The organism is Arthrobacter sp. Y3224055, assembly GCF_059090825.1.
Genome location: NZ_JBNHGB010000008.1, coordinates 55,728 through 113,398 on the forward strand (window position 1 = coordinate 55,728; position 57,671 = coordinate 113,398).

General features: G+C 68.1%; 46 protein-coding genes, 1 tRNA gene and 2 riboswitches (1 of these 49 only partly in view). Of the genes, 33 read left to right on the plus strand and 14 right to left on the minus strand.

From position 1 onward, the window contains the following. Nucleotides 1-21 precede the first annotated feature (21 nt). The 11 genes from AC5RTY_RS16525 to AC5RTY_RS16575 all read left to right on the plus strand — a co-directional run bounded on the left by AC5RTY_RS16525 (nucleotide 22) and on the right by AC5RTY_RS16575 (nucleotide 12,946). Nucleotides 22-618: a M23 family metallopeptidase gene (locus AC5RTY_RS16525; RefSeq protein WP_494001766.1), complete on the plus strand. Its 597-nt coding sequence runs from the start codon at nucleotides 22-24 to the stop codon at nucleotides 616-618. 117 nt (nucleotides 619-735) lie between these two features. After that, a riboswitch (cyclic di-AMP (ydaO/yuaA leader) is annotated at nucleotides 736-908 on the plus strand. A 103-nt stretch (nucleotides 909-1,011) separates the two neighbouring features. Next, nucleotides 1,012-1,635 carry an NlpC/P60 family protein gene (locus AC5RTY_RS16530; RefSeq protein WP_494026290.1) on the plus strand — a complete coding sequence of 208 codons (624 nt, stop codon included), beginning with the start codon at nucleotides 1,012-1,014 and terminating at the stop codon, nucleotides 1,633-1,635. Between the two features lie 519 nt (nucleotides 1,636-2,154). Next, nucleotides 2,155-2,323, plus strand: a riboswitch (cyclic di-AMP (ydaO/yuaA leader). A 4-nt stretch (nucleotides 2,324-2,327) separates the two neighbouring features. Then, on the plus strand, nucleotides 2,328-3,122 hold the full coding sequence (locus tag AC5RTY_RS16535; protein ID WP_494014677.1) for an NlpC/P60 family protein: 795 nt from the start codon (nucleotides 2,328-2,330) through the stop codon (nucleotides 3,120-3,122). A gap of 373 nt (nucleotides 3,123-3,495) precedes the next feature. Then, nucleotides 3,496-3,996, plus strand: a complete 501-nt coding sequence (locus AC5RTY_RS16540; protein WP_493979388.1) for an HNH endonuclease — start codon at nucleotides 3,496-3,498, stop codon at nucleotides 3,994-3,996. Beyond that, nucleotides 3,993-4,694 (plus strand): molybdenum cofactor guanylyltransferase, encoded by a 702-nt coding sequence (gene mobA, locus AC5RTY_RS16545; protein ID WP_494139959.1) that lies wholly within the window; start codon nucleotides 3,993-3,995, stop codon nucleotides 4,692-4,694. Before AC5RTY_RS16540 ends, mobA begins: the two co-directional genes overlap by 4 nt. A 49-nt stretch (nucleotides 4,695-4,743) precedes the next feature. Beyond that, nucleotides 4,744-5,022, plus strand: coding sequence for a DUF6457 domain-containing protein (locus AC5RTY_RS16550; protein ID WP_494014674.1), 279 nt, complete (start codon nucleotides 4,744-4,746; stop codon nucleotides 5,020-5,022). Then, nucleotides 5,019-6,188: a molybdopterin molybdotransferase MoeA gene (locus tag AC5RTY_RS16555; RefSeq protein ID WP_494139960.1), complete on the plus strand. Its 1,170-nt coding sequence runs from the start codon at nucleotides 5,019-5,021 to the stop codon at nucleotides 6,186-6,188. The genes AC5RTY_RS16550 and AC5RTY_RS16555 overlap by 4 nt, the downstream gene beginning before the upstream one ends. Nucleotides 6,189-6,286: 98 nt before the next feature. Next, complete coding sequence (gene fdhD, locus AC5RTY_RS16560; RefSeq protein WP_494139961.1) at nucleotides 6,287-7,171, plus strand: formate dehydrogenase accessory sulfurtransferase FdhD; 885 nt, start codon at nucleotides 6,287-6,289, stop codon at nucleotides 7,169-7,171. A gap of 51 nt (nucleotides 7,172-7,222) precedes the next feature. Beyond that, nucleotides 7,223-9,532 carry an FdhF/YdeP family oxidoreductase gene (locus AC5RTY_RS16565; RefSeq protein ID WP_494139962.1) on the plus strand — a complete coding sequence of 770 codons (2,310 nt, stop codon included), beginning with the start codon at nucleotides 7,223-7,225 and terminating at the stop codon, nucleotides 9,530-9,532. Between the two features lie 189 nt (nucleotides 9,533-9,721). Then, on the plus strand, nucleotides 9,722-11,602 hold the full coding sequence (locus AC5RTY_RS16570) for an ABC transporter ATP-binding protein (RefSeq protein ID WP_494100873.1): 1,881 nt from the start codon (nucleotides 9,722-9,724) through the stop codon (nucleotides 11,600-11,602). Nucleotides 11,603-11,716: 114 nt separating this feature from the next. Next, the gene (locus AC5RTY_RS16575) at nucleotides 11,717-12,946 is read left to right on the plus strand and encodes an ROK family transcriptional regulator (protein WP_494139963.1); all 1,230 of its coding nucleotides are present in this window, start codon (nucleotides 11,717-11,719) and stop codon (nucleotides 12,944-12,946) included. A gap of 421 nt (nucleotides 12,947-13,367) precedes the next feature. Here the strand turns inward: AC5RTY_RS16575 and AC5RTY_RS16580 are convergent. Next, nucleotides 13,368-13,440 (minus strand) — tRNA-Arg (locus AC5RTY_RS16580). 17 nt (nucleotides 13,441-13,457) lie between these two features. After that, nucleotides 13,458-14,114 (minus strand): hypothetical protein, encoded by a 657-nt coding sequence (locus AC5RTY_RS16585; RefSeq protein ID WP_494001756.1) that lies wholly within the window; start codon nucleotides 14,112-14,114, stop codon nucleotides 13,458-13,460. Between the two features lie 96 nt (nucleotides 14,115-14,210). On the opposite strand from AC5RTY_RS16585, the gene pcrA reads away from it, so the two are divergent. From pcrA to AC5RTY_RS16610, 5 genes are all read left to right on the plus strand, one after another. Beyond that, nucleotides 14,211-16,607, plus strand: a complete 2,397-nt coding sequence (gene pcrA / locus AC5RTY_RS16590; protein WP_494023414.1) for a DNA helicase PcrA — start codon at nucleotides 14,211-14,213, stop codon at nucleotides 16,605-16,607. Nucleotides 16,608-16,682: 75 nt separating this feature from the next. Beyond that, nucleotides 16,683-17,771: a mechanosensitive ion channel family protein gene (locus AC5RTY_RS16595; protein WP_494139964.1), complete on the plus strand. Its 1,089-nt coding sequence runs from the start codon at nucleotides 16,683-16,685 to the stop codon at nucleotides 17,769-17,771. A 219-nt stretch (nucleotides 17,772-17,990) separates the two neighbouring features. Further along, nucleotides 17,991-19,154, plus strand: a complete 1,164-nt coding sequence (gene sucC / locus AC5RTY_RS16600; RefSeq protein WP_494073387.1) for an ADP-forming succinate--CoA ligase subunit beta — start codon at nucleotides 17,991-17,993, stop codon at nucleotides 19,152-19,154. An 18-nt stretch (nucleotides 19,155-19,172) separates the two neighbouring features. Next, entirely contained in the window at nucleotides 19,173-20,093 is a 921-nt protein-coding gene (gene sucD, locus AC5RTY_RS16605; RefSeq protein ID WP_494001752.1) for a succinate--CoA ligase subunit alpha, read from the plus strand. Nucleotides 20,094-20,211: 118 nt separating this feature from the next. Further along, nucleotides 20,212-21,267, plus strand: a complete 1,056-nt coding sequence (locus AC5RTY_RS16610; RefSeq protein ID WP_494050299.1) for a zinc-dependent alcohol dehydrogenase family protein — start codon at nucleotides 20,212-20,214, stop codon at nucleotides 21,265-21,267. Between the two features lie 29 nt (nucleotides 21,268-21,296). On the opposite strand, the gene AC5RTY_RS16615 is transcribed toward AC5RTY_RS16610, so the two are convergent. From AC5RTY_RS16615 to AC5RTY_RS16625, 3 genes are all read right to left on the minus strand, one after another. Continuing rightward, entirely contained in the window at nucleotides 21,297-23,780 is a 2,484-nt protein-coding gene (locus tag AC5RTY_RS16615; protein ID WP_494139965.1) for a GcvT family protein, read from the minus strand. Nucleotides 23,781-23,921: 141 nt separating this feature from the next. Further along, nucleotides 23,922-25,832 (minus strand): BCCT family transporter, encoded by a 1,911-nt coding sequence (locus AC5RTY_RS16620; RefSeq protein WP_494014662.1) that lies wholly within the window; start codon nucleotides 25,830-25,832, stop codon nucleotides 23,922-23,924. 31 nt (nucleotides 25,833-25,863) lie between these two features. After that, the gene (locus AC5RTY_RS16625; protein WP_494001748.1) at nucleotides 25,864-26,214 is read right to left on the minus strand and encodes a bifunctional 3-phenylpropionate/cinnamic acid dioxygenase ferredoxin subunit; all 351 of its coding nucleotides are present in this window, start codon (nucleotides 26,212-26,214) and stop codon (nucleotides 25,864-25,866) included. Nucleotides 26,215-26,460: 246 nt separating this feature from the next. On the opposite strand from AC5RTY_RS16625, the gene AC5RTY_RS16630 reads away from it, so the two are divergent. Both AC5RTY_RS16630 and AC5RTY_RS16635 read left to right on the plus strand, forming a co-directional pair. Then, on the plus strand, nucleotides 26,461-27,666 hold the full coding sequence (locus tag AC5RTY_RS16630) for an NAD(P)/FAD-dependent oxidoreductase (protein WP_494076779.1): 1,206 nt from the start codon (nucleotides 26,461-26,463) through the stop codon (nucleotides 27,664-27,666). Nucleotides 27,667-27,713: 47 nt separating this feature from the next. Beyond that, a complete protein-coding gene (locus AC5RTY_RS16635; RefSeq protein ID WP_494014660.1) occupies nucleotides 27,714-28,859 on the plus strand; it encodes an aromatic ring-hydroxylating oxygenase subunit alpha in 1,146 nt (381 codons plus the stop codon). A 40-nt stretch (nucleotides 28,860-28,899) separates the two neighbouring features. On the opposite strand, the gene AC5RTY_RS16640 is transcribed toward AC5RTY_RS16635, so the two are convergent. The 4 genes from AC5RTY_RS16640 to AC5RTY_RS16655 all read right to left on the minus strand — a co-directional run bounded on the left by AC5RTY_RS16640 (nucleotide 28,900) and on the right by AC5RTY_RS16655 (nucleotide 33,642). After that, nucleotides 28,900-29,709: an IclR family transcriptional regulator gene (locus tag AC5RTY_RS16640; protein ID WP_494014659.1), complete on the minus strand. Its 810-nt coding sequence runs from the start codon at nucleotides 29,707-29,709 to the stop codon at nucleotides 28,900-28,902. Between the two features lie 55 nt (nucleotides 29,710-29,764). Beyond that, a complete protein-coding gene (locus tag AC5RTY_RS16645; protein ID WP_494014658.1) occupies nucleotides 29,765-30,589 on the minus strand; it encodes a creatininase in 825 nt (274 codons plus the stop codon). Between the two features lie 102 nt (nucleotides 30,590-30,691). Further along, on the minus strand, nucleotides 30,692-31,951 hold the full coding sequence (locus tag AC5RTY_RS16650; protein ID WP_494001743.1) for a M24 family metallopeptidase: 1,260 nt from the start codon (nucleotides 31,949-31,951) through the stop codon (nucleotides 30,692-30,694). Nucleotides 31,952-32,037: 86 nt separating this feature from the next. Beyond that, nucleotides 32,038-33,642, minus strand: coding sequence for a purine-cytosine permease family protein (locus tag AC5RTY_RS16655; protein WP_494139966.1), 1,605 nt, complete (start codon nucleotides 33,640-33,642; stop codon nucleotides 32,038-32,040). Between the two features lie 165 nt (nucleotides 33,643-33,807). Here AC5RTY_RS16655 and AC5RTY_RS16660 point away from each other — a divergent pair, with 165 nt between their 5' ends. Then, entirely contained in the window at nucleotides 33,808-35,316 is a 1,509-nt protein-coding gene (locus tag AC5RTY_RS16660; protein WP_494139967.1) for a PucR family transcriptional regulator, read from the plus strand. A gap of 28 nt (nucleotides 35,317-35,344) precedes the next feature. Here the strand turns inward: AC5RTY_RS16660 and AC5RTY_RS16665 are convergent, their stop codons facing one another. Next, on the minus strand, nucleotides 35,345-36,013 hold the full coding sequence (locus AC5RTY_RS16665) for a GntR family transcriptional regulator (protein ID WP_494001740.1): 669 nt from the start codon (nucleotides 36,011-36,013) through the stop codon (nucleotides 35,345-35,347). A 171-nt stretch (nucleotides 36,014-36,184) separates the two neighbouring features. Here AC5RTY_RS16665 and glyA point away from each other — a divergent pair, with 171 nt between their 5' ends. The 10 genes from glyA (at nucleotide 36,185) to AC5RTY_RS16715 (ending at nucleotide 48,856) form a co-directional block, all read left to right on the plus strand. Next, on the plus strand, nucleotides 36,185-37,477 hold the full coding sequence (glyA, locus tag AC5RTY_RS16670; RefSeq protein WP_494139968.1) for a serine hydroxymethyltransferase: 1,293 nt from the start codon (nucleotides 36,185-36,187) through the stop codon (nucleotides 37,475-37,477). Further along, nucleotides 37,477-38,694 carry a sarcosine oxidase subunit beta family protein gene (locus AC5RTY_RS16675; protein WP_493987654.1) on the plus strand — a complete coding sequence of 406 codons (1,218 nt, stop codon included), beginning with the start codon at nucleotides 37,477-37,479 and terminating at the stop codon, nucleotides 38,692-38,694. The genes glyA and AC5RTY_RS16675 overlap by 1 nt, the downstream gene beginning before the upstream one ends. 14 nt (nucleotides 38,695-38,708) lie before the next feature. Further along, nucleotides 38,709-39,035, plus strand: coding sequence for a sarcosine oxidase subunit delta (locus AC5RTY_RS16680; protein WP_494001737.1), 327 nt, complete (start codon nucleotides 38,709-38,711; stop codon nucleotides 39,033-39,035). A 14-nt stretch (nucleotides 39,036-39,049) separates the two neighbouring features. Then, a complete protein-coding gene (locus AC5RTY_RS16685) occupies nucleotides 39,050-41,959 on the plus strand; it encodes a sarcosine oxidase subunit alpha family protein (protein ID WP_494139980.1) in 2,910 nt (969 codons plus the stop codon). Next, a complete protein-coding gene (locus AC5RTY_RS16690; protein WP_494109720.1) occupies nucleotides 41,952-42,581 on the plus strand; it encodes a sarcosine oxidase subunit gamma in 630 nt (209 codons plus the stop codon). The genes AC5RTY_RS16685 and AC5RTY_RS16690 overlap by 8 nt, the downstream gene beginning before the upstream one ends. Before the next feature lies 1 nt (nucleotide 42,582). Then, a complete protein-coding gene (locus AC5RTY_RS16695; protein WP_494139969.1) occupies nucleotides 42,583-44,058 on the plus strand; it encodes an L-serine ammonia-lyase in 1,476 nt (491 codons plus the stop codon). A gap of 97 nt (nucleotides 44,059-44,155) precedes the next feature. Beyond that, complete coding sequence (gene purU / locus AC5RTY_RS16700) at nucleotides 44,156-45,019, plus strand: formyltetrahydrofolate deformylase (protein ID WP_494001734.1); 864 nt, start codon at nucleotides 44,156-44,158, stop codon at nucleotides 45,017-45,019. Between the two features lie 149 nt (nucleotides 45,020-45,168). Next, on the plus strand, nucleotides 45,169-45,813 hold the full coding sequence (locus AC5RTY_RS16705; RefSeq protein ID WP_494139970.1) for a TetR/AcrR family transcriptional regulator: 645 nt from the start codon (nucleotides 45,169-45,171) through the stop codon (nucleotides 45,811-45,813). Next, nucleotides 45,810-47,477 (plus strand): MDR family MFS transporter, encoded by a 1,668-nt coding sequence (locus AC5RTY_RS16710; protein WP_494139971.1) that lies wholly within the window; start codon nucleotides 45,810-45,812, stop codon nucleotides 47,475-47,477. The genes AC5RTY_RS16705 and AC5RTY_RS16710 overlap by 4 nt, the downstream gene beginning before the upstream one ends. Before the next feature lie 107 nt (nucleotides 47,478-47,584). Next, a complete protein-coding gene (locus AC5RTY_RS16715) occupies nucleotides 47,585-48,856 on the plus strand; it encodes an LOG family protein (protein WP_494139972.1) in 1,272 nt (423 codons plus the stop codon). Here the strand turns inward: AC5RTY_RS16715 and AC5RTY_RS16720 are convergent. The 3 genes from AC5RTY_RS16720 to AC5RTY_RS16730 form a co-directional block, all read right to left on the minus strand. Further along, complete coding sequence (locus tag AC5RTY_RS16720) at nucleotides 48,851-49,936, minus strand: matrixin family metalloprotease (RefSeq protein WP_494139973.1); 1,086 nt, start codon at nucleotides 49,934-49,936, stop codon at nucleotides 48,851-48,853. The two genes, AC5RTY_RS16715 and AC5RTY_RS16720, sit on opposite strands and share 6 nt — an antisense overlap. Nucleotides 49,937-50,064: 128 nt before the next feature. Next, nucleotides 50,065-51,168, minus strand: coding sequence for a VIT1/CCC1 transporter family protein (locus tag AC5RTY_RS16725; RefSeq protein ID WP_494139981.1), 1,104 nt, complete (start codon nucleotides 51,166-51,168; stop codon nucleotides 50,065-50,067). A gap of 416 nt (nucleotides 51,169-51,584) precedes the next feature. Next, nucleotides 51,585-53,105, minus strand: a complete 1,521-nt coding sequence (locus AC5RTY_RS16730) for a sodium:solute symporter family protein (RefSeq protein ID WP_494109723.1) — start codon at nucleotides 53,103-53,105, stop codon at nucleotides 51,585-51,587. 208 nt (nucleotides 53,106-53,313) lie between these two features. Between AC5RTY_RS16730 and AC5RTY_RS16735 the strand changes: the two genes are divergently transcribed. The 3 genes from AC5RTY_RS16735 to AC5RTY_RS16745 all read left to right on the plus strand — a co-directional run bounded on the left by AC5RTY_RS16735 (nucleotide 53,314) and on the right by AC5RTY_RS16745 (nucleotide 56,842). After that, on the plus strand, nucleotides 53,314-53,889 hold the full coding sequence (locus AC5RTY_RS16735) for a helix-turn-helix domain-containing protein (RefSeq protein WP_494109724.1): 576 nt from the start codon (nucleotides 53,314-53,316) through the stop codon (nucleotides 53,887-53,889). Between the two features lie 209 nt (nucleotides 53,890-54,098). Continuing rightward, nucleotides 54,099-55,160, plus strand: coding sequence for an agmatinase (gene speB, locus AC5RTY_RS16740; protein WP_494139974.1), 1,062 nt, complete (start codon nucleotides 54,099-54,101; stop codon nucleotides 55,158-55,160). Continuing rightward, nucleotides 55,157-56,842, plus strand: a complete 1,686-nt coding sequence (locus AC5RTY_RS16745; protein WP_494139975.1) for a thiamine pyrophosphate-binding protein — start codon at nucleotides 55,157-55,159, stop codon at nucleotides 56,840-56,842. Before speB ends, AC5RTY_RS16745 begins: the two co-directional genes overlap by 4 nt. Nucleotides 56,843-56,948: 106 nt before the next feature. On the opposite strand, the gene AC5RTY_RS16750 is transcribed toward AC5RTY_RS16745, so the two are convergent. Next, a complete protein-coding gene (locus AC5RTY_RS16750; RefSeq protein ID WP_494001726.1) occupies nucleotides 56,949-57,377 on the minus strand; it encodes a very short patch repair endonuclease in 429 nt (142 codons plus the stop codon). Between the two features lie 148 nt (nucleotides 57,378-57,525). Between AC5RTY_RS16750 and AC5RTY_RS16755 the strand changes: the two genes are divergently transcribed. Then, nucleotides 57,526-57,671, plus strand: the 5' end (the start) of a protein-coding gene (locus AC5RTY_RS16755) for an aldo/keto reductase (protein ID WP_494139976.1). Its footprint extends 799 nt past the window's final position; the window shows 146 of its 945 coding nt (coding positions 1-146); it begins with the start codon at nucleotides 57,526-57,528; the stop codon falls past the right edge of the window.

A 57,671-nucleotide genomic window follows, 5' to 3' on the forward strand; every position in this document is an offset into this window, starting at 1 on the left:
ATCGTTGCAGCCGCCTCCGGGATGGCCCTGACCGTGATGCTGCCGACGACGGCCGGCGCCACCGCCGACGCCCCGCAGGATGCCCCGGCCGCCAGCAGCATCTCCGCCGCCACCGAAGCCCGGCTGACGTTCGAGCGTGCCGGCCTGACCAGCAAATTCGACCCGGACACGAAGCTGAAGCAGGTCATGGTCGCCTCGGGCAGCAATGCCAAGGTCGTCAGCAGCGAAGGCTCCCTCTCGCAGCCGATGGACGAGCTGACCATGACGTCGCCGTTCGGCTACCGCGTCAGCCCCATCACCGGCTACGCCGGGGAGCTGCACACCGGCCAGGACTACGGAGCAGCCTGCGGCACCCCCGTCCACGCAGCGGCCGGCGGAACCGTCGTCGAGGCGGGCTTCCAAGTCGGCGGCGGAGGTAACCGGATCGTGGTGGACCACGGCAACGGCCTGAAGACCACCTACAACCACCTGAGCACCATTGACACGTCCGTCGGTGCCACCGTGCAACGCGGGGAGATGGTGGGCCAAAGCGGCACCACCGGCGCCTCAACTGGCTGCCACCTCCACTTCGAAGTAATGGTCAACGACAAGCTGGTGGACCCCACCGGCTGGCTGTGATGAACACGCCGTAATCGGAACGTGACACATCCCGCAAATTGTTATAAGGTTTCACCCGTGCCCGTCGTCAACAGGCTGGCACCTTCGGGCGGAATGCCGAACTCTGCCGTCGCCCGAAGTTCGTTCGCACCGAATCGCATGGCAGAGGCGGGGGAACCACTTCCCGGACATCGCACGGTGTCCTTGGGGTAAAGCCGACCAGGCCCGGGCCACCAGCCCGCAGCCTGCCGGCCGGATGAACTCCCATCCGAACCCGACAGCTCACTTCGCAGGCATTTGGGAGAGGTACAGACCGTGTCCAAGAGCATTACTGCGGGCCGCCATCGTGCGACCCCCGTCCGCACGAGCCCGCTTGAGACGATTTCCAAGGCTGTGTCCGCGAATGCGGGAACCATGGGACGTCAGGGTGCCGTGATCGCCGCCGCTACCGGCTTGGTTCTGACCGGTACCATCCCGGCCCAGGCTGTCAGCGCTGACCGAGGGGTCGAGGCCCCGGCCCGCGTGCAGGTGGAAGCCGTGCAGGCCTCCGCAGCCGTGAAGCTGACCTTCGAACGCGCGGGGATCACCTCCACCCCCGCGCCGGAGCCGGTTGTCCAGGCCGTCTCCAACGAAATCAACCCCACGACCGGCAACGACGCCGGGTCGAACGAAACCAAGACTGTCAAGAAGGCCGGCGAGGCTGCCGCCAGCGGAGCCGCCGGCGCCATCGTCGCGGCCGCCTACGGACAGATCGGCGTCGCCCAGGACTGCACGGCCCTGGTCGAGAACGCCCTGCGCGCGGCAGGCTTCGCGGTGGGCGACCTCGCCCCGGCGCAGTTCTTTGCCTACGGCACACAGGTGGCCACCCCGCAGCCCGGCGACATCATCTACTACGCCAACGGCGGTGCCGGCGTGGCCCACGTGGCCATCTACGTCGGCAACGGCCAGGCGGTCCACGGCGGATGGGCGGGCTACAGCACTGTTCTGGGCAGCGCCTACATCGGCTCCGGCCCGGTCTTCATCCGTCCGGCAGGCTAGCGCTTCCTGTCACGGCCTTCTCGCGGCGCGTCCTTCGGGGCGCGCTGCGGGCGTTAAAAACGGCGCGCGGAGGACCTGGGTGGAATCGGTGCGCGGGTGCGGCGCGCGGAGGACCTGGGCGGAATCGGCGCGCGGACACAGCGCGCGGCAGACCTGCCCAGGAGTGGCGCGAAGAAGGGGTCCGGTCGGCGCGCGGAAGACCCGTGCGCGAAGTCGGGTCCGGAGCCGCGCGGAACCTCTGCTCGGAAACGGGCGCGGATGACCCGTTCGGAAGACCCGCGCGACAACGGCGCTTGGAACGTGCGCGCAGCCCCGAAACGCACGGTGCACCCTTCGTACCAGCCCCGTCCCGGAACCGTCTGGCAGCAGGGCTCCGACGGCTGTCGTAATCAAAACATCACCACGCCGTGATCAGAATGTGACAATGCGTGATTGATCGTATACGCTCTAACGCGTGCCAGTTGCCAAACGGCTGGGACCTCCGGGTGGATTGCCGAGCTCTGCCACCGTCCGGAGTCCGTTCGCAAAAAACTTCGCGGGCAGAGGCGGGGGAACCAATTTCGGGTTCCGTACAGGAACCCTTGGGGTTAAGTCGCCAGCACTCTCAGGCAATGCCGGGGAGGGCTGCGGCCGGATGCACTCCCATCCGAATCCGACAGCTCACCTCGCAGGCATTGGGAGAGGCCTTTAACGTGTTCAATGACACCGCTACGGGGCGCCACCGCGCCGTTTCCGTCCGCACCAACCCGCTGGAGACGATTTCCAAAGCCGTCTCGTCCAATGCCGGATCCATGGGTCGCTCGGCAGCCGTGATCGCTGCCGCGTCCGGACTGGCCCTGACCGCCGCGGTTCCCGCGCAGTCAACCTCCATCGAACGCACCGCATCCACGGTGTCCGTACCCAGCCGCGTGCAGGTGGACACCGTCCAGGCTTCGAGTGCCGTCGAGCTGACCTTCTCGCGTCCCGCCATCAAGTCCACTCCGGCCCCGGAGCCCGAGCCTGTCGTCGAAGCCGTGGCCGAGGAAGTGGCCCCGGTCGTCGAGGAGGCCGCAGACACCGCCCAGGGTGCCGTCCAGGCCGCCGCTCCCGCGGTCGAGGTCAAGGCAGCCGCCGCGGCTCCCGCAGCCAAGGCAGCGCCGGCGAAGGCCGAAGCTTCCGCCAGCGGCGTGGCCTCCACGCTGGTGTCCTCCGCATACGGCCAGATCGGCATCTCGCAGGACTGCACCGCCATGGTGGAGAAGGCGCTGCGCGCCGCCGGTTTCTCGGTGGGCGACCTCGCACCCGCACAGTTCTTCAGCTACGGCACCCAGGTTTCCACCCCGCAGCCGGGCGATCTGCTCTACTACTCCGACGGCGGAGCAGGTGTTGCGCACATCGCCATCTACGTGGGCAACGGCCAGGCCATCCACGGCGGCTGGACCGGTTACACCACGGCACTGGCCAGCGCGGACGTCGGATCCGGCTACGTAGCCATCCGCGTCAACTAGGCACAAGCCTTCCCGGTCCGCAGCGACCGTCCCGCCGGCCCCGGTGCACGCCCAGCGCGCGCACCGGGGCCGGCGGCGTTGTCGGGAGGCCAGACGCCTGCGCGGACTGTCTCGTCACGGCCCAAGGTGAACCCCGCGGGTGCCCGCCGCCGCGCCGCCGGACCGCCCGCCGGACCGCCCGCCGGCGCGCCGCCGGACCGCCCGCCCCGCGCCGCCGGACCGCCCGCGGCGTCATTCCGACGGCCCGCGGGCAGCGAAAAAGTTAGCGCGGAACGCACTCGCCGTCATACTCTTTGACTGTCAGTGCAGAAAATCCAGTCCCGGACCGGGATCTGAAGCACCGGTCGGGTTGGCCAGACCTAGAGGAATGTGCATGCGCACACTCGTTCTGAATGCTGGTTATGAACCCCTGGCGGTTGTCACCTTCCGCCGGGCGCTGCTTCTTGTGCTCACCGGCAAAGCCAGCGTAATCGCCGAAGACGGGGACCCCGTCGTCGGCCCCAACGACATACTGGGCCGCCCCTCGGTCATCCTGCTCAACCGCTACATTAAGATGCCGTACAACAAGGACACCGCGGTGACCCGCCGCGGCGTCCTGCGCCGCGACAACCACCTCTGCGCCTACTGCGGGAAGACAGCCACCACGGTGGACCACGTCAAGCCCCGGTCCCGCGGGGGAGAAGACAGTTGGGAGAACCTGGTGGCCTGCTGCCTGCGCTGCAACAACGCCAAGGGCGACCGCACGCTGGCCCAAATGGGCTGGAGCCTGCGCTTCACGCCCCGGCCGCCCAGCGGCGCCCGCTGGCGGATCCGCGACCTGGACCGTCCCGCCCCGGCCTGGAGCCAGTTCCTCGACACCCATACCGCCGCGTGACCGCTCCGCTTTTCGACGCCGTCGTGCTGGCCGGCGGCCGGTCCTCGCGTCTGGGCGGCAGCCCCAAGGCACTGTTGCGGCTCGAGGGATCCACCCTGTTGCGCCGCACGCTGGAGGCCGTCCGCGGGGCCCGGCGGATCTCCGTCGTCGGCCCCGACGACCTGTCCGAGGAAGTGGAAGCTTTCCGCCGCGCACTGGTCCCGCAGCCGCTGCGGCTGACGCTCACCCGGGAGGACCCGCCGTTCTCCGGCCCGGCAGCGGGCATCGCGGCGGGGATCCAGGCGCTGTTGCGGGACGACGACGGCGGGGGCTCCGCGCGGGCGCGGGACGACGACGGCGGTGCCTCCGTGCGGGCGCCGTTCACGCTGCTCTTCGCCTGCGACATGCCGATGCTGTCCGGGCTGCCGGAATTGCTGCTGCGCCACGCCGTCAGCCGGCCGGAGGCCAGGCTCTGGATCCCGGTGGACGCCGACGGCAAACAGCAGCCGCTGGCTTGCTGCGCGGACAGCACGGCGCTGGAGGCCGCGGTGCGGAACGCCGGGGGAGCAGCCGGGTTGGCCGGCCAGCCGGTCAGGCGGCTGCTCGGCGGCCTGCCCGCCGCGGAAGTCACGCTCGAGGGCCCGTCAGGGGGCCACACCTCCGATGTCGACACGTGGCAGGACGCGGGCCGCTTTGGCATTGTTCGGCCTGCGCCGTAGCCTGAAACAAACGTTGTACTTGCCCGCACCGGGCGGATCGGAGGCCATTGTGTCCGGAGCGGCCGAAAAGCTCTCCCCCTTCGTCAGCGAACTGCTCCAGGCGCTGGAAATCGAAGACACGCCCGTTGACATCGACGCCGTGCTGGGGCTCGCCGGCGTCGCGGCGCACAGCGTGATCCGCCCGGCGGCGCCCCTGACCACCTTCGTGGTGGGCTACGCGGCCGGCCTGGCGGCCGCCACCGGACAGGCAACACCTGAGGTGGCCATGCGCGCCGCCTCCCGCGTGGCCGACGAAGTGGCGCGCCGGCACGGCGCAGTGCAGGAGTGAGTGGCTCCGGACTGCGCTGGGACGACGCCCGCAGAGCCGCCTATGCCGCGGGCCGGGACGCGGGGCGGCCCGATCTCTCGAAGGTGGAGTTGGCCGCCTGTGCCGGCCGCACGCTGGCCCGCGACCTGCCGGCGCTGGTGCCGGTCCCGCACTACGCTTCCTCCGCCATGGACGGCTGGGCCATTGCCGGCACGGGGCCGTGGCAGTTGGTGCCGGCCGGCAGCGCCCTGCGGCCGGGGCTGGCCGCCCCGGTAGTCACCGGCGGCCTGATCCCCGACGGCACGGACAGCGTGCTGCGCAGCGAATGCGGCACCGCGGCGACTGGCCGGCTGCAGCTGTGCGCGGGGACCGACGCGCGGGAACTGGCCCCCGGGCGGCACATCCGCCCGGCCGGCGAGGAGACCGCCGCCGGCGCCGTCGTGGTCTCCGCCGGCACCGTGCTGACCCCGGCGCATCTGGCCGTCGCGGCGGTGTGCGGCCACGACGCGCTCCCCGTTGCCCCCGTGCCGCAGGTGGCCCTGCTGCTCACCGGCGACGAGGTCGTCACCTCGGGCATTCCCGCACCGGGCCGGGTCCGGGACACGTTCGGGCCCACGCTGCCGGCCATCATCGCCCGGCTCGGCGGCCAGGTGGTGGACAGCCGGCGGCTGCCCGACGACTTCGCGGCCACCGCGGAAGCCATCGCCGGCTGCGGCGGCGACGTCGTGGTCACCACCGGCGGAACGGGCCACTCGTCGGCCGATCATCTGCGCCGGGTGCTGGATGCGGACGCGGCCACGATCCTGGTTCCGTCCGTCCGGATGCGTCCGGGGCATCCGGCGCTGCTGGCCCGGCTGGCCGACGGGCGGCTGCTGGTGGGCCTGCCGGGCAATCCGCTGGCCGCCATGATGGCGCTGCTGACCCTGGCGGCTCCGCTGCTGGCCGGGATGACCGGCCGGCCGCTGGCCCCGCTGCGCACCGTGCCCGCCGGAACAGCCATGCCACCGCTGCACGACCAGGACCGGCTGGTGCCCTACGGCCGGTCGCCGGATGGCGGTGCCGTCCCCGCGGACCGCATCGGTTCGGCGATGATGCGGGGACTGGCGGCCGCTGACGGCGTGATGGTGGTGCCGGCCGCCGGCGCAGAACCCGGCGAGCAGTTGCCGGCCCTCGAGCTGCCCTGGTAAACGGCGCTCCCAGCGCGCAGCCGGCCCCGCCCGCCGCGCCCGCCGCGCGCAGCCGCGTGGCTGCCTTACCCTTGTTACAGGCAGTAGAGGAGAACTTCATGGGCCGCTTGACGCAGCGCCGCAAGGTGCTCAAACTCAGTCTCGATGCGCCGCCGCGCCGCCGCGAGGACGTGATGGCGGTGGAAGAGCCGCTGGAGATCCGGCTGGCCGGCCGCGCCTTCTCCATCACCATGCGCACCCCGGGCGACGACTTCGACCTGGTGGCCGGCTTCCTGGTCTCCGAGGGCGTCATCTGGTCGCCCGAACATCTCGTCTCGATGCGCTTCTGTGCCGGCGAGGACGAGGACGGGCGGCAGACCTTCAACGTGGTGGAGGCCCAGTTGGCGCCGGGGGTGGCGCTGCCGGATCCGCGGCTTGACCGGCAGGTGGTCACCAGCAGCGCGTGCGGCATCTGCGGCACCGCCTCGATCGACGCCGTGACGAAGCGCTCGCGCTTCCCGCTGCACCATGACGACGGCGGAGCCTCCCCGGGCGCGGACGGCACCGGTGCCGGCGGCGAAGTGCCGCTGGAGATTCTGCTGCAGTTGCCGGACCGGCTGCGCGAACGGCAGCAGGTGTTCGAGCGCACCGGCGGCGTCCACGCCGCTGGGCTGTTCAGCGTCGCGGGCGAACTGCTCTGCCTGCGCGAAGACGTGGGCCGGCACAACGCGGTGGACAAGGTGGTGGGTTGGGCGCTGCGCGAGGGGCGGCTGCCGCTGCGCAACACGGTGCTGCAGGTCTCCGGGCGCGCCTCGTTCGAATTGGTCCAGAAGGCCTATCTCGCGGGGATCCCCGTCCTGTCGGCCGTGAGCGCGCCGTCCTCGCTCGCCGTCGAGCTGGCGGAAAAGGTGGGACTGACGCTGGCCGGCTTCAGCCGCGGCCGCAGCATTAACGTGTACGCCCACCCGGGGCGGGTGGGCGCCGCCGTCGGGAATTTCGTGTGAGACGCGCCGGGTGAGTCGGGGAACCGGTGTGAGCCGGGATACATTAGGGGCATGACTCGTCCGGCACCCGTGAATGACATTGATGAAAGCACCCTGAAGGTCAAGGAACCGAAGAAGGTCGCCGCCGGTATTCCGGCGGTGAAGGTTGCGTTGGAGCGCGGCATCGAACAGGCCGGCGTCTCCCGCACCGCCCGGTCGCTGCTGCGGATCAACCAGCGCGGCGGCTTCGACTGCCCGGGGTGCGCCTGGCCCGAATCCATCACCGGTCCGCGCAAGCCGGCCGAGTTCTGCGAAAACGGCGCCAAGGCGGTGGCGGAGGAGAACACGAAGCGCACCGTCACGCCCGAGTTCTGGGCGCGCCACTCCATCGAAGAGCTCTCCACGAAGACCGAGTACTGGCTGGGCCAGCAGGGCCGGATCACCGAGCCGGTCATCATCCGTGAGGGGGAGACGCACTATTCGCCGATCTCGTGGGCGGACGCGTTCAGCCTGATTGGCGAACGCATCAGGGCCACGACGCCGGACCGCTGCGTGTTCTACACCTCGGGCCGGACCGCCAACGAGACCGCGTTCATGTACCAGCTGTTCGCACGCTCGCTGGGCACCAACAACCTGCCGGACTGCTCCAACATGTGCCACGAGTCCTCCGGCAGCGCCCTGAACCCGACCATCGGCATCGGCAAGGGCACCGTGTCGCTGGAGGACATCCACCACTCCGAACTGATCTTCGTGGTCGGCCAGAACCCCGGGACCAACCACCCGCGCATGCTCTCCGCGCTCAAGGAGTGCAAGGACAACGGCGGCACCATCGTGGCGGTGAACCCGCTGCCCGAAACCGGCCTGATGGCGTTCAAGGACCCGCAGTCGGTGGACGGGCTGCTGCGCGGCGGCACCGCGCTGGCCGACGAATTCCTGCAGATCAAGGTGGGCGGGGATCTCGCCCTCTTCCAGGCGCTGGGACACCTGCTGCTCGAAGAAGAAGGCCGCGCCCCGGGCACCGTCGTGGACAAGGCATTCATCGACGCGAACACCGAAGGTTTCGAGGAGTACGTCGAAGCCCGCCGGCACGTCGACTGGACCGAAACCGAGAAGGCCACCGGGCTGTCGCGGCTGGAGATCGCCAAGGTCGCCGGGCTGCTGGCCAAGTCCAAGGCCACCATCATCTGCTGGGCGCTGGGCCTGACCCAGCAGCCGCACTCGGTCGATACCCTGCGCGAAATCGTGAACCTGCTGCTGCTCCAGGGCAACTTCGGCAAGCCCGGCGCCGGTGCCTGCCCGGTCCGCGGCCACTCCAACGTCCAGGGCGACCGCACCATGGGCATCTGGGAGAAGCCCAAGGAGTGGCTGCTGGCGGCGCTGGACAAGGAGTTCGGCATCGCCTCGCCGCGCGAGCACGGCGTCGATTCCACCGAGGCGATCGACCGCTTCCACGAGGACAAGGTCGACGTCTTCGTCTCCATGGGCGGCAACTTCGCGCTGGCGAACTCCGAGACCGAGCTGCTCGAGAGCGGGATGAAGAAGGCCGGCCTGACCGTGCATGTCTCCACCAAGCCCAACCGCTCCCACGTGGTGCACGGGAAGACGTCGCTGATCCTGCCGACGCTGGGCCGCACCGACCGGGACGACAAGCACCCGAAGGGCGCGCAGTTCCTCTCGGTGGAAGACTCCATGTCCGTCGTCCGGTCCACGCAGGGCCGGCTGGAGCCGGTCAGCGAGCACCTGCTGGCCGAACCGGTGATCATCGCGCGGATGGCCCAGGCCACCTTCGGCGACGACCACCCGGTGGACTGGCGGGCGATGGCCGAGGACTACGACGTGATCCGGGACCACATCTCCCGCGTGCTGCCGGGGTTCGAGGACTTCAACACCCGGATCCGGAACAAGAGCGGCTTTGTGCTGCCGAACCCGCCGCGCGACACGCGCTCCTTCGCCACCGACATCGGCAAGGCGCGGTTCACGGTCAGCCCGCTGGAGTACCTGGAGGCGCCCGAGGGACACCTGATCCTGCAGACCATCCGCAGCCACGACCAGTACAACACCACGTTCTACGGCCTGGACGACCGCTACCGGGGCATCTCCAACGGGCGGCGGGTCATCCTGGTGCACCCCGACGACCTGGCCGAACTGGGCTTCGCCGACCGCGACGTGGTGGACGTGATCAGCACGTTCAAGGGCACCGAGCGCCGCGCCGACGAGTTCCGCCTGGTGTCCTACCCGACGGCGCGGGGCTGTGCGGCCGCCTACTTCCCGGAGGCCAACGCGCTGGTGCACCGGGACCTGGTGGCTCGGGAGTCCAACACGCCGGGCTTCAAGGCGATGACGGTCCGCTTCGTCCCGCACGAGGAGAAGCAGCTCAGCTGACGCCGGGCGGCGCCGGGTGGCGCCGGGCGGGCGGGGGCGGCGCCGGTCCTGCACTCGTCAGGCCGGCGCCCTTCGCCTGCCCACCCGCAATTCCGGACAGCTTCCGGCCGCATGGCCGCTGGCAGGAACACCAGGGCGTGCGGATTGGTTCTAGGGTGGCAGTAGCACCATCAGCCGTTAGGAGCCATCATGTCCATGGAAGGGGCAGCCTGGAGTTCGCTGTACCGGCTTTCGCACTCGAAGGAGCAGAAGTCCTTCTCGCGGGAGACTGTCCGCCGGACCTTTGCGTTCGCCGCGCCCTACAAGGGCAAGATTGCTGTCTTTGTGCTGCTCTCCGTCGTGACCGCCACGCTGGCCGTCGCCACGCCGGTTCTCGCCGGCCGGGTGGTGGACGCGATCGTGGCCAAAACCGGCGTCGAGGTAGTGGTCTGGCTCGCCGTCGTCATCGCCCTGGTGGCCATCGCCGACGCCGGGCTCAGCATGGTGACCCGGTGGATTTCCTCCGGGCTGGGCGAGGACATCATCCTGGATTTGCGCACCGCCGTATTCGACCACGTCCAGAAGATGCCGATCGCCTTCTTCATGCGCACCCGCACCGGCGCGCTGGTCAGCCGGCTGAACAACGACGTCATCGGGGCGCAGCGTGCCTTCGCCGGAACGCTCTCCGGGGTGGTGAGCAACCTCGTGGCGCTGATCCTCACGCTGATCGTCATGCTGAACACCTCCTGGCAGGTCACCCTGCTGGCGCTGCTGCTGCTGCCGGTGTTCCTGCTGCCGGCCCGCCGGATGGGCAGCCGGCTCGCCGAACTGCGCCGGGAGACCGCCGACCACAACGCCGCCATGAGCACGCAAATGACCGAACGGTTCTCCGCACCCGGGGCCACGCTGGTCAAGCTGTTCGGCCGGCCCGCCGACGAATCCCGCGAGTTCAAGCTCCGGGCCCAGCGGGTGCGCGACATCGGCATCAAGACGGCGGTGATGCAGTGGGTGTTCGTCACGGCGCTCACCCTGGTGTCCGCGCTGGCGCTGGCCCTGGTCTACGGGCTCGGCGGTTTCTACGCCATCATCGGCCAGTTGGATCCGGGCGAGGTGGTGACGCTGGCGCTCCTGCTCACCCGCCTGTACGCGCCGCTGACGGCCCTGGCGAACGCCCGGGTGGAGATCTCCAGTGCGCTGGTCAGCTTCGAGCGCGTCTTCGAGGTGCTGGACCTGAAGCCCCTGATTACCGAAAAGGACGACGCCGCTGCGGTGCCGCCGGGCCCGGTCTCCGTCGAGTTCAAGGACGTGCGGTTCGCCTACCCCTCCGCCGACAAGGTGTCGCTGGCCTCGCTGGAGGAGGTCGCGACCCTCGACGCCCGCGGCGGCGAGGAAGTGCTGCACGGGATCAGCTTCCGGGTGGAGCCGGGCCAGACGGTGGCGCTGGTGGGCTCCTCCGGGGCCGGAAAATCCACCATGGCCCAGTTGTTGGCCCGCCTGTACGACGTGGACTCCGGTGCCGTCGAGCTATCCGGCACCGATGTCCGTGACCTGAGCTTCGAGGCGCTGCGCGGAACCATCGGCATGGTGACCCAGGACGGACACCTGTTCCACGAGACCATCCGCTCCAACCTGCTGCTGGCCCGGCCGGAGGCCAGCGACGACGAGATATGGGACGTTCTGCGCCGCGCCCGGCTGCAGGACCTGATCCGTTCCCTGCCGGACGGCCTGGACACCATGGTGGGGGAGCGCGGCTACCGCCTCTCCGGCGGCGAACGGCAGCGGATGACCATCGCCCGGCTGCTGCTGGGCCATCCCCGGGTGGTGATCCTGGACGAGGCGACGGCGGCCTTGGACTCCACCAACGAAGCCGCCGTGCAGGCCGCGCTCAGCGAGGCACTCGAGGGGCGCACCGCCGTCGTCATTGCCCACCGGCTGTCCACCGTGCGCTCCGCCGACCGGATCCTGGTCATTGAGGGCGGCCGGATTGCCGAGCAGGGCACGCACGCTGAACTGCTGGCCTTGGAGGGCCGCTACGCCGAGCTGTACCGGACCCAGTTCCTCAGCGATACCCCGGTGGCCGGTTTGGCCTGACTGCGGCGGTCCGGCCCGCGCCGGGAGGGTGGCCGCGTGGCGGGTGTGGTCCGCCCGCTCAATGACTAGAGTTGCTCTGGGTCCCACACGTCGAAGAAGTGGAAAGCGGGTGCAATGCAGCGCGGAACCAACCTGGGCCGCCTGGGCGGCTACAACCAGGCCGTGATCCTTAACGCCATCCGACGTGCCCGCGGGGGAATCGCCCGGGTGGAACTGGTGGAGAGCACCGGGCTGTCCCCGCAGACCATCTCCAACGTGGTGCGCCGGCTGGTGGACGAGGGCCTGGTGCGCGAGGACCGCAAGACGGTCAGCGGGCCCGGAAAACCGCGCACGGTCCTGCAGCTGGAACTTTCCAGCCGGCTCGCCATCGGCATCCACCTCGACCCCGTGGTCATGACCCTGGTCATGCTGAACCTCGACGGCGAGGTGGTTGCGCGTGCCCGGCACGATGTTCCCGCCGCCGGGCAGCCGGACGGGATGGCCGCCGCGATGGCCGCGGCCACGGAGGCGCTCATCGCCGCTTCCGGAATCGAACGCCACCGCATCCTGGGCATCGGGCTGGCCGCGCCCGGGCCGATCGACGCGGTCGAAGGGATGGTGGTGGATCCGCCGATGATGCGCGAGTGGACTTCGGTGCCGCTGCGCGAACCCCTGCGCGACCTGACGGGCCTGCCGGTGCTGATGGACAAGGACACGACGGCCGCGGCGGTGGCGGAACTGTGGGCCAGCGAACGGCGGGAGCCCGAGAACTTCGTGTTCGTTTACCTGGGCACGGGCCTGGGCGCCGGCATCGTGCTCGACGGACAGGTGCTGCGCGGCGCCTCCAGCAATATCGGGGAGATCGGCCATTTTCCGGTGGAGGCGGAGGTCCCGCCGTGTGACTGCGGGAAACGCACCTGCGTGGGCATGGCGCTGAACTTCGGCACGCTGTTCCGGCAGGCCATGGAGGCCGGCATCTTCCCGGCCGGCGCCGAGCTGGGGGACCGCCATCAGGCCACCGAAAGGATCGTCACGCTCTGCCGCATGGCCAGCGAGGGGGAGCCGGCGGCCGCGGCGATCATCGGCCGGGCCGCCGGGTTGCTGGGCGGAACCGTGGGGCAGGTGGCCAACATCCTGGACGTGGACCGGGTCATCTTCGGCGGCCCGCTGTGGGACGGATTGGACGAGCTCGCGCTGCCCATCCTGCGGGAGGAAATCAACAAACGGTTCGTCTCGCGGGCGATCCACGAGGTTGACGTGGTGTCGTCCCCGCTGGGCTTCGAGGTGGGGGCCATCGGCGGCGCCTGCCTGGTGCTGGATGACGCGCTCTCGCCCAAGGCCAGCGGGCTGATCCTGGGCGGCTAGCCGGGACGCGGGCAGGGGTGCGGTTCACACAGCGACGTCGGCGTCATCGGACCGGGCCGCCGCCCTGACGGGTTCAGGAGTTGCTTTATTAAATCCAATCGATTTAGATATATGGTGACGGCAGTGCCTGGAGTGCTCACGCTTTGGGAAAATGAACGGTCCCTTCAGCGGCTCACGTGCTTCAGGGGAACGGCTCGGCCGTCGGCCAACAGGCGGCGGGAAGATACTGCTGGCTCCGGCGAACGGGAAGAACCGGAACCAGCGGTCCCAGCTGACGGGAATTCCTGGCCGCTTTGGTGGAAGGCACTACAGCCGGCTACCGTCTGTGCTTCCGTGGGGGGTTGCACAGGCGGCGGTCGGCTGCCCTGGTTAACGGGCCGGGCGCGGCCGCCGCATTTCGCCGACAGGGCCGGCGGTGAAGTGCCCCCGGGCAGATTCGAACTGCCGACACCCGCTTTAGGAGAGCGGTGCTCTATCCCCTGAGCTACGGGGGCAACGCCAAAAGCTTAGCTTAAACGGCGCCGCCCGCCGGTGCGGCGGCCGGGCCTCCGGCAGGCCGGGGTTTACGCGTGAAGACCGCGACGACGGCGGCGACCAGGCTCAGCCCGAACAGGACGGACTTGGCGACAGTGAGGAAGCTCGCCAGTGACGCGTCGCCGACCGGGTCCGTGGCCAGCATGGCGTCGACGGCGAGGTTTTCCCCCAGATCCGCTGCCACGTAAAGCACGACGACGGACCAGGCGAGCCAGCGCCAGCCGAGGCGGCGGATTTGCTGCCCCAGCAGGATCAGCCACGTGAAGCCGAACATCAGCGGGAAGATGGTGTCGGCTGTCTTGTGCCAGTAGTTGTATTGCCCGGCACCGTCTTCGCCGAACGCGGTGCGCACCTGCTGGACGTACTCGGTGGAGTATCCGCCGATGAGCGTGTCCGGCATGGCCAGCCCCCCGGTCAGCTGGGAGAACTGCGGCATCACCAGCAGGAACGAGTAGCCGAACAGAAAGGCCGAGGCCGCGGCCCCGGCGATGACGATCAGGTTCGCGTTGCCGGCAGCGCGCTGGGGCGACCGGGTGCTGCCGGGAACGGCAGGCCTCGCGGCGGCGCTGCTGCCGGGGGCTGGGGCCGCCGCCGCACCGTGTTTCTTCGCGCGCTGTGCTGGGGTTTTGGACATACAACCATTATGCCGGGGCGCTCCTGCGTCGGCCGTGGTCGGAAGTCGCCGCCGGCGTCCCGCAGTGTCGGTGGTGGCTAATAGACTTAGGGGACCATGGATTTCCTCACCGACCCGGCGTTCGACCCGCATGTTGCCTCTCCGCCCGCTCCGCATCTGCCCGGCGCCGAAGAGCTGCTCTCGGGGCTGAACCCGCAGCAGGAAGAGGCGGTCAAGCATGCCGGCTCCCCGCTGCTGATCGTCGCCGGCGCCGGATCCGGCAAGACCCGGGTGCTCAGCCATCGCATCGCGTACCTGCTCGCCACCCGCCGCGCACGGCCGGGAGAGATCCTCGCCATCACCTTCACGAACAAGGCCGCCGCGGAGATGCGGGAGAGGATCGAGTCGCTGGTGGGGGACTCGGCCAAGCGGATGTGGATTTCCACGTTCCACTCATCCTGCGTGAAGATCCTGCGCCGCGAAGCCAAGCACGTGGGGTTGAACTCCAACTTCTCCATCTACGACTCGGCGGACACGCTGCGGATGGTCAGCCAGGTGGCCAAGGGGCTGGACCTGGACCCGAAGCGCTTCCCGCCCAAGTCCATCCAGCACAAGATCTCGGCGCTGAAGAATGAACTGATCGACGACGAGTCCTTTGCCTCCACCGCCAACTATTCGGATCCGTTCGAGCAGGCGGTGGCCTCGGTCTACACCGGGTACACCCAGCGGATGCGCCAGGCCAACGCCATGGACTTCGACGACCTGATCGCGCAGGTTGTCTTCATTTTCCAGGCGTTCCCGGCGATTGCGGACTCGTACCGCCGGCGGTTCCGCCACGTGCTGGTGGACGAATACCAGGACACCAACCATGCCCAGTACCGGCTGGTGCGCGAGCTGACCCGGGAGTCCGAGGACGGGTCGGTGCCGGCCGGCGAACTAACCGTGGTGGGCGACTCGGACCAGTCCATCTACGCCTTCCGCGGGGCCGACGTGCGCAACATCGTCGATTTCGAGAAGGACTACGCCAGCGCGCGCACCATCCTGCTGGAACAGAACTACCGGTCGACCCAGACCATCCTCACCGCGGCCAACTCGGTGATCTCCCGGAACCCCGACCGCCCGGCCAAGCGGCTCTGGACCGCCGAGGGCGACGGCGAGAAGATCATCGGCTACGTGGGCGAGAACGAGCACGACGAGGCCCGCTTCATCACCGGGGAGATCGACCGGCTGCAGGACTCCGAGGGCATCCGCCCCGGCGACATCGCCATTTTCTACCGGACCAACGCCCAGTCCCGGTCCATCGAAGACTTGTTGGTCCGGGTGGGGCTGCCCTACAAGGTAGTCGGCGGCACCCGCTTCTACGAACGCAAGGAGATCAAGGACGCGCTGGCCTACCTGCGGGTCCTGGCCAACCCGGACGACGTCGTCAACCTGCGCCGCATCCTCAACGAACCGAAGCGCGGGATCGGCGACCGGGCCGAGTACGCCGTCGCGGCGCTCGCGGAAAGGGACCGGATCTCGTTCATGGACGCGCTGCGCCGGGCGGAGGAGGCGCCCGGCATGGCCACCCGGTCGGTGAACGCGGTCGCCGGCTTCGTGAAGCTTATCGACGACCTGGCCGAGGTGGCCGCCGGGTCCGGTGCGGCGGCCGCGCTGGAGGCCGTGCTGGAGCAGACCGGCTACCTGGCGATGCTGCGCCAGAGCAGCGACCCGCAGGATGAATCCCGCGTGGAAAACCTGGCCGAACTCGTGGCCGTGGTGCGCGAATACGAACGGGACAACCCGGAAGGGTCGCTGTCCGAATTCCTGGAACAGGTGGCGCTGGTGGCCGACGCGGACCAGGTGCCCGACGCCCCGGACAGCGAGGCGGCACGGCTGGCCCAGGACCAGGGCGTGGTGACGCTGATGACGCTGCATACCGCCAAGGGACTGGAGTTTCCGGTGGTCTTCCTCACCGGCATGGAACACGGAATCTTCCCGCACCAGCGCTCCATGACCGACCCGACGGAGCTGGCCGAAGAGCGCCGGTTGGCCTACGTCGGCCTGACCCGCGCCCGCCAGCGGCTGTACCTGACCCGGTCCGAGTCGCGCAGCATGTGGGGCCAGAGCCAGTTCAATCCGGCCAGCCAGTTCATCGAAGAGGTGCCGGCCGAACTCATCGACTGGAAACGCGAAGGCACGGCCCGCCCGACCTTTGCCTCCGCGGGCAGCTTCGGGTCCAGCCGCTACTCGGGATCGCACTGGGGTGCCGGGACCTCGGGCAGCCAGGACATCAGCAACATGCGGGGATCGGCGCCGTCGATCACCAGCGCCAAGACCCGGGCTGGACGGGTGCAGCCGCAGAAGGAAGTCATCGCGCTGTCCATCGGCGACAAGGTCAACCACGCGAGCTTCGGCAACGGGACCGTCCTGGGCCTCGAAGGAGCCGGCGACAAGACGGTGGCCAAGGTCAAATTCGACGCCGGCGAGAAGCGGCTGCTGCTGCGCTATGCGCCGCTGACCAAGATGGGCTGACCCCGCTGGGAGATGCGCCACGTTTGCGACGGCGCATTTGGCAGCGGCATGACGGGGCGCTTACCGTTCTTATCCATGGACCACGTGGACATCAGGACTTTGGAACGGCTGGCAACCCCCGATTTCTGGCTTGACAAGCCGCTGCGCGTTTCGCTGATCCTGCTGGGTGGATTCCTGCTGAACATTGTGCTGCGGATGGTGATCAAACGCGTCACCGGAAAGATCGCCGATGGCGAGACCGCCAAGCTGGACAAATTCGACCCGGCAGCGCCCAAGAACACGAAGGACCCGCGCTACTGGCTGATTCAGGACTCGCCGATCGCCGCGGTTCGCCGGGCCCAGCGCTCGAAGACAATCGGATCGGTGCTGCGTTCGATCACCACCATCGTGCTGGCCAGCGTCACCGCGTTGATGGTGCTCACGGAGCTGGAATTCAATCTTGGCCCGGTACTGGCCAGTGCCGGTATTGCCGGCGTCGCCATTGGTTTTGGCGCCCAGACCCTGGTCAAGGACTACCTGTCCGGGCTGTTCATGGTGGCCGAAGACCAGTACGGCATCGGTGACGTGGTCGACTTGGGCGAGGCATCCGGCACCGTGGAGTCGGTCGGTCTGCGGGTCACGCAGGTGCGCGCCGTGGACGGCACGCTGTGGCACGTTCGCAACGGGGAGATCCTGCGGGTGGGTAACTCCTCGCAGGGCTGGGCGCGGGCAGTGCTGGACATCCCGGTGCCGTACGACTCCGATGTGGAGAAGGTCTCCGAGTTGATCCTCAAGACCGCCATGGAGCTGCGCATGGACGAGGACAACCGCAGGCTGATTTTGGACGATCCGGAGGTCTGGGGTGTGGAGGCACTGACCGGCGAATCCGTGGTGATCCGTTTGGCCATCCGCACGAAGCCGTTGGAACAGTGGGCAATCGCGCGCAAGATGCGGGCCCGCCTTAAGGAAGCGTTGGCCGAGGAAGGCCTGCGCATTCCGCTGCTAAACCAGACCGTGATCAGGGGCAGTGCACCGGCAGCAGCCGCAGCGCAGGGCGGGGGAACCACCGCGCAGGACGGGGACGCTGCCGCGCAGGGCGGGGGAACCACCGCGCAGGACGGGGCCGCCGCCCAAGGCGGGAACACCGCCGTCGTGGATCAGACGGGAGCCGGCGGCAAGAATTAGGTTCGGCGCCGATACCTCAAAGCCGGACACTTCTACAAGTCGTAGAAGTGTGCCCTTGGCCACTAAAGCGGTACTCTGGGACCGGCGCCCGAGGCCAAAGGGGCTAGAGTTCCCCATGGAGCACTGCAGGCATCCGCTCACCGTCCGTGGTCACCGCCACGGCCAACCGCGGACGCCGCTCCGAGTCAGAAACGACTTCGACGTAGAAGGACACAACCCGTGGACCTGTATGAATACCAGGCGCGCGATCTCTTCGAGGCACACGGAGTACCCGTGCTGGCTGGAATCGTTGCGTACACCCCAGAAGAAGCCAAGGCAGCTGCTGAGAAAATTGGCGGCGTAGTTGTCGTCAAGGCTCAGGTGAAGGTCGGAGGCCGCGGCAAGGCCGGTGGCGTCAAGGTTGCCAAGACCCCGGACGAGGCATTCGAATACGCCTCCAACATCCTCGGCATGGACATCAAGGGCCACACGGTCAAGAAGGTCATGATCGCGCAGGGCGCCGACATCGCCGAGGAGTACTACTTCTCCGTGCTGCTGGATCGCGCCAACCGCAACTACCTGGCCATGTGCTCGGTGGAGGGCGGCATGGAGATCGAGCAGCTGGCCGTGGAGCGCCCGGACGCCCTGGCCAAGGTTGCCATCGACCCGGCCGTGGGCATCGACCAGGCCAAGGCCGACGAAATCGTTGCCGAGGCCGGCTTCGCCGAAGACCTTCGCCCCAAGGTCGCCGAGGTCATCGTCAAGCTCTGGGACGTGTTCATCAAGGAAGACGCCACCCTGGTGGAGGTCAACCCGCTGGTCAAGACCGGCGCCGGCGACATCGTCGCCCTGGACGGCAAGGTCTCGCTGGACGAGAACGCCTCCTTCCGTCAGCCCGGCCACGAGGAGCTCGAGGACAAGGACGCCGCGGATCCGCTCGAGGCCAAGGCCAAGGAACTGGACCTGAACTACGTCAAGCTCGACGGACAGGTCGGCATCATCGGCAACGGCGCGGGCCTGGTCATGTCCACCCTGGATGTCGTCGCCTACGCCGGCGAGAAGCACGGCAACGTCAAGCCCGCCAACTTCCTGGACATCGGCGGCGGCGCCTCGGCCGAGGTCATGGCCGCCGGCCTGGACGTCATCCTCAACGACGAGCAGGTCAAGAGCGTGTTCGTGAACGTCTTCGGCGGCATCACCGCCTGCGACGCCGTGGCAAACGGCATCGTCAAGGCCCTGGAAATCCTGGGCGAGAAGGCCAGCAAGCCGCTGGTTGTCCGCCTCGACGGCAACAATGTCGACGAAGGCCGGCAGATCCTGCTCAACGCCAACCACCCGCTGGTCACCCTGGCCCTGACCATGGACCAGGGCGCCGACAAGGCCGCCGAGCTGGCCAACGCCTAAGGACCGAGGAACTAAAACATGTCTATCTTCATCAACAAGGACTCGAAGGTCATCGTCCAGGGCATCACCGGTGGCGAAGGCTCCAAGCACACGGCGCGCATGCTGCACGCCGGCACCAACATCGTTGGCGGCGTGAACGCGCGCAAGGCCGGCACCACCGTCACCCACGGCGAGAAGACCCTGCCGGTCTTCGGCACCGTCAAGGAAGCCGTCACCGAGACCGGCGCCGACGTCTCCATCGTCTTCGTCCCGCCGGCCTTCACCAAGGACGCCGTGGTCGAGGCCATCGAGGCCGAAATCGGCCTCGTCGTGGTGATCACCGAGGGCGTGCCGGTGCAGGACTCCGCCGAGTTCTGGGCGCTGGCACAGTCCAAGAAGGACTCCGACGGCAACCAGATCACCCGCATCATCGGCCCGAACTGCCCGGGCATCATCACGCCCGGCGAGTCGCTGGTGGGCATCACCCCGGCGAACATCACCGGCAAGGGCGGCGTGGGCCTGGTCTCCAAGTCCGGCACGCTGACCTACCAGATGATGTACGAACTACGCGACCTCGGCTTCTCCACCGCCATCGGCATCGGCGGCGACCCGGTCATCGGCACCACCCACATCGACGCCCTGGCCGCGTTCGAGGCCGATCCGGAAACCAAGGCGATCGTGATGATCGGCGAAATCGGCGGCGACGCCGAGGAGCGCGCCGCCGAGTACATCAAGGCCAACGTCACCAAGCCGGTCGTCGGCTACGTGGCCGGCTTCACCGCGCCCGAGGGCAAGACCATGGGCCACGCCGGCGCCATCGTCTCCGGCTCCTCCGGCACGGCCCAGGCCAAGAAGGAGGCCCTCGAGGCCGCGGGCGTGAAGGTCGGCAAGACCCCGTCCGAGACCGCGCACCTGCTGCGCGAGGTCTACCCGGACCACGAGGCACCGTCCAGCCTCTAGGCCCTCCGCCTACGGCATCGAGGCCCGCCACCTGCACAAGGTGGCGGGCTTCGCCCGTTCCCGGCCGCCGCGGCGACGCGGTTAGGCTGGAAAGCACCACCACTGCACAGGAGGCTTCATGCGCGCTGCCATCATCCACGGACCGGGCGACATCCGGGTCGAGGAACGACCCGACCCGGAAATCCTTGCCCCCACCGACGCGATCGTGCGCGTGAGCGCCACCTGCGTCTGCGGCTCCGATCTGTGGCCCTACCGCGGCATCCGCGAGCCGGGCAGGCCGCATCCCATCGGCCACGAACTCATCGGCGTGGTCGAGGCCACCGGCGACGCGGTGCAGGCGCTGTCCGCCGGCGACTTCGTCATCGCCCCGTGGGCCATCAGTTGCGGCGAGTGCCCACCCTGCCGCAACGGCGTGCAAACCTCCTGCGAACGCCGGGCCAGCTGGGGAGGCCGGGACGAACACGGCCTGCCGGTCGACGGCGGGCAGGGCGAAGCCGTGCGGGTGCCCCACGCCGACGCCACGCTTGTTGCGGTGCCCGGCGTGACAGAACCGGGAGAGGAACTGGCCAAGAGCCTGCTCACGCTCTCCGACGTGATGGGGACCGGACACCACGCGGCCATCAGCGCCAAGGTCGGCCCGGGACGCACCGTCGTCGTCGTGGGTGACGGCGCCGTCGGGCTGTGCGGAGTGCTGGCAGCCCGGCGGCTGGGCGCCGAGCGGATCATCGCGATGTCCCGCTACGACGACCGGGCGGCACTGGCGCGCGAATTCGGGGCAACCGATGTGGTGGCGGAACGCGGGAAGGCCGCCGCCGAAAAGGTCAAGGAGCTGCTCGGCGGCGTGCTGGCCGACTCCGTGCTCGAGTGCGTGGGCACGGCGGAGTCCATGGACCAGGCGTTGCGCTGCACCAGGCCCGGCGGTTCCGTCGGGTTCGTCGGCGTCCCCGCCGGCGGCGCCGAACTGCCCATCGGCGTGCTGTTCTCGAAAAACATTGCCGTCGCCGGCGGCGCCGCGCCCACCCGCGAATACCTTCCGGAACTCCTCGAGGACGTCCTGGCCGGGAAGATCAACCCCGGCAAGGTCTTCGACGCGGTCATGCCCCTCGGCGACGCCGCGGAAGCCTACCGGGCCATGGACGAGCGCCGCGCGATCAAGGTGATGCTGCGGCCCTAACCGCGGCCGGGCTTCCCGCCAGCGCGGGCCTAGCCGCGCAGGCGTTCCATGCCGGGGTCGACCAGCGGCTCGGCGGCGACGGTGGCCGGGATGCGGCGGCCGAAGTATTCGATCTCGACGCCGTCTCCCTCCCCGATGTCCGCAGGCAGCCACGCGTACGCCACCGGCCGGCCTACCGTGTGGCCGAAGGCCGCGCTGGTGACGTAGCCGGACGGGACGTCGTCCACGTATACCGGCTCCTTGCCCAGCACCACCGACCGGCCGTCGTCGATGGTCAGGCAGCGCAGCCGGCGGGGCGGCGCGCCCGCGGCGGCCAGCGCGGCGGCGCCGACGAATTCGCCCTTGTCGGCCTTGACCGCGAACCCGAGGCCCGCCTCCTCCGGCGTGTGCTCGGTGGTCATGTCGGTGCCCCAGAGCCGGTAGCCCTTTTCCAGCCGCAGGCTGTTGAATGCGGCCCGGCCGGCGGGGACGATCCCGTGCTCCTGCCCGGCGTCGAACAGCGCGTCCCAGAGCCTGAGCCCCTGGTCGGCCGTGGTGTACAGTTCCCAGCCCAGCTCGCCCACATAGGAGAGCCGCATCGCGGTGACGGAGAGGCCGGCGACGCGCACCTGGGCCGTGCGGAAGTACTTGAGCGAGTCGTTGCTGAAGTCGTCGCTGCTGGCCTTGGCCATCACGCCGCGCGCCAGGGGGCCCCAGAGCCCGATGCAGCAGGTGCCGGCGGTGATGTCCTCGACCCGGGCCCACTGGGCCGGGTCGGCCTGCGATTGCGCGGCCGCCTCGCCGCGCAGGTACTCGTAGTCGGCGTTGTTGTTGATGCCGGCCTGGAACCGCTCGGGGGCCAGCCGGGCCACCGTGATGTCGCTGCGGATGCCGCCACCCGAATCCAGCAACAGGCAGTAAGTCACCGCCCCGGGTTTCTTGTTCAGCTGCCCGGTGCCCAGCCGCTGCAGCAGGGCCAGGGCGCCCGGCCCGGACACCTCCACCCGCTTCAGCGGCGTCATGTCGTACATGGCGACGGCGGTGCGCGTCTTCCACGCTTCGGCCGCGGCGATGGGGGAGTGGTAGCGGGCGGCCCAGGCGTCGCGCTCCGGTTCCCGCCAGTCCTGCGGCAGCGCCGCCAGCAGGGCCGCGTTGGCCTCGTACCAGTGCGGGCGCTCCCAGCCGCCGGATTCCAGGAAGACCGCGCCGAGCTCCTGCTGGCGGCCGAAGAAGGGGCTGGTGCGCAGGTTCCGCGGGGATTCGCGCGGTTGCAGCGGGTGCAGCACGTCGTAGATCTCCACGAAGTTCTGCTGCGACGTCTCGCTGATGTATTCCGGGGCCAGCTGCACGTCTTCGAACCGGCGCACGTCGCCTTCGTGCAGGTCCGTCTGCGACCGCCCGTCCACCAGCAGCTCTGCAACCGCCTTGGCCACTCCCGCCGAATGGGTGACCCACACGGCTTCGGCCAGATAAAAGCCGGCGACGTCCGGCGACTCCCCGATCACCGGGGCGCCGTCGGGGGTGAAGGAAAAGACGCCGTTGAAGCCGTCGGTGATGCCCGCGCCGCGGAGGGCCGGCAGCAGCCGCTGGCTTTCCCGCCAGGACGGTTCGAAGTCCGCCGGCGTGAAGCCCAGCCGCGAGGGCATGCGGTCGTCGGAGACGTCCGCCGGCGCGACAGCCGGCAGCCCGTCCAGGTCCACCGGCATGGGCCGGTGCGCGTAGGAACCGATGCCCAGCCGATCACCGTGCTCGCGGAAGTACAGGTCCGCGTCCTGGTGGCGCAGGATCGGCAACCGGGCGCCGTTGGGCAGTTCGTTCCGGCCGGCCAGCACCGGCAGCGCCGAGGTCTTGACGTACTGGTGCGCCAGCGGAAGCAGAGGCACCGTCATGCCGACCATGGCGCCGATCTTCGGCCCCCAGAACCCGGCACAGCAGACCACGACGTCGGCGGGCACCCTCCCGGTGTCGGTCTCCACCGCGGTGACCCGCCCGCCGTCGTGCTCAATGCCCGTCACGGTGGTGGAACCGCGGAACTCGACGCCGGCGGCGGAGGCGCGGGCGATCAGCAGCCGGACGGCGCGGGCCGCGAGGGCCAGCCCGTCGGAGGGGATGTGCAGGCCGCCGAGCACGTTGCCGGCCGGCAGCAGCGGATGGTGCTTTTCGCATTCATCCGGATCGATCAGCCGTGCCTCCACGCCCCAGGAGGCGGCGAAGCCGGCCCTGCGCTTGAGCTCGTCGAACCGCGCGGGCGTGGTGGCCACCTCCAGCCCGCCCACCTGGTTGAAGCAGGAGATGCCGTCGGCCGTGAGCGAGCGCATTTTGCCCACGGTGTAGCGGGCGAATTCGGTCATGGTCTTGGACGGGTTGGTTTGGAAGACCAGCCCGGGTGCGTGCGAACTCGACCCGCCGGCCAGATGCAGCGGGCCCTGCTCCAGGACGGTCACGTTCGTCCGGCCGCGGGCCGCCAGTTCGTCCGCCAGATTGGCGCCGACGATCCCTGCTCCGATGATGACGATGCGCGGGGAAGTGCTCATGCGGTAATGCTCCTTCAGGTAGCAGGGCGGGGCAAGAGATGCCGGGCCATGCGTTTTGAATGTGAGGCCATGCGTTGTGGGGCGGCGAGTTTGGGGTGCGGCGGGTGGCCCGGTTGCCCCGGCCGCCCGCCGCAGGGCGGCCTAGGCGGGCGGTGGAGCAGCTGCCGGGCACTTCCCTTCGGGACAGGTGTCGTCGCATTCGTGTTTGGTGACCAGGTCGAACCTGCTGCCGCCGTGCTGGCCCACCCCGGATCGGATGGCGCGTTCCACGACGGAGTCGGCCAACCGGCGGCGCAGCGCCAGCGGATCACGGCGCAGGTCCTTGGCCAGCGCAATGCACATCAGCAGCATCACCAGGACGAACGGCAGCGCGACCACGATGGTGATGTTCTTGAGCCCGTTCAGGGCCTCGGCCGGCTGGTCCCCGCCGGCCAGCAACATCACCGCAGCGACTCCGCCGGTCAGCGCGCCCCAGAAGATCACGACGCCGCGGGAGGGCTCTTCGGCCCCGTTGGAACTGAGGGAAGCCATCACCAGCGAGGCCGAATCGGCGCCCGTGACGAAGAAGATCCCTACCAGAACCATCGCCAGGATCGCCACCGCGCCGGCCAGGATGTTCGGCAACGGCAGGTTTTGCAGCAGATCGAAGAGGGCGCCGTCGAAGGAGATGGTCGGTTCGCCGTCGACCATGTCGACCAGCCCGTCGCCGGTATCCGGTGTGGCGTCTGCCGCGGCCTGCACTCCAAAGCTGGCGCCGCCGAAGATCGCGAACCACGCGACGCTCACAACGCTTGGCACCAGCAGCACGCCGGTGACGAACTGGCGGATGGTGCGGCCGCGGCTGATCCGGGCAATGAACATGCCGACGAACGGTGTCCAGGACACCCACCAGGCCCAGTAGAAGACCGTCCAGCCGGACATCCAGCTGCGCAGCGCCTCGTCGCCCACCGCTTCGGTGCGGGAGGCCATCTCGGCCAGGTCGCGGGCGTAATCCCCGACGGCGGCCGGCACCAGGTTCAGGATGAACAGCGTGGGGCCGGCAAGGAACACGATCAGCGCCAGAAGAACGGCCAGCACCATGTTGATGTTGGCCAGCCACTGAATGCCGCGGCGGATTCCGGAGACGGCCGAGGCGATGAAGCAGGCCGTGAGCACGGCGATGATGACCACGAGCACGCCGGTGGCCAGCTCGCCCACCCACCCGTTGAACGCCAAGCCGCTGCCGATTTGCAGGGCGCCGAGGCCGAGCGACGCGGCCGTGCCGAAGAGGGTGGCGAAGATGGCCAGGATGTTGATGAACTTCCCGGCCGGTCCCTCCACCGTCTTGCTGCCGAACAGGGAGGTGAAGATTGCCGAGATCAGCTGTTTGCGGCCCAGCCGGTAGGTGCCGTAGGCCATGGCGATGCCGACGACGGCGTACATCGCCCACGGGTGCAGCGTCCAGTGGAACAGCGAGGTTGCCATCGCCGTCTGGATTGCCTCCGGCGTCTGCCCGTCCACGGTGCCGGGCGGCGGGGCGATGTAGTGGTACATCGGTTCTGCCACGCCGTAGAACATCAGGCCGATGCCCATGCCGGCGGCGAACATCATGGAGATCCAGGAGATGGTGCGGAACTCCGGCTTTTCGCCGTCCTTGGACAGCGGGATGTTGCCGAACCGGCCGATCGCCAGCCACAGCACGAAAACCACGAAGAGCGAGGCCAGCAGGATGAAGAGCCAACCGGTATTCTCCATCACCCAGTTCAGTACGGTGACCGAGGTGGTGCCGAGATGCTCGGTGGCCAGGAAACCCCAGGCCACGAAAGCGACGGCGAGGGCGCCGGCCACGGCGAAGACTGTCTTGTCCAAGCCTCCGCTCGTCCGCTGGCGGCCCGCCAGCGCCTGCTCGTTCTCGCTCTCCCGAAGCTCGGCCAGGATCCGGGCGTCCTCCTCGGTGCCCGCTTGATCCGGCGGCGCATTGGCCGGTCTGTCGGAGGGCTCCTGGGCCAGCACCCGCTGCACCTCGTGGTCGGGTGGGCCATCATCAACTGCAAGATCGTTGTTCACTGACATCTGGTTCCTTTGGTGGATGACGAAGGCCCGGCTACACGAACCCGTCGACCTGCAGGCCGGGCGGGAGATTCGGGGCCTCTTCTGATTCCTGGACCATGATGATGCCGTCCACGACGGAGACACCGTGGACGCGGACCGGGAGTTTTGCCGGCGGCGCGTCAACGACGCCGGTACGCAGATTGAACTTCGACGCGTGCAGCGGGCACTCGACTTCGCAGCCCTCTACCCAGCCGTCCGCCAGCGAGGCGTCCTGGTGGGTGCACGTGTCGTCAATGGCAAAGAGCTCGCCCTCTTCCGTGTGGAAGACGGCGATGGGAGGCGAAGTGTCAAGCCGGATGGCGTCGCCGGGGGTTAGCTGGCTTAAGGGGCAGGCCTGATGCATGGGGGCGCCTTCTTTCGCAACGACACAGCGTGCCAAGTTCCGTCGTGAACAACGGCGTTCACGATAGGCAACAGTGTGCCGGGTCACATTCCGTTGTCAAGGGTTTGGAGAAATTCTTTTCTGCGGGTCCTTACCCCTTGACACACGCGGAATCCGTCTTCAAGCTGTTTCACATAGCGCGTCGTGTTGCGTCAGGCGCTGCTTCTTCGGAAAACGTGGACCCTCATGCTGTGAAAGGCCCTATCCATGCAGACCCTTGTTGTCATCGGAGCTTCGCTGTCCGGGCTTTCTGCGGCCCGGGCGGCACGGAACCAAGGTTTTGCCGGCCGCCTGATCGTCGTTGGAGCGGAAGTGCATCCGCCCTACGACCGTCCGCCGCTGTCCAAGGACTTCCTGGCGGGCCGGGTCTCGGAGGCGGACCTGGCATTAGTCGACGGGGACGACGAGTTGGCCGCGGAATGGATTTTGGGTGTGACGGCCATAGGCCTCGACCCGGAGTCGATGACCGTGTCGCTCAGCGACGGACGGAGCCTCGCCGCGGACGGACTGGTCCTGGCCACCGGGTCCTCCGCCCGGGTACTCCCCGAAGTCGATGGCTGCGCGAACGTTTTCACCCTCCGCACGTTGGACGATGCCCGTGCGCTCCGCGGTCATCTGCTTCCCGGCCGGAAAATGGTGGTGATCGGGGCAGGCTTCATCGGCGCCGAGACCGCTTCGACCGCCCGTGACGCGGGCCTCGACGTCACCGTGGTGGAGCGGTCTCCTGCCCCACTGTCCGGCGCCCTGGGCGTCGAGATGGGTGCGGCCGTCGCCGGGCTGCACTTGGCCGGCGGGGTGGAGATGCTGTGCGGCACATCTGTCCGGTCCTTCCGCACCAGCGGCGGAAACGTCAGCCACGTGGTGCTCGACGACGGGCGGGAACTTCCCGCCGACATCGTCTTGGTGGGCATCGGCGGGCAACCGAACACCGACTGGCTGCTCGGCTCCGGAATAGAGTTGGGCAACGGCGTGCTCTGCGACTCGGCGGGCCGCACCAGCGTCTCCTCGGTGGTGGCCGTCGGGGACTGCGCGGCCTGGTGGGACCCGCGGGCAGGGGCGCACCAGCGGGTTGAGCACTGGACCGGGGCCTTGGAGCAACCTGCCGTTGCAGTGGCAGCGCTGTTGCAGGACACCGCGACCCTGCCGCCGGTCAATCCGCCCTATTTCTGGTCCGACCAATACGGCTCGCGCATTCAGTTTGCCGGCCACGTGCACGGCCACGACCGGGTTGAAATTGAACACGGCTGCCTCGAAGACAACAGCTTCCTCGCCGTCTACTATGCCGGAGCCGACCCCGTTGCCGTGCTGGGTGTCAACCAGGTCCGCCAGTTCACCAGGTGGCGCAAATTCCTCAACCGGGAAGCCGAACGGCACCTGGGCGTACTTTCAGCCGAATTCGCCGCCGCATCCTGAGCAACGCACCCATTCTCCCGCTGCCAGTTCTGTTCAAAGGAGTTCGCATGACCGCCGAAATGGTTTCGGATAGCCTGATCGCCACCCTGCCCGGCCATACCTATGTTGACGACGACGTCTTTCGGGCCGAGCAGGAACGCATCTTCGAGCAGATGTGGTTCTGTGCGGTCAGGTCCGCCGACCTTGACAAAGCCGGCGCCTATCGGACGGTGCAGGTTGGCCGCGAATCGGTCATCGTGACCCGCAACCGCAAAGGCACCGTCCGTGCGTACTACAACATCTGCCGGCACCGCGGCGTCAAACTTTGCATGGAAGAGAGCGGTGAGGCGGGACGTTCGTTCCAATGTCCCTACCACGCCTGGACATACGACTTCGATGGCAAGCTCATCGCGGCGCCCAATCTCACCAAGATGCCCGATATCGACCGGCAAAAGTACGGGTTGGTGGATGTTCCGGTGCGCGAATACCTGGGTTACGTGTGGTTGTGCCTCGCGGAGGAACCGCCGTCGTTCGACGACGACGTGGTGGGGGCGATCGAAGAGCGCCTGGGCGACGCCGGCGCGATCGACGGCTACGACATCGCCAACCTCAGCCTGGGCCGGCGGATCAGGTACGACGTGAAGGCCAACTGGAAGCTGATTATCGAGAACTTCATGGAGTGCTATCACTGCGCGACCATCCATCCGGAGCTGACGGAAGTGCTGCCGGAGTTCGCCGATGGACTGGCCGCGCAGTATTTTGTGGGCCACGGCGCCGAATTCGGCGAGGACGTTAAGGGCTTCACGGTGGACGGGTCGGAAGGCTTGGAACGGATTCCGGGCATCGCCGACGACCAGGACCGGCGCTATTACGCGGTGACCATCAGACCCACGGTCTTCCTGAACCTGGTGCCGGACCACGTGATCATCCACCGGATGTTTCCGTTGGCCGCGGACCGGACAGTGGTGGAGTGCGACTGGCTGTACATGCCCGGCGTGGTGGAAGCCGGAAAGGACCTCACGGCCTCCGTCGAGCTCTTTCACCGGGTGAACCAGCAGGACTTCGACGCGTGCGAACGCTGCCAGCCGGCGATGGGCTCCAAGATCTACGCCAACGGCGGCGTGCTGGTTCCCAGCGAACACCACATCAGCGCGTTCCACGAGTGGGTCACGGCCCGACTGGCCGGAGAGCCCGCCGCCGCCGTCGTCAAATGACAGCCGGGCGCCGGCGTCGTCATTGGGTAGCCGGCGGCGGTCAGCTGTCCCGGGAGTAGCCCATCCGGGCGCTGATGTCCTGCCCGGCCTGCTTGATGTCCTCGACCAGCCCGTCAATCTGCTCGGGCTTGAACCGGAAGGCCGGGCCCGAAATGCTGACGGATCCGATAACGGTTCCCAGGTGGTCCCATACCGGAACAGCAATGGAATTCAGGCCGATCTCGAATTCTTCCTTGACGACGGCGTAGCCCTGGGCGGAGACCTGGAGCAGCTCCTTTTCCAGTTTCTGCCGGGAGGTGATCGTGTTCGCGGTCTGCGCCGGCAACCGGGTTTGCTTCACGATCTTGAGCCGGTCTTCGGAGGTGAGCCCCGCCAGCAGGACCTTACCGCTGGACGTGGCGTGGAGGGGCGTCAGACTGCCGATCCAGTCGGACATCGCCAGAGTGGAGGTGCCCCGCGCCTGGTCCACGTTGACGGCATAGTTGGAACGCAGGACTGCCAGGTTCACGGTCTCCTTGTACTGTTCCGCCAGTCGTTCCAGCACGGGCCGTGCCTCGCGCACCAGGCTCAGGTTCCCCGGGATCGAGTTCGCGAGCCGCAGGATGCTAAAGCCGAGCTGGTATTTGCCGCGCTCGCTGTTCTGCTGCACCATGCCGCGCTGGTCCAAGGACGCCAGCAGCCGCGACGCGGTGGACTTGTGCACGCCCATTTCCTCGGCGATGTCGCTGACGCCGGCGGCGCCACGGCGCGCCAGGATCTCGAGCACGGTGATGGCGCGGTCCACAGACTGCACACCGCGGTTCAGGTTCTCAGGCGACGCCTCGTCGTCGAACTCTTCAGGATCGGCCATAGGACCATAATCTCATTGCGGCAGGGCGCGGTGGGCCCGCACGGCGAAGCTGGTCCTACAGTGCCGCGACGGATTCAGGGTCGGCGGCGCGTGCCTGCGCCACGGTAGGGGAGAATTCGCGGGACAGGGCGGCAGCCATGCCGGCCGATGCCCGCTCGAGGAGGATTTTGCCCTTGCCGGCGGTCGCCTCGGCCGCGGAGGAAAGGCAGCCGGAGGCCGGTGTCAGTTCGGGGTTGACGGGCAGGACATCGTAGTTCGGCAGGACGGCGGGGGGAGCGTCGACGACCTTGTCCATGCGGACGCGCTCCGGGTAGAGGTGCAGCATGAGCGAGGTTTCCAGCACGCCGCCGTGCTCCAGGTCCCAGCCGGTGAAGCCATCCGGGTACAGCTCGGTGATGGTCCGCTCGTCAACGAAGTCCCAGTAGGAGAGCAGCACTACCTTGACGTCCTGGACGCCGCTTTGGTGCAGTTCGCGGAGCGCCAGGTCGACGCCTTCGTACAGGAACTGGTAGTTCTCGAAATGGCCGTTGATGAAGGCAATGTTCCGGGCACCGTGCCGGGCAAATTCCAGGGTGAGCGTCTTGGCGATGGAAATGACCGTCGCGGCGTCGAGGCTGGTGGTGCCGGGGAGGTGGTTGCCGCCCCCGGAGCGTTGCTGGGACTTGTACCCGTAGACGACGGGAGCGGCGACAACACCACCGATGGATGACGCCGTCGCACCGGCCAACGCCGTAGACAGGAGAACATCCACGTTGAGCGGCATATGCGGCCCGTGCTGCTCAATGGAGCCGACCGGGATCAGCACGACGGCGTTGTCGTCGGCGATGCGTTCCCGATAGGTAAAGGCGTCGAGTTCTTCCATGTACACGCTGGCAGGCATGCTTGCTCCAAACGATCGTTGTGCGGCTCATTCGCGATGGGCGGTGGATTGCAGGTGGTGCTGCCGGGGCGGGACCAAACGGCCCCGCCCCGGCAGGTCGGGTCAGGCCTGGATGATGTTGTTCTCGGGGCCGAAACCGAACTTAGTGATGTTTTCCACGCTGTCTTCGCCGATGACGAGGATGTCGTGTTCGCGGTAGCCGCCGGCACCGGGTTCGCCGTCGGCGACGGTGATCATCGGCTCCATGGAAACGACCATGCCCGGTTCCAGGACGGTGTCGATGTCCTCGCGCAGTTCCAGGCCTGCCTCGCGTCCGTAGTAATGCGAGAGGACGCCGAACGAGTGGCCGTACCCGAACGTGCGGTTCGCCAGCAGCCCGTGGCCGATGTAGATCTCGTTCAGCTCGGCGGCGATGTCCTTGCAGACGGCGCCGGGCTTGATCAGTTCCAGCCCGCGGCGGTGCACCTCTACGTTGATGTTCCACAGCTCGAGCGAGCGTTCGTCCGGCTCGCCCAGGAACAGGGTCCGTTCCAGCGCGGTGTAGTAACCGGAGGTCATCGGGAAGCAGTTCAGGGACAGGATGTCCCCGCGCTGCAGCTTGCGGGTGGTGGCCCAGTTGTGCGCACCGTCGGTGTTGATGCCGGACTGGAACCAGACCCAGGTGTCACGGACTTCGCGGTGCGGGAAGGTGCGGGCAATCTCGTGGACCATGGCCTCGGTGCCGATCAGTGCCACTTCGTACTCGCTGATGCCTTCCCGGATGGCCGCCTTGATGGCCTCGCCGCCCAGGTCGCCGATCCGTGCACCGTGCTTGATGACCTCGATTTCCTCGGCCGACTTAATCATCCGCTGGCGCATCGCGTCCTGCGAGACGTCGAGCAGTTCGGCGCCGTCGAAGGCGGCCTGGATGCGCTGGCGGGTCATCAACGGCAGGGCATCGTCCTCGACACCGAGGCGGCGTGCGCTGACGCCGCGCTGGCGCAGGGCTTCCTGGAGGCCGAAGTAGAAGTTGTCTCGCTTCCAGTCCGTGTAGACGATGTTCTCGCCGTAGCTGGTGCGCCATGGCATTCCGGCGTCGATGTTGGCGGTGACCGTGACCGAGTCGTCTGCGGTGACGACCAGGGCGTAGTTGCGGCCAAACGTCGTGTACAGGAAGTCCGAGTAGTACTTGATGCCGTGGTAGCTGGTCAGGATGACCGCGTCGAGCTCCTTGGCGGCCATAATCTGCCGCAGCCCGGCCAGGCGGCGTTCGAATTCCGCATCGGAGAAGGTCAGCTGCTGCTTCTCACCGTTGTGCAGGACCTTCAGGCGCTCGAGCTCGGACACGCTGTTGGCGGAGGGGGAGGCGGGGGCGATGGTCATTGGATCTCCTTCATGGTGTTTCTGTGTGCGGGAAAGGTGGCTTTGAGGTTGGTGCGGCCACGCATGTTGATGCGTCGGTCCGCCGGCTAGGCCGTGGGTGCGGGGGTGCGGTCCTCCGGGGCATCCGGGGCCTCCGGTGCCAGCACGGCAACGGAGCCTGCGGGATGGTCGGCCTCGACCAACGCTGTTTCGCAGTCGCCGTGGTCCTTCAGGAATTCCTCGTCGGAGCTGTCCTGCTTCAGGCCGAGCGGAATGCCGGCGGCAATCCGAGAGCGGAACCGGGAGTATCCGAGCAGGAAGTACACCGTGGCCGAGGTGATGGTCCCGCCCAGCCAGGAGAAATCGATGCCTCCGACAGCGGTCGCGATGGGTCCCTGGAGGACCGGAACCGAGCCGTACATGCACATCCAGGTCATGAAGATGCCGGCGAAGAAGGCGATGAAAGCCGCCGGGTTGAAGGCCTTGAGCTGGGTGTCGGACGGCGAGCGGAAGAGGTAGCTGAAGTTCTTATGGTGGCGCTCAAACACGAAGTAATGAACGGCCATGATCCCGCCCCAGGTCGCGACCCACGCTGCGATCGCGATGATCCAGTTGTGCAGCATGTGGGCAAAGTCAGTCGCGAACATGAAACCGATGACCGCCGCCATTGCCAGGCCACCGACGACGATGGACAGCTTCTTGCGGGAGATCTGGATGTCCAGGGCCTGTGTGGCGACGCCGAACGTGTACATGTTGATGATGTTGGTTGCGATGGGTCCGTGGATGACCAGCAGGATCACCGGAATGGCGAACGCTCCGTAGCTTTCCACGATCAGCTGGCCGGGATCGGCCGTGCCGTTCTTTGTCGCCAGGCTGGCGCCCAGGACGCCGAGCCAGACCACCGGGAGGAACTGCCCGAGGACGCTGACGACATAAAGCTTTGCGGGCCGGATCTTCTTGCTCACGAAGCGGGAGTAATCGGGAGCGTAGGTAAACCAGCCGATGCCCCAGCCGATGCCGATGGCGGTCATGATCGAGGACATGGCAGCGATCCTCGGCATGCCGGTGAGAACCTCGCCCACGGGTCCCTGGTAGCTCCAGTCGATGTCCAGCTGCGTCCAGGCCACGATTGACATGGCAATGAGGACCAGGACGGTGGGCGGCATGGTGATCCGCTCGAAGCGGGAAATGGCGCGGTAGCCGCGGTAGCAAATGGCCACCTGGATCGACATGATGACGGCAGCCGTGCCGATGCGCCACCCCAAGTTGGTGGCCGCAGGATCAACCCAGCCGATCATTCCGAACAGCGCCATGATCAGGTCCAGGATGACCCACGTGTTGACGGCGGACCATCCGATGGCGATCACGGCCTGGATGGCTGCGGGTAGGTAGGCGCCCCTGCGGCCGAACGCTCCGCGGGCCAGCAACATGCCGGTAGCTCCGGTGCGCTGCCCGAGGATTACGAAGAAGCCGAAGCCAAGCATGCCAATGACGTTGCCGGCAATGAGCACGGTGAGGGTATCGGCAAGGCTCAATCCGAGGTGGATGCCCAGGGCACCCAGGATCCAGTTGATCGGGGCGACGTTGGCGCCTGCCCAGATCCAGAACTGGCCGGACAGCTTTGTGGTACGGGCCGATTCGGGAACCGGCTGCAGGATGTCTTCTACGTGTTGGGTGGCCTGTTCGGATTTCGTGGCGGATCTCTGGCTCATGGCGGGTCTCCTGACGATTTGCAACGCGAGGCGGAGCAGGACTTCACCCAGACTAGGAGGTGATGCAGCTCACAGCGTATAGTCGGACCGTAACCACTTAGGTGCACGGAGGGTGACGGACTGTCCCCCCTACGCCGGTCGGGCTGCTCAGAGGCGGGATTATCCATGGTCGTGATGTTGTCGGATGTGCTTGGGCTTGAACTGATGCAGCGCGCCAGTCCGTTGGTCCGGGCCGGCAAAAGCCAGATTCCCGGCGGCAAGGTCAGATGGGTGCATTCGAGCGAAGTTTTGGAAATAGCGCCGCTGCTGCGCGGCCAGGAGCTGCTGCTGAGCGGCGGGGACGCCTTGTTGAACCTCCGGCCCGCCGCACAACACGAGTACATCCGCAGCCTGGCGGCCCGGCACGTGACGGCCTTGGCGATCCAGACCGCAGGCTCCGGCCGCTCCCTCTCGGCCGAGCTTGTGGAGGCAGCCGAAGAGGTGGGGCTGCCGCTGATCGAGCTGCGGCGCGTGGTCCCGTTCGTGGAGATTGCGGAAGAAGTCAATCGGAAAGTCGTGTCTGAACATGTCACGGCCCTGCAAACCGCCGATTCCATCTCGCAGCGCTTGGCGGAACGCCTGGCTTCTTCCGGTCCGGCACTGAGCCCCCTGATCGAGATTGTCTCGCAGTCGCTGCGGATCGAGGCGGCGCTGCTGGACCCCAGCGGGACCGTCTTGGAGTTCGCCGGCGGCTTCCCGCCCGACCCCACCTCCGTGAATGTGGAATCGGACATTTTCGTTGGCAGCCTGGTGTCGGCGCGCCTGCGGCTGCAAAGCCGCCGGGATGTTGCCCCGGAGCTGCTGAAGACGGTGGGGGAGCGGATCGGCGGCATTCTGGCGCTCGCCGTGTCGCAGCAGCACAGGCCGACGGCGCAGCAGATTGCCCACACCGCCCTGATGCGGGCCGTCATCAGCGGCGCCGGCGCCTCCCAAATCCACGAGTTGTGCACCGCCGCGGGCCTCTCGACAGTGCAACCCGCCTTCGTCATGGTGTTTCGCCGGATTGGGCTGACCAGCGTACGCGGAGTGGCCGAAAGGATCCTCAAAAACCGGTGTCCCGACGCCCGGACCTATCTGGACGGCGAGAGCCTGTGCGCCCTGGTCCAGCTCAGCATCAGCGGCACGCGCCAAGAGCGGCGGGAAATCCTGGCCGGATTGCGTGAGGACTTCCGCGGCCTGGCGGTGGCGGGTGCGATCGGGCCGACGGTTGCCACGCCGTTGCACGCCCACTCGTCCCTGGTCGAGGCCAGGCTGACCCAAGCGGTGGGGCCCCCGGACGACCTGGAAAGCAACATCCGCGACTGCGAGGACTTTGTCCTGGAGCGGCTGGCGGCCCGCGAGCTCTCCGGACCTGTCGCCGGACGAATCACCCAGGAACTGCTCGGCGAGCTGTTGGACTACGACCGGAAGCGGGGGACGCGGCTGCTGGACACCCTCGACGCCTGGCTTATGAGCGGCTGCAATTCCGCAGAGACTGCGCGGATCCTGTTCGTGGAACGCCAAACGCTGCATAAGCGGCTGCGCAAGATTTTCGATCTCATCGGCGAAGACCCCCGGGGCACGCCCAAGATGTCCGGGCTCAACCTGGCGGTCCGCCTGGCCAAGAACCCCTCGCCCGCCGAAATCGGCGGCTGAACGTTCCGCCAAAGACACCTTCCCCGCGCTACAACACCGCGCGGATGGCCTTTTCGAAGCCGGTGATGTGCTCGAGGGCCAGGCCGGCAGCGTGGTCCGCGTCGCCGTCGACAATTGAGTCCAGCAGTTCCACGTGCTCGGTGATGTGGCCGGCGACGGACGGCACCTTATCCAGCACGAGGCACCAGATGCGGGTGGCCAGGTTGTCCAGCCTGATCAGGGTGTCCTCGAGGTAGGGATTGCCCGCGGCGCGATAGATGGCGCGGTGCACGCTGAGGTCGTAACGCATCAGGTCGTGTTTGGCGGGCCGGGCGTCGTCGAGCTTTCCGATGTCCCGCGCCAGCTGCGACAGTTCTGCGCGCATGGCCTCCCCGGCCGACTCCGCTGCCTTGCGGGCCGCCAGGGGTTCCAGCACGCGGCGCAGTTCCGACACGGCGGCCAGCTCGGTGATGTCCACGATGGTCGCGAAGGTCCCGCGGCGCGGATAGGAGATGACCAGGTGATCGATCTCCAGTTTCTTCAGGGCCTCGCGCACCGGGGTGCGGCCGAAGCCGAGTTCCGCCGCCAGCTGCCCGTCATTGATGGGCGCGCCAGGGCGGATATCCAACATGATCAGCTTGTCCCGCAGCGCCCGGTAGGCCTGCTCGGCCAGCGACAGGTGCTCGGTCCCGGCATCGGTTTCCGCGGTGATGCTCATGATGCTCCTAATGGTCCGCTGACCTGGTCGGGGTCCTGCCGGCCGAAAACTGGATGCCGGAAGGAACCTCTTGACGGGGTGTGATCTCCCCCATACTATTGCAATCAGTTCTGATATATCAGTCACACATTAGTTGTGATTGATCAGGTTCTTCGAAGGAGAAGTCGGATGGTGAACACGCTGACAACCGGATTGGCTGCGGCCGATCCCGAGGTGGCCGGTGCCATTGCGCGGGAGCTGGAACGCCAGCAGTCCACGCTGGAGATGATCGCGTCGGAAAACTTCGCCCCCACCGCGGTGATGGAGGCCCAGGGGTCGGTGCTGACCAACAAGTACGCCGAGGGCTACCCGGGCCGGCGCTACTATGGCGGCTGCGAGCACGTGGACGTGATCGAGCAGCTGGCCATCGACCGGGTCAAGGCACTGTTCGGTGCGGAAGCCGCCAACGTCCAGCCCCACTCGGGTGCCCAGGCCAACGCCGCGGCCATGTTCGCGCTGCTGTCCCCGGGAGACACCATCCTGGGCCTGAACCTGGCACACGGCGGGCACCTGACCCACGGCATGAAGATCAACTTCTCCGGCAAGCTCTACAACGTCGTGCCCTACGGGGTCTCGGAGTCCGACCACCGGATCGACATGGCAGAGGTGGAGCGCCTCGCCGTCGAGCACAAGCCCAAGCTGATCGTGGCCGGCTGGTCCGCCTACACCCGCCAGCTGGACTTCGCGGAGTTCCGGCGGATCGCCGACGAGGTCGGCGCCTACCTGATGGTGGACATGGCGCACTTCGCCGGCCTGGTGGCCGCCGGACTGCACCCGAACCCGGTGCCGTACGCCGACGTCGTCACCACCACCACGCACAAGACGCTGGGCGGCCCGCGCGGGGGCGTGATCCTGTCCAAGCAGGAGCTGGCCAAGAAGATTAACTCCGCGGTGTTCCCCGGCCAGCAGGGCGGCCCGCTGGAGCACGTGGTGGCAGCCAAGGCCGTGGCCTTCAAGTTTGCCGCCTCCGACGAGTTCGCGGACCGCCAGCAGCGGACCCTCGAGGGCTCGCGGCTGCTGGCCCAGCGGCTGCTGGCCGACGACGTGGCGGCCGCCGGCATCAGCCTGGTCAGCGGCGGCACCGACGTGCACCTGGTCCTGGTGGACCTGCGCAACTCGGAACTGGACGGCCAGCAGGCCGAGGACCGGCTGCACTCCATCGGCATCACCGTCAACCGCAACGCGGTCCCGTTCGATCCGCGCCCGCCGATGGTTTCCTCCGGCCTGCGGATCGGCACCCCTGCCTTGGCCACCCGCGGCTTTGGCGCCGCCGAATTCACCGAGGTGGCAGACATCATTGCCGCCGCCCTGACCCGTGCACCGGACGAGGAGCTGCTCACCGAGCTCCGCGGCCGCGTGGCCCTGCTGGCGGAGAAGTTCCCGCTTTACCCCAACCTGAACGCCGAGCCGAACGGAGCCGAATAATGGCCGATCTGCTGCCCGAGCACCCGGACTTCCTCTGGCGGAATCCGGAGCCGAAATCCTCATACGACGCCGTGATCGTCGGCGGCGGCGGCCACGGCCTGGCCACCGCCTACTACCTGGCCAAAAACCACGGCATGACCAACATCGCGGTGCTGGAACGCGGCTGGCTGGCCGGCGGCAACATGGCCCGCAACACCACGATCATCCGCTCCAACTACCTCTGGGACGAGAGCGCGGGAATCTACGAGCACTCGCTCAAACTCTGGGAGCAGCTGCCGGAGGAACTCGAATACGATTTCCTCTTCTCCCAGCGCGGCGTGATGAACCTGGCCCACACCCTGCAGGACGTGCGCGAGAGCATCCGCCGGGTGAACGCCAACCAGCTCAACGGCGTGGACGCCGAGTGGATCACCCCGGACCAGATCAAGGAACTGTGCCCCATCATCAACACCGGGGACGACATCCGCTACCCGGTGATGGGGGCGACCTATCAGCCCCGCGCCGGCATCGCCAAGCACGACCACGTGGCCTGGGCCTTCGCCCGCAAGTGCGACGAAATGGGCGTGGACATCATCCAAAATTGCGAGGTCACCGGATTTATCAAGGACGGCGACCGGGTTGTCGGCGTCGAAACCAGCCGCGGCCGGATCAACGCCGGCAAGGTCGGCCTGGCCGGCGCGGGACACAGCTCGGTGCTCGCCGAACTGGCCGGCTTCGAACTGCCCATCCAGTCGCACCCGCTGCAGGCGCTCGTCTCCGAGCTGCACGAGCCGGTCCACCCCACGGTGGTCATGTCCAACCACGTCCACGTCTACGTCTCCCAGGCACACAAGGGCGAACTGGTCATGGGCGCGGGCATCGACACCTACAACGGCTACGGCCAGCGCGGCGCCTTCCACGTCATCGAGGAACAGATGGCGGCCGCCGTCGAGCTCTTCCCGATCTTCGCCCGCGCCCACGTGCTGCGGACCTGGGGCGGCATCGTCGACACCACGATGGACGCCTCGCCGATCGTGTCCAAGACGCCGATCGACCAGCTCTACGTGAACTGCGGCTGGGGCACCGGCGGGTTCAAGGGAACGCCCGGCGCCGGCTACACCTTCGCCCACACCATCGCCACGGACGAACCGCACCCGCTGAACGCCCCGTTTGCCCTGGACCGGTTCGAGACCGGACACCTCATCGACGAACACGGCGCCGCCGCCGTGGCCCACTAGGAAGGAAGACCGAGATGCTTCTGATCGAATGCCCCTGGTGCGGGCCGCGCGACGAGACCGAATACCACTACGGCGGCCAGGCCCACGTCGCCTACCCGGCGGACCCGAACCAGCTGAGCGACGCGGAATGGGCGAAGTTCCTCTTCTACCGCGCCAACCCCAAGGGCCTGTTCGCCGAACGCTGGGTGCACAGCACCGGCTGCAGGCGCTGGTTCAACGCGGTGCGCGACACCGTCAGCTACGAATTCAAAGCCGTGTACAAGCCCGGCGAGAAACCACCGATCGAACTCGGCAGCCTCGCGGGTGCCAAGGCCCAGCCGGCCGAAGGAGGAGCGAAATGACCGCCACCGGCAACATCGCCAACCAGTCCCAGCGGCTTGCCGCCCCCGCCGCTGCCCGGATCGACCGAAACAAGCCGCTGAACTTCACGCTCGACGGCGACACCTACACCGGCTACGCCGGGGACACGCTGGCCTCCGCGCTGCTCGGGGCCGGGAAGGTCACGGTGGGCGACTCGCTCTATCTCGGCCGCCCGCGCGGCATCATGTCGGCCGGCGTGGAAGAGCCCAACGCACTGGTCAAGGTCAGTGCCCGCTACGCCGGGCACGTTGACGAGTCCATGCTGCCGGCGACGGCCCTCGAGCTGACGGACGGCATGGACGCCAGGCTGCTGAGCGGCCTGGGCCAGCTGGACCCCCGCACCGACGAGGCCGTCTACGACCGCAAGTACGTGCACACCGACGTGCTGGTGGTCGGTGCCGGCCCGGCCGGCCTGGCCGCGGCACGCGAGGCAGCCAGGAGCGGTGCGCGCGTGATCCTGATGGACGAGCAGCCGGAGGCCGGCGGCTCCCTGCTGTCGGGCCGCGGCGAGACCATCGACGGCCTGCCCGCGCAGGAGTGGGTGGACCGGACCGCCGCCGAGTTGTCAGCTGCCGAAGAGCTCATTTACTTGGCCCGCACCACGGCATTCGGCAGCTACGACAGCAACTTCATCGTCGCCGTCCAGCGCCGCACCGACCATTTGGCCGGCGAGCTGGGAGCCGGCGTCTCCCGCGAGCGCATCTGGCACGTCCGCGCCAAGCAGGTGGTGCTCGCCACCGGCGCGCACGAACGTCCCATCGTCTTCGCGAACAACGACCGCCCCGGCATCATGCTGGCCTCCGCCGTCCGCAGCTACCTCAACCGGTACGCGGTGGCCGCCGGCAACCAAGTGGTCGTCGCCACCAACAACGACTCGGCGTACCAACTGGTCGCCGACCTGTCCGCGGCCGGCATCGCCGTCGCCGCCGTGGTGGAGGCGCGCACCGAGATCGGCGGCGACGCGGCCGAGACGGTCCGCGCGGCCGGCACCCGCCTGATCACCGGCAGTGCCGTGGTGGACACCGAAGGCCGGAACGACGGCGGACGGATCAGCGCCGTCGTCGTCAGCGGTTTGGATGCCGAGGGGCAGCTGACCGGGGAACCGGAAACCATCGAGACGGACCTGCTGGCCGTCTCCGGCGGCTGGAGCCCGGTGGTGCACCTGCACAGCCAGCGCGAACGCCGCCTGTCCTGGAACGACGAGCTGGCGGCCTTCGTGCCCGGCCACGTGGTCAAGGACCAGCAGACCGCCGGCGCCTGCAACGGAACCCTGGATCTGGCCGGCAGCCTGCGCGAAGGCGCCGCCGCCGGCGCTGAAGCGGCCACCCGCGCCGGCTTCGGCGCGGACCCGCAGGTCCCCGCGGCCGCCGCCGAAACCGTCTCCCCGATCCGGCCGCTGTGGCTGGTTCCCGCCCTCGACGGCGAGGCCGCCGGCTGGAAGAACCACTTCGTCGACTTCCAACGCGACCAGACGGTCGCCGACGTGCTGCGTTCGACCGGCGCCGGAATGCGCAGCGTGGAGCATGTGAAGCGCTACACGTCGATCAGCACCGCCAACGACCAGGGCAAGACCTCCGGCGTCAACGCCATCGGCGTCATCGCCGCGGCGCTGAACAACCCGGACGTCGGCAGCATCGGCACCACCGCCTACCGCGCCCCCTACACGCCGGTGGCATTCGCCGCACTGGCGGGCCGGCAGCGCGGGGAGCTGTTCGACCCGGCGCGGCTGACCTCGATCCACCCCTGGCACGTCGCCCACGGCGCGCTGTTCGAGGACGTCGGGCAGTGGAAGCGGCCCTGGTACTTCCCGCAGCCGGGCGAGGACATGGACGCCGCGGTGCTGCGCGAATGCGCCGCCGTCCGCGAATCCGTCGGCTTCATGGACGCGACCACCCTGGGCAAGATCGAGATCCGCGGCAAGGACGCCGGCGAATTCCTGAACCGGATGTACACCAACGCGTTCAAGAAACTGAAGCCCGGCCTGGGCCGCTACGGGCTGATGTGCACCCCGGACGGCATGATCTTCGACGACGGCGTGACGCTGCGCCTGGACGAGGACCGCTACTTCATGACGACCACCACCGGCGGTGCCGCCAAGGTGCTGGACTGGCTGGAGGAGTGGCTGCAGACGGAATGGCCGGAGCTGGACGTCGTGTGCAACTCGGTCACCGAGCAGTACACCACCGTCGCCGTCGTGGGGCCGAAGTCACGCGCGGTCATCGCCAAGCTGGCGCCCGAGCTGGACCTGGACAACGACGCCTTCCCCTTCATGGCGTTCCGGGAGACCACGCTGGCCTCCGGCATCCCGGCCCGCATTTGCCGGATCTCGTTCTCCGGCGAGCTGGCGTTCGAGATCAATGTGTCCTCCTGGTACGGCCTGAAGGTCTGGGAAGACGTGGCCGAAGCCGGCGCGGAGTTCAACATCACCCCGTACGGCACCGAGACCATGCACGTGCTGCGCGCCGAGAAGGGCTTCATCATCGTCGGCCAGGACACGGACGGCACGGTCACCCCGCAGGACGCCGGGATGGACTGGGTGGTCTCCAAGGCCAAGGACTTCGTGGGCAAGCGCTCCTACACCCGCGCCGACAACCTGCGCGAGGACCGCAAGCAGCTGGTCGGGGTTCTGCCGGCGGACAAGTCGTTCCGCCTCCCCGAGGGCGCGCAGCTGGTCAACCAGGGCACCCGGATCGCGCCGGCCGAGGCGCCGGTGCCAATGGAGGGGCACGTGACCTCCAGCTACCACAGCGCCGCGCTGGGCCGCAGCTTCGGCCTGGCCCTGATCAAAAACGGCCGCAACCGCATCGGCGAGACGCTGCAGGCACCCGTCAACGGGCAGCTGGTGGACGTCGTCATCGCAGAACCCGTACTCTACGACCCCGAAGGGAGCCGTCGTGATGGCTGAACAGGTCTTGACCAACATCGAAGCACTGCGCCGCAGTCCGCTGGCGCACCTGACCGAGGCAATCAGCCAGGGCGCCGTGGCCGGCGAACGCGGCGTCAGCCTGCGTGAAATCCCGTTCCTGAACATGGTCGCCCTGCGGGCCGAGCCCGGATCGGCCGGCGCCAAGGCGCTGGAGGCCGCCGCCGGGCTGCCGTTGCCGGCCGGCCACGGCCAGGTTTCCGGCGGCGCGGACTCGACCGCCATCCTGTGGCTGGGGCCGGACGAGTTCCTGCTGGTCGGGCCCGAAGGCACGGACGCCACGGCGGACCTGACCGCCGCGCTCGGCGGTGAGCCGGGCGCCGTCGTCGATCTGTCCGCGAACCGCACCACGCTGGAACTTTCCGGACCCTCGGCCCGGCTGGTGCTGGAGAAGGGCTGCCACGCGGACCTGCACCCGCGGGCGTTCGGTCCGGGCACGGCGATCACCACCCAGCTGGGCCCGGTGCCGGTGCTGCTGTGGCAGACCGCGGAGCGGGACGGCGGCCAGGTCTACCGGATCATGCCGCGGGCCTCGTTCGCGGACTACACCGCGCGCTGGCTGCTGGACGCCATGACGGAGTTTGCCTCGCCCGAGGTGGACTGAGATGGCACTGAGCGCGCTGGACCTGTTTTCGATCGGCATCGGGCCGTCGTCGTCTCACACGGTGGGCCCCATGCGGGCCGCCCGGCAGTTTGCCGCGTCACTGGCCGCGGACGGGCTGCTGGAGTCGGTGGCCCGGGTGAAGTCGGAGCTGTTCGGCTCGCTCGGTGCCACCGGGGCCGGCCACGGGTCGGACAAGGCCGTGATCCTGGGCCTGCAGGGCGAGGACCCGGAAACCGTTGATCCGGATGCCGCGGACGCGCAGGTGCAGGAGGCGGCGGCCGCACGGAAGCTGAGCCTCGCCGGCACGCACCCGGTGGAGTTCGACCCTGCTTCCGACGTGGTGCTGCACCGCCGCCGCTCGCTGCCGGCGCACCCGAACGGGATGACCTTCACGGCGTACGACGCCGGCGGCTCACCGCTGCGTGCGTCCTCCTATTACTCGGTGGGCGGCGGGTTCGTGGTGACGGCCGAGGAGGCCGAACGTGCGGCGGAAGAGGCTGCGCGCGACGCCGGGGCGGGGGAGCGCGACGGCGGCGCCACCGCGCGCGACGCCCGTGCGGCGAGCTCTGCCGGGGAGGGGGAACGGCTCCCGTACCCGTTCTCCAGTGCCGCGGAACTGCTCGCCCGTTGCCGCGAGGCCGGAACGTCGATAGCCGGCGTGATGCTGGCCAACGAACTCACCTGGCGCAGCGAAGCCGAACTGCGGGCGGACCTCCTGCGCATCTGGGCGGTGATGCAGGAGTGTGTGGAAAACGGCTGTACCCGCACCGAGGAGACCCTGCCCGGGTCGCTGCTGGTCCGCCGGCGTGCCCCGGGGCTGCGGCGAAGGCTGCGTGCCGCCGAGGAGGCACGGGCAGCGGACGGCACGCCCAACGCCGACCCGCTCTGGGCGATGGAATGGGTCAACCTGTATGCGCTGGCGGTCAACGAGGAAAACGCCTCCGGCGGGCGGATCGTCACGGCCCCCACCAACGGGGCGGCCGGGATCCTGCCCGCCGTGCTGCACTACTACACGAGGTTCGTGCCCGGCGCGGACGACGACGCGGTGGTGGATTTTCTGCTCACCGCGGCGGCCATCGGCATCCTGTTCAAGACCAACGCCTCGATTTCCGGGGCCGAGGTCGGCTGCCAGGGCGAGGTCGGGTCAGCCTGCTCGATGGCGGCCGGTGCACTGTGCGCGGTGCTCGGCGGGACACCGGAGCAGGTGGAAAACGCCGCCGAGGTCGGAATCGAGCACAATTTGGGCCTGACCTGTGATCCGGTGGGCGGCCTGGTGCAGATTCCCTGCATCGAACGCAACGCCATCGCCAGCGTCAAGGCGATCAACGCCGCCCGGCTGGCACTGGCCGGCGACGGCGACCACCGCGTGTCCCTGGACATGGCCATCAAGACCATGCGGGAGACCGGGGCGGACATGATGTCCAAGTACAAGGAGACGTCGCGCGGCGGCCTGGCCGTCAACGTCGTCGAATGCTGAACAGCCAGCGCTGAACAGCCAGCGCTGAACCGCCAGCCGCACGGCAGTCCCGACGAGACCGCCGCACGAAAAGCCAGACCGAAACGGGGTAGCAACCATGCCGATCCACCACGAGCACATCCTGACCCTCGACTGCCCGGAGCGGTTGGGGATCGTCCACGCGGTCTCCGGTTTCCTGGTCGAGCACCGCCAGAGCATCCAGGAGCTCAAGCAGTTCGACGACCGGCGGGCCGGGCATTTCTTCATGCGCACCGACTTCGCCGGGGAGAACGGCGGAACCAACTCCACGGAGCGGCTGCGCGAGGCGTTTGCCCCGTTGGCCGAGCAGTACGGCATGGCGTGGCAGCTGGAACCCAAGGGCCGCAGGCGGCGGGTGCTGGTGATGGTGTCAAAGTTCGGGCACTGCCTGAACGACCTGCTCTTCCGCTCCCGGATGGGGGAGCTGCCGGTGGAGATTGTCGCCGTCGTGTCCAACCATCTGGACCACAAGGGGCTGGTGGAATGGCATGAGGTCCCGTATTACCACGTGCCGGTCACGCCGGACACGAAACCGGCCGCCGAGGCCGAGCTGCTGCAACTGATCGATGCCCACAACGTGGAGCTGGTAGTGCTGGCCCGCTACATGCAGGTCCTCAGCGACCACCTAAGCCGCGAGCTGACCGGGCGCACCATCAACATCCATCACTCCTTCCTGCCCAGCTTCAAGGGGGCCAAGCCCTATCACCAGGCCTACGAAAAAGGAGTGAAAACCGTGGGGGCCACCGCGCACTACGTCAACGCCGAACTCGACGAAGGCCCGATCATCGCCCAGCAGACGGTGGAAGTCGACCACACCTTCGGGCCGGAGGACCTGGTCGCCGCCGGCCGCGACACCGAGTGCAAGGCCCTGACCAACGCGGTCAAGTGGCACTGCGAGGGCCGGGTCATCCTGCACGGCAACCGCACCGTGGTGCTGCGGTAGGAGCGCGCGGTTGGTTGGTTTCTTACCGCTGAGCTGCCACGGATGCCACCGATCCTCTCCTTCGTTTGCCGGTGTGACGTTGCTCAAATTTTTGCAGGAATGAATGTTTGCACTTGTGCAACGAGCGGGGGCGCTGGCACACTGGTTCGGTGAGTCAACTAAATTCCCTGCGTGAGCGCAAGCGCGCCGAGTGCTGGACCGCCCTGCATGACGCCGCGGCGGAAGCGGCGCTGGAAGACGGAATTGAGAGCGTCACCGTGGATGCGGTGGCGCTCTCCGCCGGAGTTTCCCCGCGCACCTTCTTCAACTACTTCACGTGCAAGGAAGACGCGGTGCTGGGCCTGCGCGAGCCGGTGCTTGACGATGCCATGCTGGCCGAATTCGACGTCCACGCCAATCTGCTGGACGAAGTCGGCAAGTTGATGCTGGCGGTCACCCGCTCCATTCAAGGCGGAGACGATGCCACCCGCCACCTGATCCTGCGCAAGCACCCGCACCTGCTGCACCGCCGCGTCCAGTACATCGTCAAGGTGGAGCAATTGGTCACCACCGCAGTCGCCGAACTGCTCGCCGGCTCCGACCGGCTCACGGACGCTGAACGCATCCTGGCCGCCCATCCCGTCGGCGGGCAGTACACCGCCGAAGACGCCGCCCGCATGCTGGTCATGACGGCGGGCGCAGCAATCCGCTTTGCCATGCAAAAAACCATGTCCCAACCCACCCTGGAATCGCAGACCGAGGCCCTGGAGCACAGCCTGGCCTTGCTGCGCGCAGTTCTGAAGGAATCCGAATGAACAACGAAAGCCGACAGGCGCTACAGCGCCCACCGGCATCCGCGACGTCCCGGCCGGGGCAGCATGGCCACAGCCATGGCAACCTGCTGCTGGTATTCGTCGCGCTGATGATGGCCATGTTGCTGGCCGCCCTGAACCAGACCATCCTGGCGACTGCACTGCCCACCATCGTGGGGGAGCTCAACGGCGCCAACCTGATGCTCTGGGTGATCACCGCCTATATCCTGGCCGCCACGGTCATGATGCCCATCTACGGCAAGCTGGGCGACCAGATCGGCCGCAAATACTTGCTGGTCGCCGCGATCATCATGTTTTTGATCGGCTCGGTCATCGGCGCCCTGGCGCCGGACATGGGCTGGCTCATTGCTTCCCGTGTGGTGCAGGGGCTGGGCGGCGGCGGACTGATGATCCTGTCGCAGGCCATCATCGCCGATGTGGTTCCCGCCCGGGAACGCGGCAAGTACATGGGCGCCATGGGCGGAGTCTTTGCGTTCTCCTCGGTGGTCGGACCGCTGCTGGGCGGCTGGTTTACCGAGGGACCGGGCTGGCGCTGGGCCTTCTGGTTCAACATTCCGGTGGGTGTCTTGGCCTTGATTGGCGCGCTGTTCTTCCTCAAGTCCCGGCCTGTCAAGGTGCGGCCGAAGCTCGATCTCTGGGGCATGCTGCTGATGGCGGCCGCGACCACCGGCCTGGTCCTGGTGAGCAGCTGGGGCGGCAGCACTTTTGCCTGGTCCGACCCGGTGCTCATCGCCCTCATAGCAGGCACCGTACTGGCCGCCGTCGGGTTCGTGCTGGTGGAGCGCAAGACCGCCGAACCCATCATTCCCATGTCCATGTTCCGTGACCGCAACTTCATCATGACCACCATCGCGGGCCTGCTGATCTCCGTGGCCATGTTCGGGGCCCTCGGCTACATGCCCACCTACTTCCAGATGGCTGCCGGCGTGTCGGCGACGGCGGCCGGGATGCTGATGATTCCCATGATGGCCGCGCTGCTCGCGTCGTCCATGACCTCCGGAATCCTGGTCTCAAAGACCGGCCGTTACAAGTGGATGCCGGTGGCCGGTTCGGCGGTGATGGCTGTGGCCCTGCTGCTGATGTACTTCGTGCGCGCGGACACGCCCGTCTGGGTGCTCTGCGTTTACCTGGGCTTGCTGGGCCTTGGCCTGGGCCTGAACATGCAGATTCTGGTGCTGATCGTGCAGAACTCCTTCCCGCTGCGGCAGGTGGGCACGGCGACGGCGGCCAACAACTTCTTCCGCCAGATCGGCGCCACGCTCGGCTCGGCCGTCGTGGGAAGCCTGTTCGCCCACCGCCTGGTCGACCTCCTCAACGACCGCCTGCCGGCCGCAGCCGTCGCGGCCACCGGAGGCGGGAACTCGCTGACGCCGGACATGGTCGCCGGCCTGCCCGCACCGGTGCACGACATCATCGTCGAGTCCTACAACGAAGCCCTGATGCCGCTCTTCCTGTTCATGGTGCCGATGGCCGTTGTAGCCACCGTGCTGTGCATGTTCGTGGTGGAAAAGCCGTTGGCCACCTCGCTGGAGCCGGACATCCTGGCCGAGGCAGCCGCGGAGGGCAATATCGCGATCACCTCCGCGACCGAGGGCAACCAGCCGGCGAACACGGACCTGCGCCAGGCCGAAGCCAGCAACAGGTAGCGCGCCGGAGCACGGGCACGTAGCCGCCGGGGCGGTGGCAGGCCGGAGCGTGTAGCCGGTCCGGCCGCGGCCCCCGACAGCTTCGAGTCGACGGTTATGCTGGCTGCATGGGAGCGTCAGCGGCACTGCACAAGGAACCGCGCGTCGTCGAGATTGAGTCGCTCGAGCACTTCGACCGGCTCGTCGCCCAGGCTCCGCGAGCCGGGGCGGCGGGCGACGGCGGACGCCGGCCCGACAGCCCTGCGAAGCCATCCAGGGCACCGCGGCCAGGCGGGGGACCGGACAGCCGGCAGCCAGACAGCGAGCCGCAGCCCACCTGGCGATCGCGGCCGGACGGGGGACCGCCGTCGATGAACGGCTGGCACTTCCAATCGGTGGACCTCAGCGGCCGCACAAAGGCCCTGCTCGGCATGGACCCGGCCGGCTCGGTGTTCCTTGGGTGCACGTTCGAGGCGGCCACCGAGGACTGGCTGCACCGCAACGGCGCGCTGATCTTTCCCACGCTGCCCGGCGTCCCGTTCGACCCGTACCGCGGCCAGGTGTACACGGCCGCAGAGCTCTACAGCGGGCTGGACACCGGACCCTACGAAGGGACGCTGGACGCGCAGGTCTACGCCTGGTCCTCGCGGTCCGCGACCCGCCACGACCTGGACTCCACCCTCGCGGCAAGCCTGCACGACCACGCCATCGGCGACGCTATGGAGGCGCTGTTCTCCACCGTGTTCGCCGACCGGAGGATGGTGGGGGTGATGGGCGGGCACGCTGCCGAGCGGGGCAGCACCATTTACGACGGCGCCGCCCGGCTCGGCAGGCTGCTCGCCAGGGAGGGCTATGCGGTGGCGACCGGCGGCGGCCCGGGCGCGATGGAGGCCGCCAACCTGGGCGCGCGACTCTCCGCGTCCGGGGATGAAGAGTTTGCCGACGCGCTGGACCGTCTGGCCGGCGTCCCCGGCTTCCGGCCGTCCGTCACAGACTGGGCCCGCGCGGCGGCCGACGTGCTCGCCGAGGCCGGACCCGGCGTCGCGAATCTGGGCATCCCCACCTGGCACTACGGGCACGAGCCGCCGAACCTTTTTGCCACCCATATCGCCAAGTACTTTGGCAACGCCCTGCGCGAGGCCGTGCTGCTGCAGCGCTGCGACGGCGGGATCGTGTTCCTGCCCGGCGCCGGCGGCACGGTGCAGGAAATTTTCCAGGACGCCTGCGAGAACTACTACGCCACCCCGGAAGCGCTCTCGCCGATGGTGCTGGTCGGGCGCAAGTACTGGACCGAGGAACTGCCGGCCTGGCCGTTGCTGCAGGCGCTGGCGCGGGGGCGGTCCATGGAGGGCGCCGTGCACCTGGTGGACACCGTCGAGCAGGCCCTGGACGTTCTATAGCTCGGGCACGCACTCGCCTTGGCCTAGCAATGACAAGCCGGTGAGGTCGCCGTCGGCAAAGGTGAGGATGTCGTGCGAGGCCTGCGCGTACATCAGCTGGGTGGGGTCGTCAACGTGGTCCAGGCCGATCAGGTGGCCCAGCTCGTGCATGATGATGGCCCGGGCGGCGTCGTCGCCCCCGGGCGCACCAAGCAGCTGGCGGAACTGCGGGGTGTCCAGTTCAATTTGGCCCGACACGTAAGCGGAAACCCCGCCCCGCGACGCCCAGCCGCTTCCGCCCAAGCCGATGGTCGGACCGGCCAAGGACGGGCTTTGTTTCGGCTCCGACCAGGCGATCAGCACCGGCGCCCACCGCTCGCCGTAGCGTTCGGGCTGGTAGGACCGGCGCCGCTCGGCGGGCCGTTCGGTGGTGGTCCCTTCGTAAATGAATTGCAGGCCAGTGGCCTCCGAGACGTGGTCCACCGCCTCATGGACGAGTTCCGTGCTGCCCGCAGGGGAGTCGGCCGCGCGGACCACATACCGGATCGGGCGGCACGGGTCGTAGGCGAGGTAGTCCTGCTTGGACGGCGAGGGCAGGAATTCGTAGGAATTGTTCTCCTCGTCGATCGGCGCGGGCAGCCCCAGCGGTTCGTCCGCGGCGTCGACTCCCGGCGGCGGAAAACCGCCGTGGCCCGGACCCTTGACGGTGGAGCCGGCGTCGAGCCGAACGCCATTCAGGGCGGCGGCCCCGCCGGGTTGCACCGCCGGGGCGGGACTTGGCTGTGCCATCCAGATGAAGGCCCACGCCGCCAGCGACGCAGCGGCGGCCAGCAGCATGAATTTGCCGAACGGCGACGGGCCCCGGAGGTCATGTTCCCGCCGGACGGGCGGGGCATGCCAGCCCGTTGGCAGTACGGGCTGCTGCCCGGGAGTGCGCACCTGCCGCGCCGTCGGGTTGATCCAGACCTGCCCCTGGTCGGCGTCGGGCTTCCGGCGCTCAACGGAGCCGGAGGTGACCGGTGCCTGCTCCGTCCCGGCTTCCGGCACAGGCCGGGCCACGCCCGGCGCTTGGCGCGGGCCTTCGGTCGGCGGCCAACTCATGGTCCCCCTCGGCATGGCGGACGGCGGTGCATCGTTGCCCCGCTTGCCTCAGGGTAACGAAGCCGTGAGACAAACGGTAGGGGGCTGTCCGGTGGCCGGCGGGTGAACAGGACGGTCCGCCGGCGGGATCAGAGCGCCGTGGTGCCGAACAAGGAACCCAGCAGGTAGGTGGCCAGGGCCGCGCCGAAGCCGATCGCCAGCTGCCGCAGGGCACGCTTGAGCGGCGAAGCCCCGGACAGCAGCCCCACGATTCCGCCGGTCACCAGCAGTGCCAGGCCGACCAGCACGAGCGCGACCACCACGGCCGCGGTGCCCTGCATGCCGAAGATGTAGGGCAGGATCGGAATCAGCGCGCCACTGGAGAAGAACAGGAAACTGGAGAGGGCGGCATTCCAGCCGGTGCCGATCTCCTGGTAGTCGTTGATGTACGTTTCCGGCGGCTGCAGGGAAAGGCTCGGATCGCAGTCGCAGTCCAGGTAGCCCATCCGCTCGGCGGCACGGTGTTCAGCTGCTTCCGGGGTCATGCCCCGAGCGCGGTACACGAGCACGAGTTCATTCGCGTTCAGGTCCAGGTCCGGCGCTGCCTGCAAAGTGATCTGGGTGGGGCGGGTGGCGGAGAGCAACTCCCGCTGGGAGCGCACGGACACGTACTCGCCGGCGCCCATGGACAGCGCGCCGGCGAGGAGGCCGGCGAAGCCGCTGAACAGGATAAATCCGCTGGACACCCCGGTGGCGCCGATACCCATGATCAGCGCCAGGTTCGAGACCAGCCCGTCGTTCGCGCCGAAGACCGCCGCCCGGAAGTTGCCGGAGAGCCGGGCCCGGCCGCGGGTGGCGAGGCCGCGGATGACTTCTTCGTGAATTAGTTCGTCGGCGGCCATGGCCTCGGTCGCCGCAGGCTCACTGCCGTAGGGGGAGCGGCTCTCGGCCCGCTGTGCCAGTGCCAGCACGAACACCGAGCCGAAGCTGCGGGCCAGAAACCGCAGCACGGTCCGGCGCAACGAGGGCCGCAGCCTTTGTCCGGCATGCTTGCCCAGCAGGTCGCGCCAGTGTTTTTCGTGCCGGCCCTCGGCGTCGGCCAGGGCCAACAGGATCTCACGTTCCTCGCCCTCGCGGCGCCTTGCCAGGTCGCGGTAGATGGCGGCTTCGGCGCGTTCGTCGGCAAGATAGCGGCGCCACAGCCGGATGTCGGATTTTGACGGCGATGCCTTGCCGTCGGGGTGGGCGTCCATAGGGTCGGGGCCGGCTGGATCGGGGCTCGTTGTCACGCTGCTCCTGAGTCGGACCGGAGACGGTTCGATGATCTCCGGTCAGTTAACCATCAACTGACCGAAGGTCTCGCTCGCCCGGGCGCAGTGGATCAGGCGGTACCTGCCCTGCGCTCAGGTGGACTGCCGGGCCGCTAACGCTGGCCAGTGTGTCGACAGGCCTCCACGCCCAGTACGCGTGAACCGCGCGGCGGTGGAGCTACTCCCCTTCGCAACCTCCATTGTAGCCGGTCGGGGCGGTCCCTTGAGGACCGCCCCGCCGTCACCGTCTCCTGGCCGGACCCAGGCACCTGCGTCAGCAGTCGTTCCTGGTAACGCGCCGTGTCAATAGCCGTTCGGGCAGAGCCCACGCCAGCAGACGTAGGTGGCAGCGCACCGCGTCAGCGCGTGGCGACCTCGTCGGGACCCTCGACCGGGACTTCCTCCGTTGCCTGCCCCGCCACCCGGCGGTCCCACGCCTGGCGCACGGCGGCATCGGTGGGCTTCGTGAGCAGCGACACTCCCACGTAGACCAGCGCGGAGGCGATCAGGCCGTAGTAGATCGGCTCGTTGGCGTAAACGCCGGCATATTGTTCCTCGGCGTTGATCTCCAGCACGATCATGGTGGTCAGCGTGACGATGGTGCCGGCCGCCATGGACCACGCGGCGCCCAGGCCGGTGCCGCGCTTCCAGACCAGGCCGCCGAGGATCGCGACCAGCAGCCCGCCCACCAGGATGTCGTACGCAATGGTCAGCGCGGCAACTACGTCCTGCACCACGATGGCCAGCAGGATGGAGACGGCACCCAGGCCGAAGACCCACCAGCGGTTGCCGGCCACATCGTGTTCGGTGTTCTCGTGGTCGTAATGGACGTGCTTGCCGAACCAGGAGGCCACGAACGGCACCACGTCGGCGCGGGCCACCGTCGCCGCGGCGATCAGGCAGCCGGACGCCGTCGACATCATCGCGGCCACGGCCGCGGCCAGCACAATGCCGCCGATGCCGATGGGCAGCAGGTTCATGGCCACGTCCGCGTAGACGTCGTCCTCGACTTCGATGGCCGGCAGCGCCACGGAGGCCGCCATGCCGATCAGGGCGCCGGCTGCTCCGTAGAGGATGCAGTAGATGCCGGCCGTCGCGCCGCCCCAGCGGGCGACCCCTGGGTTGCGGGCGGTGAAGACGCGCTGCCAGATGTCCTGACCGATCAGCAGGCCCAGCGTGTAGACCACGAAGTAGGTGATGATGGTCTGGACGCCGATGCCGGTCAGCGAGAAGAACTCCGCATCGACGCGCGAGCGGATGCCGTCCAGGCCGCCGGCGGCCGACCAGGTGAACGGCAGCATCAGCAGGAAGACGCCGACGGTCTTGATGATGAACTGTGCCATGTCGGCCAGCGTGATGGACCACATGCCGCCGACCGTGGAGTAAATCAGCACAATGGCGCCGCCGACGGCGATGGACAGCCAGCGCTCCCAGCCGAAGAGCACCACCATGATGGTGGCGTAGGCCCCGGTGGACGTGGCGCAGAGCATGAGCGTGTACGCCAGCATGACGATGCCCGACACCTTGGTGGCATGCACGCCGTACCGCAGCGTGAGCATCTGTGCCACGGTGTAGATCTTCAACTTCTGCAGGGTCGGGGCGAAGAGCAGGCTCAGCAACAGCACGCCCGAGCCGATTGCGACGACCAGCCACATCCCGGAGATGCCCCATTTGTAGCCCAGGCCCACCCCGCCGACGGTGGAGGCTCCGCCCAGGACGACGGCGGCCATCGTGCCGGTGTAGAGGACGGGGCCGAGACGGCGGCCGGCCACCAGATAGTCGCTGGTGTTCTTGGTGCGGGATTTGCCCCACCACCCGAAGAGCAGCATGGCGGCCAGATAGGCCACCACAATTACGACGTTGACGATTTGACTGTCCATGGGGGGACTCCAAGGGGAATGAAAATAGTGCGGGCGACATGCGGAAAATTGCCTGTGAGGCAACAAGTGTTGAGTGTTAAGCTAAATGTGGCACGGGGCACAGGTCAACTCGGCAGGCTGCCCCGGTTGCGGGGCCCGGTTTCGGCCGGGGCTATTTCCCTGCCGCTGCACGCCGCTTCCCTTAACTCTGCACCGAGAAGGATGATCAGTGAAGGCACTGCCAGTCGAACCCAGCAATGACCCGGTGGCCATCGGATCGCGGATCCGCGCCGCACGCCAAGGTCAGCGCATGACCATCGAACAGGTGGCGGATTCGACGGGGCTCACCAAGGGATTCCTCAGCCGGGTGGAGCGCGACCTGACCTCGCCGTCGGTAGCCTCGCTGGTCACCCTGTGCCAGGTGCTGTCCATCTCCATCGGGGACCTCTTCTCGATGCCGGAAACACATGTTTCGCGCGCCGGGGAGGGGCCGCGGATCAATCTGGGCGGCGATGGCATCAAGGAGGAGCTGCTGACCGCCCGGCACGAGCGCCGGTTGCAGATCATCCGTGCCGTGATTGAACCGCGGGGCCGCGGGGAAGCTGACCTCTACTCCGTGGACTGCGACGTGGATGTCCTGCACGTGATAGCCGGGAGCATTACGTTGGTTTTCACCTCCGAGCGCTACGTGCTCGACGCCGGCGACACTATTTCCTTCTCCGGGCGGGAGCCGCACACGTGGATCAACGAGACCGACGAAGAGGCCATCGTCACCTGGACGCTGGTCCCGGCCGCCGCACGCTAGTTCCCGTGCCGCGCTAGCGCCCGCGCCGCGCCGCGCTGGTGCCCGTGCCACACGGGCCGCGGTCTTGACTGTTACCCCCACCACAAATAACATCTGAGGCAACAGATGTTGCACATAAGGCAACCAAGCCGAGTCGATCGCACCCCGCATGCGTCGCGCCGCTTGAGATCCGCAACTTACCCGCCGCCCGCACCCCTCAGAGGAGAACCATGGAAGAGCTACGTGTGGAAGCCAACGGCCATCTTGGCCCGATCGATTCGTCCCGCATCCCGCGGTACGCCGGAGCCGCCACCTTCGCCCGGCTGCCCCGCCTGGACCAGGTGCAGCAGGCGGACATCGCCGTCGTCGGCGTACCCTTCGATTCCGGCGTGTCCTACCGCCCCGGCGCCCGCTTCGGCGCCAACCACGTCCGCGAGGCTTCGCGGCTGCTGCGGCCGTACAATCCCGCGTGGGACCTGAGCCCGTTCGAAGAGGTCCAGGTGGCCGACGCCGGCGACATGGCCGTGAACCCGTTCAACATCAACGAAGCCATCGAGACCATTCAGCAGAACGCCCTCGACCTGACCGCCGCCGGCACCAAGCTGGTCACCCTCGGCGGTGACCACACCATCGCCCTGCCGCTGCTCCGCGCAGCCGCCGAGCGGGCCGGCGGTCCGGTCGCCATGCTGCATTTCGACGCGCACCTCGATACCTGGGACACCTACTTCGGTGCCGAATACACGCATGGCACTCCGTTCCGCCGGGCTGTGGAGGAAGGCATCCTGGACACCGAGGCCATTTGCCACGTGGGCACCCGCGGCCCCCTCTACGGCAAGAAGGACCTCGACGACGACCATCGTTTCGGTTTCGGCATCGTCACCAGCTCGGACGTCTACTACGAAGGCGCCCGCGACGTGGTGGCCAAGCTGCGCGACCGGATCGGCGACACCCCGCTCTACATTTCGGTCGACATCGACGTGCTGGATCCGGCCCACGCACCCGGCACCGGCACCCCGGAGGCCGGCGGCATCACCAGCCGCGAGTTGCTGGAAATCATCCGCGGGTTCCGCGGCATGAACCTCGTCGGCGCCGACGTGGTGGAAGTGGCCCCCGCCTATGATCACGCGGAGATGACAGGGGTTGCCGGCAGCCACGTGGCGTACGAACTTGTCTCGCTGATGGCCGATACCGCGGCAGGCGGGTCCGGCAACGGCTACAGCGCCCAGGCGCTGAAGCGCGCGGGCGCCACCGTCGGCAGCGGCAAGGGATCGGATCAGGAGTCCTTCGAATGACAGCAGGGAAAGCCGACTCCACGGCCCCGGCCGAACCGACCGTCCGCAACGGCGGGGACCTCGTCGTCGAAACCCTCAGTGCGTTGGGCGCGACGACCGTGTTCGGGATTCCGGGGCAGCATGCCTTGGGATTGTTCGACGCGTTGTCCCGTTCGCCGTTGCGCTTCGTCTCATCCCGGGTGGAGAACAACTCCGCCTTCGCGGCGGACGGGTTCTCGCGTGCCACCGGAGAGGTCGGCGTGCTGTTCCTCTCCACCGGCCCCGGCGCCCTGACCTCGTTGGCCGGGCTGCAGGAGGCCTATGCCACCGGCGTGCCGATGGTGGTCATTGCCAGCCAGATTCCACTGGAAGGCCTGGGCGCGCGCCGCAAGGGCATGCTGCACCAGCTCGACGACCAGAAGGCATCGGCGGCCAACGTCACCAAAAGCCAGCGGTTGATCCAGCACGCGTCCGGCATCCCGTCGGCCATTCAGGACGCGTGGACCGAGGCGATCTCGTCGCCGCAGGGACCGGTCTGGGTGGAGGTGCCGCAGAACGTGCTGCTGGACCCGATCATGGTGCCGCCGGTGGAGGACGCGCTGGCCGAGGCATTCGACAACCCGCCGCGGACCGAGCTGGTCAAGGAAGCCGTGCACTGGCTCTCCGAGGCCAAGCGGCCGGCCATCATCGCCGGCGGCGGCGCCCGCCGGGGCAAGGCAGAACCGTGGCTGCGCTCCATCGCGGAAAAGCTGCGTGCCCCGGTGGTCTGTTCGCCGGGCGGCAACGGCGCGTTCCCGTGGAACCACGAGCTCTCGCTGCAGTCCTGGGTCGAGGACCGGTACGTCACCGACCTCCTCGAAGATGCGGACGTCCTGTTGGTCGTGGGCTCGTCGCTCGGTGAAGTGACGAGCAACTATTTCACCATGGAACCGCGGGGCCGGATCATCCAGATCGACGCCGAGCCCCGCGTCCTGGAGTCCAACGGCCCGGCCCTGGGCATTCGCGCCGACGCCGGCCAGGCACTGCAGGCGCTGGACGCTGCGCTGTCCGACGATCCGGATAACGGACCCGACTGGCACGGCCAAACGCCCGAGCAGCTGGTCAAAGACACCCTGGCCAAGGTCCAGGCCCGCCTGGACAGCCAGGACCTGGCCAAGGAGCGGACCTTCATGGCGGACATCCGCGAGGCCGTGCCGGACGACATGCAAACCTTCTGGGACATGACCATCTCCGCGTACTGGGCCTGGAGCTGCTGGGACTCGCGCGACGGTGAATTCCACTCGGCGCAGGGCGCCGGCGGCCTGGGCTACGGTTTTCCCGGCGCCATCGGCGGCAGCGTCGGCCTGGCCAGCCAGGGAAAGCCCGCGCGCGTGCTGGCCGTTTCCGGCGACGGCTCGGCCATGTATTCGATCAGCGAGCTGGCAACCGTCCGGCAGCATGACCTTCCGGTCACCTGGCTGATTGTGGACGACGGCGGCTACGGCATCCTGCGCGAATACATGGAAGGCGCGTTCGGACGGGCGACGGCAACGGAACTGGCGCGGCCGGACTTCGTGGCGCTGGCACAGGCCTTTGGCGTGCCGGCACGCCGGGTGGCGCCGGAGGATGTCGGCCCCGCACTCCGGGAGAGCTTTGCCGCCGAGGGACCGAACGTCGTCGTCGTCGAGACACTGCTGAAGATGTTCGCCCCCACGCACCTTTGACCCAATCCCGACGGGGGTCCACCCATTGCCGCTTCCCCTGGCCAACAGCCCCTCCACCCCGGGATTTTCCCCGCGGGCGGAGGGGCTGTTGGGCCACTGGGCCGGCTCAGGCGAGGAAAGCGACCAGCTTGTCCTCGAGCGCGGCCAGATCGCCGGTTCTCTTGAACTCGCACTCCCAGACGGTGAGGACCTGCCAGCCGGCCGCCTGCAGCGCCGACCGTTGGGCTTCGTCGCGGGCAGCCGTACGCGTCCGCTTGGCTTCCCAGAAGCCGGCGTTGGACTTCGGCGCATGCCGGCCGACCCTGCAGTCATGGGCATGCCAGAAGCAGCCGTTGACGAAGATCACTTTCCGCCGTCCGGCGAAAACCAGATCCGGTTTGCCCGGCAGCTTCCCGCCGCCTGCGCTGCCATGCAGGCGGTAGCGGTATCCCTTGGCATGCAGCAGTTTCCGGACCAACAGCTCGGGTTTGGTGTTCTTGCCGCGGATTTTGGCCATGTTGGCGCTGCGCTGCTGCGGGGTCAGCGAGTCGGCCATGGCTAAAGTCTAGGGGAGCACGGTACTGCCCGGCGGGCCGCCGGCCGCCCGGCGGCGCCGTTACCGCGTCCGGGGAACGCGTCCGCCGCTGCTAGGTTAAACGTAAGCGGCATGCGAAGGCCGCGCCTTACCTTTGAAAGGACCTTCGATGCGCTTGATCGGCACTTCGGACATCAAGATCTTCCCGCTCGCTCTGGGCGGCAACACCTTCGGCTGGACCTCGGACGAGTCCGGTTCACAGCAGGTGCTGGATGCCTTCACCGAGGCCGGCGGCAACTTCATTGACACCGCGGA

What these genes read in the sequence shown, in the direction of transcription:
- AC5RTY_RS16665 (WP_494001740.1), bottom strand. Translation starts at nt 36,013, where the DNA reads ATGAGCATCACCGCGGAAACCGATGCCGGGACCGAGCACCTGTCGCTG.
- speB (WP_494139974.1), top strand. Translation starts at nt 54,099, where the DNA reads ATGGAAGAGCTACGTGTGGAAGCCAACGGCCATCTTGGCCCGATCGAT.
- AC5RTY_RS16650 (WP_494001743.1), bottom strand. Translation starts at nt 31,951, where the DNA reads ATGACCATCGCCCCCGCCTCCCCCTCCGCCAACAGCGTGTCCGAGCTC.
- AC5RTY_RS16570 (WP_494100873.1), top strand. Translation starts at nt 9,722, where the DNA reads ATGTCCATGGAAGGGGCAGCCTGGAGTTCGCTGTACCGGCTTTCGCAC.
- AC5RTY_RS16730 (WP_494109723.1), bottom strand. Translation starts at nt 53,105, where the DNA reads ATGGACAGTCAAATCGTCAACGTCGTAATTGTGGTGGCCTATCTGGCC.
- AC5RTY_RS16585 (WP_494001756.1), bottom strand. Translation starts at nt 14,114, where the DNA reads ATGTCCAAAACCCCAGCACAGCGCGCGAAGAAACACGGTGCGGCGGCG.
- AC5RTY_RS16645 (WP_494014658.1), bottom strand. Translation starts at nt 30,589, where the DNA reads ATGCCTGCCAGCGTGTACATGGAAGAACTCGACGCCTTTACCTATCGG.
- AC5RTY_RS16745 (WP_494139975.1), top strand. Translation starts at nt 55,157, where the DNA reads ATGACAGCAGGGAAAGCCGACTCCACGGCCCCGGCCGAACCGACCGTC.
- purU (WP_494001734.1), top strand. Translation starts at nt 44,156, where the DNA reads ATGCCGATCCACCACGAGCACATCCTGACCCTCGACTGCCCGGAGCGG.
- AC5RTY_RS16675 (WP_493987654.1), top strand. Translation starts at nt 37,477, where the DNA reads ATGGCCGATCTGCTGCCCGAGCACCCGGACTTCCTCTGGCGGAATCCG.
- AC5RTY_RS16525 (WP_494001766.1), top strand. Translation starts at nt 22, where the DNA reads ATGGCCCTGACCGTGATGCTGCCGACGACGGCCGGCGCCACCGCCGAC.
- AC5RTY_RS16610 (WP_494050299.1), top strand. Translation starts at nt 20,212, where the DNA reads ATGCGCGCTGCCATCATCCACGGACCGGGCGACATCCGGGTCGAGGAA.
- AC5RTY_RS16725 (WP_494139981.1), bottom strand. Translation starts at nt 51,168, where the DNA reads ATGGACGCCCACCCCGACGGCAAGGCATCGCCGTCAAAATCCGACATC.
- AC5RTY_RS16630 (WP_494076779.1), top strand. Translation starts at nt 26,461, where the DNA reads ATGCAGACCCTTGTTGTCATCGGAGCTTCGCTGTCCGGGCTTTCTGCG.
- AC5RTY_RS16715 (WP_494139972.1), top strand. Translation starts at nt 47,585, where the DNA reads ATGGGAGCGTCAGCGGCACTGCACAAGGAACCGCGCGTCGTCGAGATT.
- AC5RTY_RS16680 (WP_494001737.1), top strand. Translation starts at nt 38,709, where the DNA reads ATGCTTCTGATCGAATGCCCCTGGTGCGGGCCGCGCGACGAGACCGAA.
- AC5RTY_RS16710 (WP_494139971.1), top strand. Translation starts at nt 45,810, where the DNA reads ATGAACAACGAAAGCCGACAGGCGCTACAGCGCCCACCGGCATCCGCG.
- AC5RTY_RS16750 (WP_494001726.1), bottom strand. Translation starts at nt 57,377, where the DNA reads ATGGCCGACTCGCTGACCCCGCAGCAGCGCAGCGCCAACATGGCCAAA.
- AC5RTY_RS16720 (WP_494139973.1), bottom strand. Translation starts at nt 49,936, where the DNA reads ATGAGTTGGCCGCCGACCGAAGGCCCGCGCCAAGCGCCGGGCGTGGCC.
- AC5RTY_RS16655 (WP_494139966.1), bottom strand. Translation starts at nt 33,642, where the DNA reads ATGAGCCAGAGATCCGCCACGAAATCCGAACAGGCCACCCAACACGTA.
- sucD (WP_494001752.1), top strand. Translation starts at nt 19,173, where the DNA reads ATGTCTATCTTCATCAACAAGGACTCGAAGGTCATCGTCCAGGGCATC.
- AC5RTY_RS16540 (WP_493979388.1), top strand. Translation starts at nt 3,496, where the DNA reads ATGCGCACACTCGTTCTGAATGCTGGTTATGAACCCCTGGCGGTTGTC.
- pcrA (WP_494023414.1), top strand. Translation starts at nt 14,211, where the DNA reads ATGGATTTCCTCACCGACCCGGCGTTCGACCCGCATGTTGCCTCTCCG.
- AC5RTY_RS16530 (WP_494026290.1), top strand. Translation starts at nt 1,012, where the DNA reads ATGGGACGTCAGGGTGCCGTGATCGCCGCCGCTACCGGCTTGGTTCTG.
- AC5RTY_RS16695 (WP_494139969.1), top strand. Translation starts at nt 42,583, where the DNA reads ATGGCACTGAGCGCGCTGGACCTGTTTTCGATCGGCATCGGGCCGTCG.
- AC5RTY_RS16575 (WP_494139963.1), top strand. Translation starts at nt 11,717, where the DNA reads ATGCAGCGCGGAACCAACCTGGGCCGCCTGGGCGGCTACAACCAGGCC.
- AC5RTY_RS16660 (WP_494139967.1), top strand. Translation starts at nt 33,808, where the DNA reads ATGGTCGTGATGTTGTCGGATGTGCTTGGGCTTGAACTGATGCAGCGC.
- AC5RTY_RS16625 (WP_494001748.1), bottom strand. Translation starts at nt 26,214, where the DNA reads ATGCATCAGGCCTGCCCCTTAAGCCAGCTAACCCCCGGCGACGCCATC.
- AC5RTY_RS16690 (WP_494109720.1), top strand. Translation starts at nt 41,952, where the DNA reads ATGGCTGAACAGGTCTTGACCAACATCGAAGCACTGCGCCGCAGTCCG.
- AC5RTY_RS16615 (WP_494139965.1), bottom strand. Translation starts at nt 23,780, where the DNA reads ATGAGCACTTCCCCGCGCATCGTCATCATCGGAGCAGGGATCGTCGGC.
- AC5RTY_RS16565 (WP_494139962.1), top strand. Translation starts at nt 7,223, where the DNA reads ATGACTCGTCCGGCACCCGTGAATGACATTGATGAAAGCACCCTGAAG.
- fdhD (WP_494139961.1), top strand. Translation starts at nt 6,287, where the DNA reads ATGGGCCGCTTGACGCAGCGCCGCAAGGTGCTCAAACTCAGTCTCGAT.
- AC5RTY_RS16635 (WP_494014660.1), top strand. Translation starts at nt 27,714, where the DNA reads ATGACCGCCGAAATGGTTTCGGATAGCCTGATCGCCACCCTGCCCGGC.
- AC5RTY_RS16640 (WP_494014659.1), bottom strand. Translation starts at nt 29,709, where the DNA reads ATGGCCGATCCTGAAGAGTTCGACGACGAGGCGTCGCCTGAGAACCTG.
- AC5RTY_RS16595 (WP_494139964.1), top strand. Translation starts at nt 16,683, where the DNA reads ATGGACCACGTGGACATCAGGACTTTGGAACGGCTGGCAACCCCCGAT.
- AC5RTY_RS16620 (WP_494014662.1), bottom strand. Translation starts at nt 25,832, where the DNA reads ATGTCAGTGAACAACGATCTTGCAGTTGATGATGGCCCACCCGACCAC.